54 protein-coding genes, 3 tRNA genes, 1 pseudogene and 1 other annotated feature (1 of these 59 only partly in view) are annotated in these 56076 nt (G+C 56.2%); of the genes and pseudogenes, 19 read left to right on the top strand and 39 right to left on the bottom strand.

Annotated elements, in window-relative coordinates:
* Positions 1 to 119 (bottom strand): annotated as a pseudogene (locus AC0TN7_RS11345) (DUF2575 domain-containing protein); it reaches 100 nt to the left of the window's first position.
* Positions 120 to 220: 101 nt separating this feature from the next.
* Here AC0TN7_RS11345 and rpsT point away from each other — a divergent pair.
* Positions 221 to 484: a 30S ribosomal protein S20 gene (gene rpsT, locus AC0TN7_RS11340; RefSeq protein WP_003856458.1), complete on the top strand. Its 264-nt coding sequence runs from the start codon at positions 221 to 223 to the stop codon at positions 482 to 484.
* Between the two features lie 57 nt (positions 485 to 541).
* On the opposite strand, the gene nhaR is transcribed toward rpsT, so the two are convergent.
* From nhaR to dnaK, 4 genes are all read right to left on the bottom strand, one after another.
* Positions 542 to 1441: a transcriptional activator NhaR gene (gene nhaR / locus AC0TN7_RS11335; protein WP_003856462.1), complete on the bottom strand. Its 900-nt coding sequence runs from the start codon at positions 1439 to 1441 to the stop codon at positions 542 to 544.
* Between the two features lie 58 nt (positions 1442 to 1499).
* Positions 1500 to 2675 carry a Na+/H+ antiporter NhaA gene (nhaA, locus tag AC0TN7_RS11330; protein WP_024907422.1) on the bottom strand — a complete coding sequence of 392 codons (1176 nt, stop codon included), beginning with the start codon at positions 2673 to 2675 and terminating at the stop codon, positions 1500 to 1502.
* A gap of 172 nt (positions 2676 to 2847) precedes the next feature.
* A complete protein-coding gene (dnaJ, locus tag AC0TN7_RS11325) occupies positions 2848 to 3993 on the bottom strand; it encodes a molecular chaperone DnaJ (RefSeq protein WP_023310347.1) in 1146 nt (381 codons plus the stop codon).
* Positions 3994 to 4080: 87 nt separating this feature from the next.
* Complete coding sequence (gene dnaK, locus AC0TN7_RS11320; RefSeq protein WP_024907421.1) at positions 4081 to 5994, bottom strand: molecular chaperone DnaK; 1914 nt, start codon at positions 5992 to 5994, stop codon at positions 4081 to 4083.
* Positions 5995 to 6290: 296 nt separating this feature from the next.
* Between dnaK and satP the strand changes: the two genes are divergently transcribed.
* Entirely contained in the window at positions 6291 to 6857 is a 567-nt protein-coding gene (gene satP, locus AC0TN7_RS11315; protein WP_032649862.1) for an acetate uptake transporter, read from the top strand.
* On the opposite strand, the gene AC0TN7_RS11310 is transcribed toward satP, so the two are convergent.
* From AC0TN7_RS11310 to tal, 3 genes are all read right to left on the bottom strand, one after another.
* Positions 6834 to 8156, bottom strand: coding sequence for an MFS transporter (locus AC0TN7_RS11310; protein ID WP_024907420.1), 1323 nt, complete (start codon positions 8154 to 8156; stop codon positions 6834 to 6836). The genes satP and AC0TN7_RS11310 overlap by 24 nt on opposite strands.
* A 122-nt stretch (positions 8157 to 8278) precedes the next feature.
* The gene (gene mog / locus AC0TN7_RS11305; protein WP_023310343.1) at positions 8279 to 8866 is read right to left on the bottom strand and encodes a molybdopterin adenylyltransferase; all 588 of its coding nucleotides are present in this window, start codon (positions 8864 to 8866) and stop codon (positions 8279 to 8281) included.
* A 110-nt stretch (positions 8867 to 8976) separates the two neighbouring features.
* Positions 8977 to 9930 carry a transaldolase gene (tal, locus tag AC0TN7_RS11300; RefSeq protein ID WP_023334458.1) on the bottom strand — a complete coding sequence of 318 codons (954 nt, stop codon included), beginning with the start codon at positions 9928 to 9930 and terminating at the stop codon, positions 8977 to 8979.
* 262 nt (positions 9931 to 10192) lie between these two features.
* Between tal and AC0TN7_RS11295 the strand changes: the two genes are divergently transcribed.
* Positions 10193 to 11623 (top strand): amino acid carrier protein, encoded by a 1431-nt coding sequence (locus AC0TN7_RS11295; protein WP_061715987.1) that lies wholly within the window; start codon positions 10193 to 10195, stop codon positions 11621 to 11623.
* A gap of 66 nt (positions 11624 to 11689) precedes the next feature.
* Positions 11690 to 12463 (top strand): peroxide stress protein YaaA, encoded by a 774-nt coding sequence (gene yaaA / locus AC0TN7_RS11290; RefSeq protein WP_061715988.1) that lies wholly within the window; start codon positions 11690 to 11692, stop codon positions 12461 to 12463.
* Between the two features lie 32 nt (positions 12464 to 12495).
* Here yaaA and AC0TN7_RS11285 read toward each other — a convergent pair whose 3' ends face one another.
* The 7 genes from AC0TN7_RS11285 to yjjY form a co-directional block, all read right to left on the bottom strand.
* Complete coding sequence (locus tag AC0TN7_RS11285) at positions 12496 to 12798, bottom strand: DUF2502 domain-containing protein (protein ID WP_045327616.1); 303 nt, start codon at positions 12796 to 12798, stop codon at positions 12496 to 12498.
* 245 nt (positions 12799 to 13043) lie between these two features.
* The gene (gene thrC / locus AC0TN7_RS11280; RefSeq protein WP_024907414.1) at positions 13044 to 14330 is read right to left on the bottom strand and encodes a threonine synthase; all 1287 of its coding nucleotides are present in this window, start codon (positions 14328 to 14330) and stop codon (positions 13044 to 13046) included.
* A 3-nt stretch (positions 14331 to 14333) separates the two neighbouring features.
* Positions 14334 to 15263: a homoserine kinase gene (gene thrB, locus AC0TN7_RS11275; protein ID WP_024907413.1), complete on the bottom strand. Its 930-nt coding sequence runs from the start codon at positions 15261 to 15263 to the stop codon at positions 14334 to 14336.
* A 1-nt stretch (position 15264) separates the two neighbouring features.
* Positions 15265 to 17727, bottom strand: coding sequence for a bifunctional aspartate kinase/homoserine dehydrogenase I (thrA, locus tag AC0TN7_RS11270; protein ID WP_248165966.1), 2463 nt, complete (start codon positions 17725 to 17727; stop codon positions 15265 to 15267).
* A gap of 24 nt (positions 17728 to 17751) precedes the next feature.
* Positions 17752 to 17869 (bottom strand) — a sequence feature (Thr leader region).
* Positions 17808 to 17876, bottom strand: coding sequence for a thr operon leader peptide (thrL, locus tag AC0TN7_RS11265; protein ID WP_015572623.1), 69 nt, complete (start codon positions 17874 to 17876; stop codon positions 17808 to 17810). It overlaps the preceding feature by 62 nt.
* 211 nt (positions 17877 to 18087) lie before the next feature.
* A complete protein-coding gene (locus AC0TN7_RS11260) occupies positions 18088 to 18774 on the bottom strand; it encodes a tRNA/rRNA methyltransferase (RefSeq protein ID WP_157188588.1) in 687 nt (228 codons plus the stop codon).
* Positions 18775 to 19173: 399 nt separating this feature from the next.
* Positions 19174 to 19314, bottom strand: coding sequence for a YjjY family protein (gene yjjY / locus AC0TN7_RS11255; protein WP_085928893.1), 141 nt, complete (start codon positions 19312 to 19314; stop codon positions 19174 to 19176).
* Between the two features lie 95 nt (positions 19315 to 19409).
* Here yjjY and arcA point away from each other — a divergent pair, with 95 nt between their 5' ends.
* Positions 19410 to 20126, top strand: a complete 717-nt coding sequence (gene arcA / locus AC0TN7_RS11250) for a two-component system response regulator ArcA (protein ID WP_003856501.1) — start codon at positions 19410 to 19412, stop codon at positions 20124 to 20126.
* A 45-nt stretch (positions 20127 to 20171) separates the two neighbouring features.
* Here the strand turns inward: arcA and creD are convergent, their stop codons facing one another.
* The 4 genes from creD to creA are packed head-to-tail and all read right to left on the bottom strand — an operon-like array spanning position 20172 to position 24179.
* Entirely contained in the window at positions 20172 to 21524 is a 1353-nt protein-coding gene (gene creD, locus AC0TN7_RS11245) for a cell envelope integrity protein CreD (protein WP_148769070.1), read from the bottom strand.
* A 56-nt stretch (positions 21525 to 21580) separates the two neighbouring features.
* Positions 21581 to 23005: a two-component system sensor histidine kinase CreC gene (gene creC, locus AC0TN7_RS11240; RefSeq protein WP_473702159.1), complete on the bottom strand. Its 1425-nt coding sequence runs from the start codon at positions 23003 to 23005 to the stop codon at positions 21581 to 21583.
* Positions 23005 to 23694 carry a two-component system response regulator CreB gene (gene creB / locus AC0TN7_RS11235; protein WP_024907408.1) on the bottom strand — a complete coding sequence of 230 codons (690 nt, stop codon included), beginning with the start codon at positions 23692 to 23694 and terminating at the stop codon, positions 23005 to 23007. Before creB ends, creC begins: the two co-directional genes overlap by 1 nt.
* A gap of 14 nt (positions 23695 to 23708) precedes the next feature.
* Positions 23709 to 24179 (bottom strand): protein CreA, encoded by a 471-nt coding sequence (gene creA / locus AC0TN7_RS11230; protein WP_024907407.1) that lies wholly within the window; start codon positions 24177 to 24179, stop codon positions 23709 to 23711.
* A gap of 211 nt (positions 24180 to 24390) precedes the next feature.
* On the opposite strand from creA, the gene robA reads away from it, so the two are divergent.
* Positions 24391 to 25260, top strand: coding sequence for an MDR efflux pump AcrAB transcriptional activator RobA (gene robA, locus AC0TN7_RS11225; protein WP_024907406.1), 870 nt, complete (start codon positions 24391 to 24393; stop codon positions 25258 to 25260).
* Here the strand turns inward: robA and gpmB are convergent.
* Positions 25257 to 25904, bottom strand: a complete 648-nt coding sequence (gene gpmB, locus AC0TN7_RS11220) for a 2,3-diphosphoglycerate-dependent phosphoglycerate mutase GpmB (protein ID WP_008502057.1) — start codon at positions 25902 to 25904, stop codon at positions 25257 to 25259. The genes robA and gpmB overlap by 4 nt on opposite strands.
* Before the next feature lie 50 nt (positions 25905 to 25954).
* Between gpmB and yjjX the strand changes: the two genes are divergently transcribed.
* Entirely contained in the window at positions 25955 to 26470 is a 516-nt protein-coding gene (gene yjjX / locus AC0TN7_RS11215) for an inosine/xanthosine triphosphatase (protein ID WP_023334447.1), read from the top strand.
* Here yjjX and trpR read toward each other — a convergent pair.
* The gene (trpR, locus tag AC0TN7_RS11210; RefSeq protein ID WP_024907404.1) at positions 26461 to 26790 is read right to left on the bottom strand and encodes a trp operon repressor; all 330 of its coding nucleotides are present in this window, start codon (positions 26788 to 26790) and stop codon (positions 26461 to 26463) included. The two genes, yjjX and trpR, sit on opposite strands and share 10 nt — an antisense overlap.
* Before the next feature lie 55 nt (positions 26791 to 26845).
* Positions 26846 to 28783 carry a murein transglycosylase gene (sltY, locus tag AC0TN7_RS11205; RefSeq protein ID WP_473702158.1) on the bottom strand — a complete coding sequence of 646 codons (1938 nt, stop codon included), beginning with the start codon at positions 28781 to 28783 and terminating at the stop codon, positions 26846 to 26848.
* A gap of 227 nt (positions 28784 to 29010) precedes the next feature.
* Between sltY and ettA the strand changes: the two genes are divergently transcribed.
* Entirely contained in the window at positions 29011 to 30678 is a 1668-nt protein-coding gene (gene ettA / locus AC0TN7_RS11200) for an energy-dependent translational throttle protein EttA (RefSeq protein ID WP_003856515.1), read from the top strand.
* Positions 30679 to 30769: 91 nt separating this feature from the next.
* Here the strand turns inward: ettA and AC0TN7_RS11195 are convergent, their stop codons facing one another.
* Positions 30770 to 31669: a LysR family transcriptional regulator gene (locus tag AC0TN7_RS11195; protein WP_090419139.1), complete on the bottom strand. Its 900-nt coding sequence runs from the start codon at positions 31667 to 31669 to the stop codon at positions 30770 to 30772.
* A 108-nt stretch (positions 31670 to 31777) separates the two neighbouring features.
* Here AC0TN7_RS11195 and AC0TN7_RS11190 point away from each other — a divergent pair, with 108 nt between their 5' ends.
* Positions 31778 to 32779 (top strand): zinc-binding alcohol dehydrogenase family protein, encoded by a 1002-nt coding sequence (locus tag AC0TN7_RS11190; protein ID WP_090419142.1) that lies wholly within the window; start codon positions 31778 to 31780, stop codon positions 32777 to 32779.
* A 54-nt stretch (positions 32780 to 32833) separates the two neighbouring features.
* On the opposite strand, the gene nadR is transcribed toward AC0TN7_RS11190, so the two are convergent.
* The 3 genes from nadR to serB all read right to left on the bottom strand — a co-directional run bounded on the left by nadR (position 32834) and on the right by serB (position 36530).
* Complete coding sequence (gene nadR, locus AC0TN7_RS11185) at positions 32834 to 34066, bottom strand: multifunctional transcriptional regulator/nicotinamide-nucleotide adenylyltransferase/ribosylnicotinamide kinase NadR (protein ID WP_024907400.1); 1233 nt, start codon at positions 34064 to 34066, stop codon at positions 32834 to 32836.
* A gap of 35 nt (positions 34067 to 34101) precedes the next feature.
* Positions 34102 to 35487, bottom strand: coding sequence for a DNA repair protein RadA (gene radA, locus AC0TN7_RS11180; protein WP_014068810.1), 1386 nt, complete (start codon positions 35485 to 35487; stop codon positions 34102 to 34104).
* A 74-nt stretch (positions 35488 to 35561) separates the two neighbouring features.
* Positions 35562 to 36530: a phosphoserine phosphatase gene (gene serB / locus AC0TN7_RS11175; protein ID WP_025757501.1), complete on the bottom strand. Its 969-nt coding sequence runs from the start codon at positions 36528 to 36530 to the stop codon at positions 35562 to 35564.
* A gap of 117 nt (positions 36531 to 36647) precedes the next feature.
* Between serB and AC0TN7_RS11170 the strand changes: the two genes are divergently transcribed.
* Positions 36648 to 37292 (top strand): YtjB family periplasmic protein, encoded by a 645-nt coding sequence (locus tag AC0TN7_RS11170; RefSeq protein WP_061715993.1) that lies wholly within the window; start codon positions 36648 to 36650, stop codon positions 37290 to 37292.
* A gap of 39 nt (positions 37293 to 37331) precedes the next feature.
* Positions 37332 to 38348, top strand: a complete 1017-nt coding sequence (lplA, locus tag AC0TN7_RS11165; protein WP_061715994.1) for a lipoate--protein ligase LplA — start codon at positions 37332 to 37334, stop codon at positions 38346 to 38348.
* A 61-nt stretch (positions 38349 to 38409) separates the two neighbouring features.
* On the opposite strand, the gene deoD is transcribed toward lplA, so the two are convergent.
* From deoD to deoC, 4 genes are all read right to left on the bottom strand, one after another.
* Positions 38410 to 39132 (bottom strand): purine-nucleoside phosphorylase, encoded by a 723-nt coding sequence (gene deoD / locus AC0TN7_RS11160; protein WP_032649888.1) that lies wholly within the window; start codon positions 39130 to 39132, stop codon positions 38410 to 38412.
* A gap of 89 nt (positions 39133 to 39221) precedes the next feature.
* A complete protein-coding gene (gene deoB / locus AC0TN7_RS11155; RefSeq protein WP_024908262.1) occupies positions 39222 to 40445 on the bottom strand; it encodes a phosphopentomutase in 1224 nt (407 codons plus the stop codon).
* A gap of 53 nt (positions 40446 to 40498) precedes the next feature.
* Positions 40499 to 41821 (bottom strand): thymidine phosphorylase, encoded by a 1323-nt coding sequence (deoA, locus tag AC0TN7_RS11150; protein ID WP_024908263.1) that lies wholly within the window; start codon positions 41819 to 41821, stop codon positions 40499 to 40501.
* A gap of 109 nt (positions 41822 to 41930) precedes the next feature.
* The gene (gene deoC, locus AC0TN7_RS11145; RefSeq protein WP_003856543.1) at positions 41931 to 42710 is read right to left on the bottom strand and encodes a deoxyribose-phosphate aldolase; all 780 of its coding nucleotides are present in this window, start codon (positions 42708 to 42710) and stop codon (positions 41931 to 41933) included.
* A gap of 262 nt (positions 42711 to 42972) precedes the next feature.
* On the opposite strand from deoC, the gene AC0TN7_RS11140 reads away from it, so the two are divergent.
* Together AC0TN7_RS11140 and AC0TN7_RS11135 are read left to right on the top strand one after the other, a co-directional pair.
* A complete protein-coding gene (locus AC0TN7_RS11140; protein ID WP_463726558.1) occupies positions 42973 to 44520 on the top strand; it encodes a YjjI family glycine radical enzyme in 1548 nt (515 codons plus the stop codon).
* Entirely contained in the window at positions 44495 to 45355 is an 861-nt protein-coding gene (locus tag AC0TN7_RS11135) for a YjjW family glycine radical enzyme activase (RefSeq protein ID WP_463726557.1), read from the top strand. Before AC0TN7_RS11140 ends, AC0TN7_RS11135 begins: the two co-directional genes overlap by 26 nt.
* On the opposite strand, the gene AC0TN7_RS11130 is transcribed toward AC0TN7_RS11135, so the two are convergent.
* The 8 genes from AC0TN7_RS11130 to AC0TN7_RS11095 form a co-directional block, all read right to left on the bottom strand.
* Positions 45350 to 46132 (bottom strand): TatD family hydrolase, encoded by a 783-nt coding sequence (locus tag AC0TN7_RS11130; RefSeq protein WP_463726556.1) that lies wholly within the window; start codon positions 46130 to 46132, stop codon positions 45350 to 45352. The two genes, AC0TN7_RS11135 and AC0TN7_RS11130, sit on opposite strands and share 6 nt — an antisense overlap.
* On the bottom strand, positions 46129 to 47181 hold the full coding sequence (locus tag AC0TN7_RS11125) for a patatin-like phospholipase family protein (protein WP_024908268.1): 1053 nt from the start codon (positions 47179 to 47181) through the stop codon (positions 46129 to 46131). The genes AC0TN7_RS11130 and AC0TN7_RS11125 overlap by 4 nt, the downstream gene beginning before the upstream one ends.
* 120 nt (positions 47182 to 47301) lie before the next feature.
* The gene (locus AC0TN7_RS11120; RefSeq protein WP_003856556.1) at positions 47302 to 47463 is read right to left on the bottom strand and encodes a DUF1328 domain-containing protein; all 162 of its coding nucleotides are present in this window, start codon (positions 47461 to 47463) and stop codon (positions 47302 to 47304) included.
* A gap of 127 nt (positions 47464 to 47590) precedes the next feature.
* A complete protein-coding gene (osmY, locus tag AC0TN7_RS11115; RefSeq protein ID WP_039260909.1) occupies positions 47591 to 48208 on the bottom strand; it encodes a molecular chaperone OsmY in 618 nt (205 codons plus the stop codon).
* Between the two features lie 299 nt (positions 48209 to 48507).
* Positions 48508 to 50097 carry a peptide chain release factor 3 gene (prfC, locus tag AC0TN7_RS11110; protein ID WP_024908269.1) on the bottom strand — a complete coding sequence of 530 codons (1590 nt, stop codon included), beginning with the start codon at positions 50095 to 50097 and terminating at the stop codon, positions 48508 to 48510.
* Positions 50098 to 50188: 91 nt separating this feature from the next.
* Positions 50189 to 50866: a pyrimidine 5'-nucleotidase gene (gene yjjG, locus AC0TN7_RS11105; protein ID WP_008502077.1), complete on the bottom strand. Its 678-nt coding sequence runs from the start codon at positions 50864 to 50866 to the stop codon at positions 50189 to 50191.
* Between the two features lie 20 nt (positions 50867 to 50886).
* Positions 50887 to 51330, bottom strand: a complete 444-nt coding sequence (gene rimI, locus AC0TN7_RS11100; RefSeq protein ID WP_463726555.1) for a ribosomal protein S18-alanine N-acetyltransferase — start codon at positions 51328 to 51330, stop codon at positions 50887 to 50889.
* A complete protein-coding gene (locus AC0TN7_RS11095; RefSeq protein ID WP_024908270.1) occupies positions 51299 to 51712 on the bottom strand; it encodes a DNA polymerase III subunit psi in 414 nt (137 codons plus the stop codon). Before AC0TN7_RS11095 ends, rimI begins: the two co-directional genes overlap by 32 nt.
* 102 nt (positions 51713 to 51814) lie before the next feature.
* Between AC0TN7_RS11095 and rsmC the strand changes: the two genes are divergently transcribed.
* The 4 genes from rsmC (at position 51815) to AC0TN7_RS11075 (ending at position 53349) form a co-directional block, all read left to right on the top strand.
* Positions 51815 to 52843, top strand: a complete 1029-nt coding sequence (rsmC, locus tag AC0TN7_RS11090) for a 16S rRNA (guanine(1207)-N(2))-methyltransferase RsmC (RefSeq protein WP_024908271.1) — start codon at positions 51815 to 51817, stop codon at positions 52841 to 52843.
* Positions 52844 to 53014: 171 nt separating this feature from the next.
* Positions 53015 to 53101: transfer RNA gene (locus AC0TN7_RS11085), tRNA-Leu, on the top strand.
* A gap of 28 nt (positions 53102 to 53129) precedes the next feature.
* Positions 53130 to 53216, top strand: a tRNA-Leu gene (locus AC0TN7_RS11080).
* Positions 53217 to 53263: 47 nt separating this feature from the next.
* Positions 53264 to 53349: transfer RNA gene (locus AC0TN7_RS11075), tRNA-Leu, on the top strand.
* Between the two features lie 38 nt (positions 53350 to 53387).
* Here AC0TN7_RS11075 and AC0TN7_RS11070 read toward each other — a convergent pair.
* On the bottom strand, positions 53388 to 53657 hold the full coding sequence (locus AC0TN7_RS11070) for a DUF1435 domain-containing protein (RefSeq protein WP_194266140.1): 270 nt from the start codon (positions 53655 to 53657) through the stop codon (positions 53388 to 53390).
* Positions 53658 to 53872: 215 nt separating this feature from the next.
* Between AC0TN7_RS11070 and AC0TN7_RS11065 the strand changes: the two genes are divergently transcribed.
* Both AC0TN7_RS11065 and fhuF read left to right on the top strand, forming a co-directional pair.
* A complete protein-coding gene (locus tag AC0TN7_RS11065) occupies positions 53873 to 54937 on the top strand; it encodes a GGDEF domain-containing protein (RefSeq protein ID WP_032649902.1) in 1065 nt (354 codons plus the stop codon).
* 95 nt (positions 54938 to 55032) lie between these two features.
* Positions 55033 to 55821 carry a siderophore-iron reductase FhuF gene (gene fhuF / locus AC0TN7_RS11060; RefSeq protein ID WP_267217471.1) on the top strand — a complete coding sequence of 263 codons (789 nt, stop codon included), beginning with the start codon at positions 55033 to 55035 and terminating at the stop codon, positions 55819 to 55821.
* Positions 55822 to 56076: the final 255 nt, after the last annotated feature.

Below are 56076 nucleotides of genomic sequence, written 5' to 3'. Positions count from 1 at the left end.
GACCTTTCGCAGCGAAAAAATCTGCTCGTGAACTGCGATTTTTATGCCGAAAGGCTGTATTCAGGGAAGACAAGCTGGTAGAATCCTGCGCCATCACTACGTAACGTAGCGTCGCTAATTAACGGCGCTTATTTGCACAAATCCATTGACAAAAGAAGGCAAAGAGGGCATATTCCTCGGCCTTTGAATTGTCCACATAGATCATATTTGGGAGTTGGACTTGGCTAATATCAAATCAGCTAAGAAACGTGCCGTTCAGTCTGAAAAGGCTCGTAAGCACAACGCAAGCCGTCGCTCTATGATGCGTACTTTCATCAAGAAAGTATACGCAGCAATCGAAGCAGGCGACAAAGCTGCAGCGCAGAACGCATTTAACGAAATGCAACCAATCGTGGATCGTCAGGCTGCTAAAGGTCTGATCCACAAAAACAAAGCAGCGCGTCATAAAGCAAACCTGACTGCGCAGATCAACAAACTGGCTTAATCGCTACTTGTTGTTGCTTGTTTAAAGAACCCGCTTAACGCGGGTTTTTTTATGTCTTCAGATTGCCGGTGGCGTAAACAGCGCTGAATAGTCGCGGTTACAGATTCGCTGTACCGCCGGGTGCTGAATCATTCTTTCGGCAAATATGGCGTGATACTCCTCCATCACGTTATCCACTCTGCCTATCTCCGTAATCTTATCGTCCGAATAGAGATCGTGCGCGTACAGCGTCGGCGCAACGAAGATCGCGTTATGCGCTTCGCCAAAGGCTTTCATCAGCGCCGCATCGTCGAACTCACCGAGGATTTCCACGTTCAGCCCCTGCGAGTTAAACCAGTTCAGCAGCTTGCGTCCGAGCATGGAGCGCCTTCCCGGCACCAGCAGGCGACGCTCTTCCAGGCACGCGGGGAACGGTTTTTCCGGCGGCGGATTAATACACCAGAAGCTGACGCCGCATTCGCCAATCTTCACCGAGAACAGCCCTTCCTGCTGGGTGGAGTCAATCGGGCAGTCCGAGATAATCATATCCAGCTTGTGCTGGCTGAGCTGTTCCAGCAGCATCTCATGGGTGGATTCAAAGCAGCGCAGATGGATTTGCTCATCTTCCACCACCGCCGCATCCAGCACGCCGCTCACCAGCCGCTTGGACAGCGCATCCGCCACGCCAACATCAAAGAGCAGGTTCGACTCTTTGCGGTAGTTGACGATATCCAGCATCTCCTGGCTCAGGGTGAACATTTTGTCCGCATAGCGGAAAACCAGTTCACCCAGTTCGCTGGGTTCAATCCCACGCCCCTTACGCTTGAACAGCTTACCCTGCAGGCGCTCTTCCAGCGCCTTGATTTGCCCGGTGATGGTTTGCGGCGTCAGGTAGAGCGCCTCTGCCGCCCCCACCACCGAGCCCTGTTTATAGACGTGCCAGAAGTAGTAAAGATGGTTGTAATTCAAATGAGACATCGCGTCTTCTCTCCCTGAGTGTGTATCGGGAGAAGGATCGCCTCCTCCCGGTGTTCCGTTATGCCTGGACGGCCTGTCCGGACAATTTCACCTTCAACAAGGTATAACCGATTACCGCGGCCAGTAATGACCCGATGAGGATGCCGAGTTTCGCCCAGACGATAAGCTCAGGCGCATGCGCACCAAACGCCAGCGTCGAGATAAAGATCGACATCGTAAACCCGATGCCACACAGCACGCCGACGGCCATAATCTGCTTAAAGGTGGTGCCGTGCGGCAAAGAGGCCAGCTTCAGCTTCGTCGCCACCCAGCAGAAGAGGCTAATACCCAGCGGCTTGCCGATAAACAGCCCGGCAATAATGCCCAGCGGCAGCACGGACGTTAGCCCGTCCAGCGTCACGCCACCCAGCGACACACCGGCGTTGGCAAACGCAAACAGCGGCAGGATCATAAAGGCGACCCACGGGTGCAGCACATGCTCCAGCTGTTTGGCAGGCGACTTGCCGTCCTGCGGCTTCAGCGGTACGAAGAAGCCGACGATCACGCCCGCCAGCGTGGCGTGCACGCCTGATTTCAGCACCGCCGTCCATAGCACCATCCCCACGAGGATGTATATACCGATACGGCGAACATTGAAGATGTTCAGCAGCGCCAGCACCGCAATCGCCCCGGCGGCCACGCTCAGGGACAGGATCGACAGATCGCTGGTGTAGAACAGTGCGATAATCACAATGGCACCCAGGTCATCGATGATCGCCAGCGCCATCAGGAAGATTTTCAGGGCCACCGGCACGCGGCTTCCCAGCAACGCCAGCACCCCGAGCGCAAAGGCGATATCCGTCGCAGCCGGGATCGCCCAGCCGTGACGTGCAATCGGATCCTGCCAGGTGAACGCCAGGAAGAGCAGCGCCGGTACCACCATCCCGCCGAGCGCAGCAATCACCGGAAACGCCGCGCGCTGGCGGCTGGCAAGCGAGCCCAGTACCAGCTCACGCTTAACCTCAAGCCCGACGAGCAGGAAGAACACCGCCATCAGCGCATCGTTAATCCACAGCAGCATGTTCTTGTTAATTTCGAGCGCCCCGACCTTCAGCTCAACGGGCGTTTCCAGAAATGCATGGTAGAGTTCCTGCGTGATGCCAAGGTTAGCCAGCACCATCGCGGCCGCAGCGGCAATAATCAGGATGACGCCGCCGGACGCCTCACTGCTAAAAAAACGGTGTAGTAATTTCACTTTAATTCTCTCTGTTACAACAATACCTCGATAAAACCATAATACCAAGCCAAACAACTCGGCAAAAACAGATTAATATTGAGTATAGATTCAGTTTTACCGAGTAATACCCGTAAATAGAAAAAGCCCGGAATCGCTTCCGGGCTTTTGCGGATGAAAATCTGAGAACAGATTAACGGGTCAAATCATCGAAGAATTTTTTGACGCCATCGAAGAAGCTTTTGGAACGCGGGCTGTTTTTCTCACCCGTCGGGCCACCAAAGCTCTCCTGCAACTCTTTCAGCAGCTGTTTCTGCTTGTCGTTCAGGCCAACCGGCGTTTCAACGACGACGCGGCACAGCAGGTCGCCCTGCGCACCACCGCGAACGGACTTAACGCCTTTCCCGCGCATGCGGAACAGCTTACCGGTCTGGGTTTCGCCTGGCACTTTCAGGTTCACGCGACCATCCAGCGTCGGTACTTCGATTTCACCACCGAGTGCCGCCATCGCGAAGTTGATCGGCACTTCGCAGTACAGGTTATTACCTTCGCGCTCGAAGATGGCGTGCTGCTTCACCTGCACCTGAACGTACAGATCGCCTGCCGGTGCACCGTGTTCACCTGCTTCACCTTCACCCGCCAGACGAATGCGGTCGCCCGTATCGACGCCGGCCGGGATTTTAACGGAGAGGGTCTTGGTTTTCTCAACGCGACCGTGGCCGTGGCATTTGGTGCACGGATCTTTAATCAGCGTACCGCGACCGTGACAGTGCGGACAGGCCTGCTGTACCGCGAAGAAGCCCTGACGCATCTGTACCTGACCAGAGCCGTGACAGGTTGGACAGGTCTGAGGCTGTGTACCTGCTTTCGCGCCGCTGCCGTGGCAAACGTCACACTCTTCCAGCGTCGGAATACGGATCTCTTTGGTGACACCGCGGACGGCCTCTTCCAGCGTCAGCTCCATGTTGTAGCGCAGGTCCGCGCCGCGCGCCGCGCGCTGACGACCACGGCCACCGCCGAAGATGTCGCCAAACACATCGCCAAAGATATCGCTGAAGTCAGCGCCGCCGCCAAAGCCGCCGCCACCGAATCCACCGCCGCCCATGCCGCCCTGTTCAAAGGCTGCGTGGCCGTACTGGTCATAGGCCGCACGTTTTTGTGCATCGGTCAGGACTTCGTAGGCTTCTTTGATCTCTTTAAATTTGGCTTCAGCCTCTTTATCCCCCTGGTTACGGTCCGGGTGGAATTTCATGGCCAGGCGCTTATACGCCTTTTTGATTTCACGCTCTTCCGCAGTTTTCGGAACGCCTAAAATCTCGTAATAGTCTTGCTTTGCCATTGGTTTTTTTAAGCCCCTTAACATGCGAGCACGGGCGTGGAGAGTTCTCCTACGCCCGTGCCGATTAATTACCCTGCATCAGGGCGATTATTTTTTATCTTTAACTTCTTCGAACTCAGCGTCGACAACGTCGTCGTCTTTCGCGTTGTTCGCTGAAGCGTCAGCGCCCGCCTGCTGTTGAGCGTGCTGCTGCTGAGCGATTTCCATCAGCTTCTGAGAAGCCTGCGCCAGTTCCTGCATCTTCGCTTCGATGTCCGCTTTGTCTTCACCTTTCAGTGAGGATTCCAGCGCACTCAGTGCAGCTTCGATAGCAGTCTTGTCTTCCGCTGGCAGTTTATCGCCTGCTTCTTCAACCTGCTTACGGGTGCTGTGCAGCAGATGGTCACCCTGGTTACGGGTCTGAACCAGCTCTTCGAACTTACGGTCGGATTCCGCGTTAGCTTCGGCATCGCGAACCATTTTTTCGATTTCCGCTTCGTTCAGGCCAGAAGATGCCTTGATGGTGATCTTCTGCTCTTTACCGCTGTTTTTGTCTTTCGCAGACACGTGCAGGATACCGTCAGCATCGATGTCGAAGGTCACTTCGATCTGCGGCATGCCGCGCGGTGCCGGGTTAATACCGTCCAGGTTGAACTGACCCAGAGATTTGTTATCCGCCGCACGCTTACGCTCACCCTGAATCACATGGATGGTTACCGCAGACTGGTTGTCTTCAGCGGTAGAGAACACCTGGCTGTGTTTCGTCGGGATGGTGGTGTTTTTGTTGATGAGCGCAGTCATCACACCGCCCATGGTTTCGATACCCAGAGACAGCGGGGTAACGTCCAGCAGCAGTACGTCTTTAACTTCACCGGTCAGTACGCCACCCTGAACCGCAGCACCGATTGCAACTGCTTCGTCCGGGTTAACGTCTTTACGTGGCTCTTTACCAAAGAACTCAGCCACTTTCTTCTGAACCATTGGCATACGGGTCTGACCACCGACCAGGATAACGTCCTGGATATCGGATACGGACAGGCCCGCATCCTGCAGAGCAACTTTCAGCGGCTCGATAGAACGGTTCACCAGGTCTTCTACCAGGCTTTCCAGTTTCGCACGGGTCACTTTGATGTTCATGTGTTTAGGACCGGTCGCGTCTGCAGTGATGTACGGCAGGTTCACGTCGGTCTGCTGAGCGGAAGACAGCTCGATCTTCGCTTTCTCAGCGGCTTCTTTCAGGCGCTGCATCGCCAGCGGGTCGTTACGCAGGTCAATGCCCTGATCTTTCTTAAACTCGTCAACGAGGTAGTTGATCAGACGGGTATCGAAGTCTTCACCACCCAGGTGGGTATCACCGTTGGTTGCCAGAACTTCGAAGGTTTTTTCGCCGTCAACTTCGTCGATTTCGATAATAGAGATATCGAAGGTACCACCACCCAGGTCGTAAACCGCGATAGTGCGGTTGCCAACTTCTTTATCCAGACCGTAAGCCAGTGCAGCCGCGGTTGGTTCGTTGATGATACGTTTTACTTCCAGACCTGCGATACGGCCAGCATCTTTGGTTGCCTGACGCTGAGCATCGTTGAAGTAGGCAGGTACGGTAATAACAGCTTCAGTTACCGGCTCACCCAGGTAATCTTCAGCGGTTTTCTTCATTTTCTTCAGCACTTCAGCAGAAATCTGCGGTGGTGCAGTTTTAGCGCCTTTCACATCAAGCCATGCATCGCCGTTATCTGCCGCGATGATTTTGTAAGGCATGATGGAAACGTCACGCTGAACTTCTTCGTCCTGGAAGCGGCGACCGATCAGGCGTTTAATCGCAAACAGGGTGTTTTGCGGGTTTGTCACTGCCTGACGTTTAGCCGGCTGACCAACCAGAGTTTCACCATCCTGGGTATAAGCAATGATAGAAGGCGTGGTGCGATCGCCCTCGGCGTTCTCCAGCACGCGTGCAGTAGTGCCATCCATAATCGCTACACAAGAGTTGGTAGTACCCAGGTCGATACCAATAATTTTACCCATCTAAACGTCTCCACTAAAAATTCAGTCAACATGTGGTTGTGTACCTGTAATAAGGGCAGAACGTGCTTTTTCAACTGCCCAGATTTGATTTTTTTCAGGTCCACACACTGCGGTTGACTACAAGATGGGGTCGCGACGGCATCCATCAAGGGGGAATGATAAAAAAAATTTTAATTTCACCCTGATGAGATCATAGACGCCATCGATTGCGCCCATTATGATGCCGCGCCCAGTCAGGGAGAACTGACGCGGGTTTAACCATTTCACCATATTAATGATGATTTTTTTGAGGACTTATGGGCAACACTAAGTTGGCTAATCCGGCTCCGCTGGGCCTGATGGGTTTTGGCATGACCACTATCCTGCTGAACCTGCACAATATCGGGATGTTCCCGATGGATGGCATCATCCTGGCGATGGGCATTTTTTACGGCGGTATCGCGCAAATCTTCGCGGGCCTGCTGGAATATAAGAAAGGCAATACCTTCGGCTTAACCGCATTCACCTCTTACGGTTCTTTCTGGCTGACTCTGGTTGCCATTCTGCTGCTGCCTAAAATGGGCATGGCAGACGCGGCAAACGCCCACTTCCTGGGCGTTTACCTGGGCCTGTGGGGCATCTTCACCCTGTTCATGTTCTTCGGTACCCTGAAAGGTAACCGCATGCTGCAGTTCGTCTTCCTGAGCCTGACCGTCCTGTTCGCCCTGCTGGCGATTGGTCACCTGGTGGATAACGAAGGCATCGTTCATGTTGCAGGCTGGATTGGTCTGGTTTGCGGCGCAAGCGCTATCTACCTGGCAATGGGTGAAGTGCTGAACGAGCAGTTTGACCGCACCGTTTTACCGATTGGTGAAAAACACTGATCCCTCTGTCGTGCCCGCCTCGCGGGCACGACATTCCCCCGCCTGACGAAGCCAAAATCCTAATACCAGCCCCATCACCGACAGCGCCAGCACGTACCAGGCCGGAGCCAGGGGAGACACGCCCATCAGCACGGTGACCGCAATCGGCGTCAGCCCGCCGAAAATGGCATACGACACGTTGTAAGAGAACGAGATCCCGGTGAAACGAACTTCCGGTGGGAATGCTCGCACCATGACGTAAGGCACAGCCCCCACTACGCCCACGCACAGCCCTACCACGCCGTACAGCAGGAACAGCTGTTCAGGATGGCTGCCCGCCAGATGGTAAAACGCCCAGCTTGATGCGGCCAGTAGCAGGCTACCGATGATAAAGGTAACGCTGGCACCAAAACGATCCGCCGCCAGCCCGGCGGCCAGACAGCCAAAGCAGAGCATGATTGTCGCGATACTGTTCGCCTGTAGCGTCACGGCAGGGGCGAAGCCGTACTGCTTTTGCAGCCAGACCGGAGACATCAATATCACCACCACAATGCCCGCCGAGAGCAGCCAGGTCAGCAGCATCGATACCACCACCGCTTTTTTATGGCGTACCACAACCGCCTTCACCGGCAGCTCCTGCGCCAGCGCTTTGCGCTGCTGCATCTCGAGGAAAATCGGCGTCTCCTGCAGCCAGCGGCGCAGGTACATCGCGACCAGACCAAACGCCCCACCCAGCAGGAACGGAATACGCCAGCCCCAGTCGTGCACGGCCTGCTGCGTCATGCTGGTATTCACAATTGTTGCGACCACCGAGCCGAGCAGGATCCCGACCGTCAGCCCCGCCGTTAAGGTTCCGCAGGCGATACCAATGCGGCGCACGGGAACATGTTCCGCGACAAACACCCACGCGCCCGGCACTTCACCGCCAATCGCCGCCCCCTGCAGGACGCGCATCAGCAACAGCAGCAACGGCGCGAGAATGCCCATCGAGGCATAGGTAGGTAGCAAACCAATGGCCAGCGTCGGCACGGCCATCAGCAGGATGCTAAGGGTAAACATCTTCTTGCGCCCGACCAGATCGCCAAAGTGGGCCATGATAATGCCGCCCAGCGGACGCGCCAGATACCCGGCGGCAAATATGCCGAAGGTTTGCACCTGACGCAGCCATTCCGGGATATCCGCCGGGAAGAAGAGTTCTCCCACCACGGCGGCGAAGAAGACGAAGATGATAAAGTCGTAAAACTCCAGCGCGCCGCCTAAGGCCGCGAGCGTGAGGGTTTTGTAGTCCTGTCGATTCAGAGGTCGGGTGTTATGTGACATAGCGAACCATTGTGCGTGTGTTGTGGATTTATTTTTACAGCATTCGTAAAGAAAAAATTACTATACCGTAAAAGCTTCACCACGCTATCGCCGCTTCAGCTAATGTCACATATTGGTTAATTTCAGGAGATTGTTTCGCGACGTGCGTTTTTCGGGCGAAAAGCTGCTACCACTTTCTCATCGGTTTCCACATAGGGACCGTCAAGCAGCTGTATACAATACGGTACACTTGCAAAGATGCCATGAACGAGGACGCTGCCATCTTCTGCTTTCAGCCCTTCCAGCGTCTCTTTAATCGACTTCGGCTGGCCCGGCAGGTTCAGGATCAACGCCTGCTTGCGGATCACCCCCACCTGGCGGGAAAGAATGGCCGTCGGAACAAAGTGTAGACTGATCTGGCGCATCTGTTCGCCGAAGCCAGGCATTTCACGATCGGCAATCGCCAGCGTCGCGTCCGGCGTCACGTCGCGGCGCGCGGGGCCGGTTCCGCCCGTCGTCAGAACAAGGTGGCAGCTCATCTCATCCACCAGTTCGCAAAGCGTCTGCTCGATGATCGGCTGTTCGTCAGGGATCAGGCGGGTCTGAATGTCAAAGGGGGTGGTCAGCGCGCTGCCCAACCACTCTTCCAGAGCGGGGATGCCTTTATCCTGGTAAACACCGCTGGAGGCGCGGTCAGAAATCGACACTAAGCCGATGCGTAAGGTATTCATATCCATTCCATTCAAAAAGTACTGATTAAAGGGAATGATACACGCAGAGAGGAAATTCAGACAGAGGCGGGGGTAAGACGCGTGACCGGAAGCCCGGTCACGCAGAATGATTACAGCAGGTCGCCGATCATTTTTTCCAGTTTGCCCTGGTCAACAGCAAACTTACGGATACCGTCCGCCAGTTTGTCTACCGCCATTGGATCCTGGTTGTGCTGCCACAGGAACTCGGATTCAGTGATGCGCTCTGGGCGTGCTTTCACTTCACCGGTGTAGGACAGTTTACGCTCCAGGGTACCTTCGCTTTCAGCCAGCTCTTTCAGCAGTGCAGGCGCGATGGTCAGGCGGTCACAGCCAGCCAGCTCGATGATTTCACCGACGTTACGGAAGCTTGCGCCCATAACCACGGTCTCATAGCCGTGCTGTTTGTAGTATTCGTAGATTTCAGTAACAGAAACCACGCCTGGATCTTCAGCCGGTGCGTACTCTTTCTTATCGGTGTTGGCTTTGTACCAGTCCAGAATACGGCCCACGAACGGAGAAATCAGGTATACGCCTGCTTCTGCACATGCACGCGCCTGAGCGAAGGAGAACAGCAGGGTCAGGTTACAGTTGATACCGTCTTTTTCCAGCTGCTCTGCCGCGCGAATACCCTGCCAGGTAGAAGCCAGTTTGATCAGGATACGGTCGTTGCTGATGCCCGCGTCGTTGTACATTTTGATCAGACGTTTCGCTTTGGCGATAGACGCTTCAGTGTCGTAGGAGAGACGCGCATCCACTTCGGTAGAGATACGGCCAGGAACCAGTTTCAGGATTTCCAGACCGATGTTCACTGCCAGTTTGTCGGTGGCATCCACAACCTGCTGCGCGCGGTCGTTGCTCTGTGCTTTCGCCCAGGTCACTGCGTCGTCAATCAGTTTGCGATACTCAGGGATCTGTGCGGCGTTAAGGATCAGAGAAGGGTTGGTTGTGGCATCCTGCGGCTGGTACAGCTTCATTGCCGCGATATCTCCGGTGTCAGCTACGACAGTGGTGAACTGACGAAGGGAGGTCAATTTATCCGTCATGATAGTGTTTCTCTTTTAACGTGCCCTGGATAATTCACGCTACCGACAGCATGCCTGCAGCGGAAAAATGACAGGTTTACTTGTTAGGGGGATGTAACCGGTCTGCCCTGATGATAACACGACGGAGGGGTAGCGCAACCGCAGACAGTGCGCTTAGGCAGAGTATGGTAAACTCGGAAGATTAACAGGCTGCTAAGCAACAGCATGCCCAATCAGTGGTAGCGCTTACATATTCACATTGGCATCAACAAGAGGGACGTTAATGCCTGATTTCTTTTTCTTTATTAACGAAGTCCTCTGGGGTTCGATAATGATTTACCTGCTTCTGGGAGCAGGTATTTGGTTTACGCTACGCAGTGGGTTTATCCAGTTTCGCTATATTCGCAAGTTTGGCAGAAGTCTGAAAAACAGCGTTACGCCCCAGCCGGGTGGATTAACGTCGTTCCAGGCGCTCTGTACCAGCCTGGCGGCACGTCTCGGCAGCGGCAATCTGGCGGGCGTTGCGCTGGCCATCAGCGCCGGTGGGCCAGGCGCGGTCTTCTGGATGTGGGTGACGGCGCTTCTCGGAATGGCCACCTCCTTTGCCGAAAGTTCGCTTGCACAACTCTATAAAGAGAAAGATAAACACGGCCAGTTTCGCGGTGGTCCTGCCTGGTACATGGCGCGTGGCCTGGGGATGCGCTGGATGGGCGTCCTGTTCTCGGTTTTTTTGCTGCTCGCGTACGGCCTCATTTTTAATACCGTCCAGGCAAATTCTGTCGCCAATGCCCTGAGCTACGCCTTCTCCTGCCCGGAGTGGGTCGCCGGTATTGCTTTAGCCCTTGTCGTTCTGCTCACCATTTCTGCCGGTCTTAAGGGCATCGCCCGCCTGATGCAGTGGCTGGTGCCCATTATGGCGCTGCTCTGGGTTGCCGCGAGCCTGTTCGTTGCCGCACTGCATCTCGACCAGGTGCCGGGCGTGATTGCGACCATCGTCAAAAGCGCCTTTGGCTGGCGCGAAGTGGCCTCCGGGGCGCTGGGCTACACCTTCAGCCAGGCGCTGATGGCGGGCTTTCAGCGAGGCATGTTCTCCAATGAAGCCGGTATGGGGTCAACCCCCAACGCGGCCGCCGCCGCCTCTTCCTGGCCGCCGCACCCGGCCGCACAAGGCATTGTGCAGATGATTGGCGTCTTTACCGATACCATTATCATCTGTTCCGCCAGCGCCATGATTTTGCTGCTGGCAGGCCCCGTCCCACATTCCTCAGGAACCGCCGGGATACAGCTTCTCCAGCAGGCGCTGGTGAACCTGACCGGCGGCTGGGGTGCAGGGTTTGTCTCGCTCATCCTGATCTTGTTTGCCTTCAGCTCAATAGTGGTGAATTACCTCTACGCCGAAAATAACCTTATTTTCCTGAAGCTCGACTCCCGCGCTGCAATCGGAACCCTGCGTCTCGGAGTCGTCCTGATGGTGATAGCAGGCTCCCTGCTCAGTATGCCGCTGGTCTGGCAGCTGGCCGATATCATTATGGCGCTGATGGCGATCACTAACCTCACGGCAATCCTGCTGCTCTCGCCCGTGGTGACCCTGATTGCCAGAGACTATCTTCGTCAGCGCAAACTGGGTGTTCCGCCGGTATTTGATCCCGCCCGCTATCCCGATATTAAGGCGCAGCTTGCCCCCGGCACGTGGGATGATTTGCCGCGGCAATAACAGCTATCGATCAATTCGGGGCGATTTTTTGCTAAAGTCGCTCTAAATTTCCTGCAAGGACTGGATATGCTGATTCTGATTTCACCTGCAAAAACGCTCGACTACCAGAGCCCACTCGCCACCGAGCGCTATACTCAGCCTGAACTGCTGGACTACTCGCAACAGCTGATCCGCGAAGCGCGCAAGCTCTCTGCACCGCAAATCGCCTCGCTGATGAGCATCAGCGACAAGCTGGCCGATCTGAACGCGACCCGCTTTCACGAGTGGCACCCGGATTTCACCCCCTCTAACGCTCGCCAGGCGATTCTGGCGTTTAAAGGCGATGTCTATACCGGCCTGCAGGCGGAAGATTTTAGCGAAGCCGATTTCGATTTTGCCCAGCAGCATCTGCGCATGCTGTCGGGTCTGTACGGCGTACTGCGCCCGCTGGATCTGATGCAGCCCTATCGTCTGGAGATGGGGATTCGTCTGGAGAATGCCAAAGGCAAAGATCTGTACCATTTCTGGGGCGATATCATCACCGATAAGCTGAACGCGGCACTGCGCGCTCAGGGCGATAACGTGGTGATTAACCTGGCATCCGATGAATACTACAAGTCGGTGAAGCCGAAAAAGCTGGACGCGGAGATTATCAAACCGGTGTTCCTCGACGAGAAGAACGGTAAGTTCAAGGTGATCAGCTTCTACGCCAAGAAAGCGCGTGGCCTGATGAGCCGCTACATCATCCAGAACCGTCTGACGAAGCCGGAGCAGTTGACCGCCTTCAACAGCGAAGGCTATTTCTTTGACGAGGCGTCGTCAGGGAAAGGCGAGCTGGTGTTTAAGCGCCACGAGCAGTAAAAACAAACCCCGCCAGCTGGCGGGGTTTTGCATTAATGGTGTTTCCAGTCAGGGCCGCGATCGTCGCGGTGGTCATCGTGGTGATGGTCGTCATGGCGATCGTCATGTTTACGATGCTCATCATGCGGACGCCAGTGGTTATCACGCCAGTCATAATGCGCCTTCCACCAGTCGTGGTCGCGCCAGCGGCCGCCGTCCCAGTAGTGCCCGTTATTATCCTGGTCGCCAATCTGCAGTTTGACCGCAGGCACAAGGGTGATTTCGGATGCCTGTACCGCCATGGGAGCGACCAGCATCAGTGAAAGCGCAATCAGCACAGGTTTCAGTGTAGACATCGGTGACTCCTTATTATCTTTGCCCAACGTGGGCCGATGTAAGGAGAGTACGCGAGGGGAACGGGGGATGTTATTCTCTGCAATCCTAAACGCTAAGTGACCGCATTTATTGGGAATTTCTGCTTTTTCCCTGCTATTTTTCTCCTTAATTTCTTCACAAAAAAGCCGGGTGGCGGCTTCGCCTTACCCGGCCTACTTTCTGAGCCGTTGTAGGTCGGGTAAGGCGTAGCCGCACCCGACAAAAATTATGCTCGGGTCATCATCAGCTTACGCAGCGCGGCAAAGTCTGCCGGCAGCTCATGTGACAGCAGCGGCAGATCGGCACGCTCGGCCAGCTCTTTCGGCAGCGGCAGCGTTTCGCCCAGGATCGCTTCCACGCTCTCTTTAAACTTAGCCGGATGCGCGGTGCCCAGGAACAGGCCATATTCACCCGGGTTAAGCTGGTCGCGCAGCGCGCGGTAAGCAATCGCCGCATGCGGTTCAGAGGTATACCCCACCGCCTTCAGCTCGCGCATGGTCGCTTTGGTGGTTTCATCCGTCACCGCGGCGTAGCCCAGATCGCCCAGACGCCAGATCTTACGGCGGAACAGCTCTTCCACGCGCGGCCAGTTGTTCGGCTGGCTCACGTCCATGGCGTTAGAGAGCGTTGCCTGCGTGGCGTTCGGCGCCCACTTCCCGTCTTTCAGGAAGCGCGGCACGGTGTCGTTAGCGTTGGTGGCGGCGATAAAGCGTTTCACCGGCAGCCCCAGGGATTTCGCCAGCAGGCCAGCCGTCAGGTCACCAAAGTTACCGCTCGGCACGGAGATCACCAGCTGGTTACGCGCTTCCTGCGGCAGCTGCGCCACCGCTTCGAAGTAGTAGCAGATCTGCGCCAGCAGACGGCTGATGTTGATAGAGTTGGCAGAGTTCAGACCCAGAGCCACCTTCAGCTCTTCGTCGTCGAAGGCCTGCTTGACCAGCGCCTGACAGGCATCGAAATCACCGTCAATTGCCACGGTTTCAATGTTGCCGCCGAGCGTACAGAACAGTTTTTCCTGCAGCGGGCTGATTTTGCCTTTCGGATAGAGGATCACCACGCGGACGTTTTTCAGGCCGTAGAACGCGTGCGCCACCGCCGCACCGGTATCCCCGGAGGTCGCGGTCAGGATGGTCACCGGCTTGTCGCCGCTGATGTGGGTCAGCATCTGCGCCATAAAGCGGCCGCCGAAGTCTTTGAACGCCAGGGTCGGGCCGTGGAACAGCTCCAGGCAGCCAACGTCAGGCTCCACCTGCTTCACCGGTGCCGGGAAAGCGAACGCCGCACGCACGCGCTCTTCCAGCAGCTCCTGCGGGATTTCGTCGCCGATAAACGCCGAAAGAATTTTAGTGCTGCGGGTGACAAAGTCCTGCTTCAACAGTTCGTCGATGTCGGTCAGGTGGAATTCCGGCAGGTCATGCGGGAAGAACAGCCCTTGGTTTTTGCCCAGTCCCTGAGTGACCGCCTGCGCGAAGCTGACCTGCTCGTTATGATCTTTAAGGTTATAGAGTTTCATTGATTATCCCAGTACTCGTGCGCCAGCCGTGTCCAGACGGCAAATATGAACAAAGCCTTCCTGATTTTGCAGGTAGTGTTTAGAGAGCCAGTCCGCCACGCGCTGCGCGGTATCAGGCTTGTCGCACAGGGCGAACAGCGTCGGCCCGGAGCCGGAGATGCCGCACGCCTGCGCGCCGATATCCATCGATGCCTGTCGCGCCTCGTTAAAGCCGGGCAGCAGCTTCGTGCGGTACGGCTCGGCAATGACGTCCTTCATCAGTTTGGCCGCCAGCTGCGGCTGGCGGGTGTAGCAGGCGTGGATAAAGCCCGCCAGATGACGCCCGTGGGCAATACAGTCCTGACGACGATACTGCGCGGGCAGGATCGCACGCGCTTCCGCGGTTGAAACCTTGATACCCGGATAGGCCAGCACCCACAGCCACTCATCAAACCCTGGCACCTGCTGGCTGATGATGCCATTTTCTTCGATCATCAGCTGCATGCCGCCGAGGAAGCACGGCGCCACGTTGTCATAGTGAATGCTGCCGGAGATGCGCCCTTCCAGCTCGCCCATCAGCCCCAGCAGGCGGTTGTTGTTCAGCGGCTTGCCGCAGTGCTCGTTCATCGCCACCAGCGCGGCGACCACCGAGCAGGCGCTGGAGCCCAGGCCCGAGCCGATCGGCATACTTTTTTCCAGCGTCATGGCGACCGGCACGTTTTTGCCGATCTCCTGACAGAAGCGTTCCCAGCACTGATAGACGATATTTTCGCGCGGCTCAGACGGCAGTTTGCAGGCGTTGCGGCCCACGTTGTTCAGGCTGAAGCTGTCTGCCGCTTCCACCGTAACCGTATCGCCCAGCAGCGAACCATCCACCGGCGTCACCGCCGCACCCAGCACGTCAAATCCGACGCTCATATTCGCGCTGGAAGCCGGGGCATAAACTTTGACCATGTTAAACTCCTAACTTCCATGACAGGGTACGCAGCAGATCGGCAAACACACCCGCCGCCGTAACATCGTTCCCTGCGCCATAGCCGCGAAGCACCAGCGGCAGTGGCTGATAATAGTGGCTGTAAAACGCGAGGGCGTTTTCGCCGTTTTTGACTTTGTACAGCGGGTCGTTGCCATCCACTTCGGCAATCTTCACCCGGCACACGCCATCTTCTTCAATGTTGCCAACATAGCGCAATACCTTACCTTCATCACGGGCTTTTGCAACGCGCGCGGCAAACGCGTCGTCAAGCTGCGGCAAACTGGCCATAAAGGCAGCGACATCACCGCTGCTGTCAAATTCTGCCGGCAGGACAGGCTCAATCACGATATCCGAAAGCTCAAGCTCGCGGCCCGTTTCGCGGGCGAGGATCAGCAGCTTGCGCGCCACGTCCATACCGGAAAGGTCATCACGCGGATCCGGCTCGGTATAGCCCAGCTCGCGCGCGGCGCGGGTGGCTTCCGAGAGGCTCATCCCCTCATCCAGCTTGCCGAAGATAAACGACAGCGAGCCGGAGAGAATACCGGAGAAACGCTGCAGTTCGTCGCCCGCGTTAAGCAGGTTCTGCAGGTTCTCGATAACCGGCAGGCCTGCCCCAACGTTGGTGTCGTACAGGAACTTGCGACGCGACTTGCTCGCCGCCAGACGCAGCTGGTGATAGTAATCCATCGACGAGGTGTTGGCCTTTTTGTTCGGCGTCACCACGTGGAAACCTTCGCGCAGGAAGTCCGCGTACTGATCGGCCACCGCCTGGTTCGAGGTACAGTCGACGATGACCGGGTTAAGCAGGTGATACTCTTTTACCAGACGGATCAGGCGGCCCAGGTTGAACGGCTCTTTCGCCTCCTTCATCTCGGCCTGCCAGTTTTCCAGGTTCAGGCCGTGGACGTTGGTCAGCAGCGCTTTGGAATTCGCGATCCCGCAGACGCGCAGGTCGATGTGTTTCTTCTTCAGCCATTCCTGCTGACGCTTAACCTGCTCCAGCAGCGCGCCGCCGACGCCGCCGACGCCAATCAGGAACAGCTCGATAACCTGGTCGGTATTGAACAGCATCTGGTGAACCACGCGTACGCCGGTGGTCGCGTCATCGTTGTCCACGACAACAGAAATTGAACGCTCAGACGAGCCCTGGGCAATCGCCACGATATTGATATTGGCGCGCGCCAGTGCGGCAAAGAACTTGGCGGAGATACCGCGCAGGGTACGCATACCGTCGCCCACCACGGAGATGATCGCCAGACGCTCCTGAATGGAGAGCGGCTCCAGCAGCTCTTCTTTCAGCTCCAGGTAGAACTCTTCCTCCAGCGCGCGACGGGCGCGCAGGCAGTCGGCCTGCGGCACGCAGAAGCTGATGCTGTATTCGGAAGAGGACTGGGTGATCAGCACAACAGAGATACCGTTGCGGGACATGGCAGCAAACACGCGCGCCGCCATGCCGACCATCCCTTTCATCCCCGGACCGGAGACGCTGAACATCGCCATGTTGTTGAGGTTGGAGATGCCTTTCACCGGCAGACCGTCCTCATCGGTGCTCGCGCCAATCAGCGTACCCGGCGCCTGCGGGTTACCGGTATTTTTAATCAGGCAAGGGATCTGGAACTGGGCAATCGGGGAGATGGTACGCGGGTGAAGCACTTTGGCGCCGAAGTAGGAAAGCTCCATTGCTTCCTGGTACGACATCGACTTCAGCAGCCTGGCGTCCGGTACCTGGCGAGGGTCGCAGGTATAAACGCCGTCGACGTCAGTCCAGATCTCACAACAGTCCGCGCGTAAACAGGCGGCCAGCACGGCGGCGGAATAGTCGGAGCCGTTACGGCCCAGCACCACCAGCTCGCCCTTCTCATTACCGGCGGTGAAGCCAGCCATCAGGATCATATGGTCAGCGGGAATTTTGCTGGCGGCGATACGGCGGGTTGATTCGGCAATATCAACGGTGGATTCGAGGTAGTGGCCCACCGCCAGCAGTTTTTCAACGGGATCGATCACGGTCACGCTATGGCCACGCGCTTCCAGCACGCCGGCCATGATGGCGATAGAAAGTTTTTCACCGCGACAAATCAGCGCCGCGTTGATGCTGTCCGGACACTGGCCGAGAAGACTGATGCCGTGCAGGACGTGTTTGATTTGCGCAAATTCCTGCTCAACAAAAGACTTCAGCTGAGCGTGCGGGAAGCCAGGCAGCGCCTCTGCCAGCCCTTGCAGCAGGTCAGCGAAGATACGCTCTGCGTCGCTGATGTTCGGGAGTGCATCCTGGCCACCGATGGTTTTTTCAATCATCGCCACCAGATGGTTCGTGATTTTTGCCGGGGCAGAGAGCACGGTCGCAACCTGCCCCTGCCTGGCGTTGCTTTCCAGGATATCGGCAACACGCAGAAAACGTTCTGCATTTGCCACTGATGTACCGCCGAACTTCAACACTCGCATGGTTCTACCTCGTTTCCTTTAGCCGAAAAAAAAGCCCGCACTGTCTAGGTGCGGGCTTTTTTTTGTTTTTCCTGTACGCGTCAGCCCGCATCGTTACCTGTGGTAATGATGATGGTTGTGGTAATGGTGGTGATGCTGATGCGTTTCATGGATGTTGTGTACTCTGTCATTATTATCTGTCTGTGCTGTATTCTTTTAGGGTTAAAGGATCGGGCACCTTAAGTCAACGAATTTTTAATTTGATCACAATTCGGGAGACTCTCACGTCCCGCTGCCGTCGGATTTATTTTCATCCGAATACCCCAAAAGCAACCCTTAGCATCAGATGATTACACCATAATAAAAATGTATGACAGCACTTTACTCGGCCAATTTTTTTTCAATATCGTGCAGCAAACGGTGCAGCATTGCCGTGTCGCGTTGCTCAAGACGGCCCAAACGCTGCTGTAACCAGTCGACCATTTTTTGATCGTCAGCCACACCCAGCTGCATGAGCAGGTTTCCCACGCGCGCGCGAAGTGCAGCCAGCTGGTTTTCATCGGTACCTGTAACAGGCGACTGCGGAATTTGTATTAAGGATGCTAATTGATAGCAATAGACCATCACCGCCTGGCCTAAATTGAGAGAAGGGTAATCTGCAACCATCGGCGCGCCTGTCAGCACATCCGCCAGTTCCAGCTCTTCATTGGTCAGCCCAGAATCTTCACGCCCAAACACCAGCGCCGCTTTCTCCAGCCACTGGCTTTTCTCGCTCAGCATCGGCACCAGCTCCGCTGGCGTGGCATAGTAGTGAAACTTCGCCCGGCTGCGCGCCGTGGTTGCGACGGTAAACGAAATATCATGCAGCGCGTCGGCAAGCGTAGCGTAAGTGGTTATATTATCTAGAATATCCCCCGATCCGTGCGCCACCCAACGGGCGGCTGGCTCCAGGTGCGCCGTGCTGTCCACGATACGCAAATCGGTAAAACCCATGGTCTTCATAGCACGCGCCGCTGCGCCTATATTTTCTGCTCTGGCTGGGGCAACCAGTACAATCGACAGATGCATTTATGCTCTCTTTTTAATCAGTTAGCCGGTAAAAATGTGATGCACTTCAACATATTACGCAGCGCGAATTTACAAAATTGCAACACAAATCACCGAAATAGCGTTTCATAACAAATTAAAAACGCTAAACTATTCTGTGTCTGAACAATCAGTTAGAATGTTAACAGAACACTATTATCCTTATGTTTTATAATGATAATAGCAACATGAATACCCTATTCTGATTGGATTCGCTTCGTTTATAAATCAATGTCCGCAACTAGTTGGTTTATTGAAAAATTGTGACAAAGGCTAGCATTCGGCTACGATGATTTCATCAAACTGTTAACGTGCTACAATTGAACTTGATATATGTCAACGAAGCGTAGTTTTATTGGGTGTCTGGTGTCACTTAGCCTGTTATGTTGCTGTTAAAATGGTTAGGATGACAGCCGTTTTTGACACTGTCGGGTCCAAAGGGAAAGTACCCAAGACCAAGCTAATGATGTTGTTGACGTTGATGGAAAGTGCATCAAGAACGCAATTACGTACTTTAGTCACGTTAAGCCGATCATGTTAATTTGCGACATGCATCAGGCAGGTCAGGGACTTTTGTACTTCCTGTTTCGATTTAGTTGGCAATTTAGGTAGCAAACATGCAGACCCCGCACATTCTTATCGTTGAAGACGAGTTGGTAACACGCAACACGTTAAAGAGCATTTTCGAAGCAGAAGGCTACGATGTCTTTGAAGCGACCGATGGCGCAGAGATGCATCAGATCCTTTCTGAAAATGATATCAACCTGGTGATCATGGATATTAACCTGCCGGGCAAAAACGGTCTTCTACTGGCGCGCGAACTGCGCGAGCAGGCGAACGTCGCGTTAATGTTCCTGACGGGCCGTGATAACGAAGTTGATAAAATTCTTGGCCTGGAAATCGGTGCGGATGACTACATCACCAAGCCGTTCAATCCTCGCGAGTTAACCATTCGTGCACGCAACCTGCTGTCCCGCACCATGAACCTGGGTACGGTCAGCGAAGAGCGTCGTAGCGTAGATAGCTACAAATTCAACGGCTGGGAACTTGATATCAATAGCCGTTCACTGATTAGCCCGAACGGTGAGCAGTATAAACTGCCGCGCAGTGAATTCCGCGCGATGCTGCACTTCTGCGAAAACCCGGGCAAAATTCAGTCCCGTGCAGAGCTGCTGAAGAAAATGACCGGCCGTGAGCTGAAACCGCACGACCGTACCGTAGACGTGACCATCCGTCGTATTCGTAAGCACTTCGAATCTACGCCAGATACGCCGGAAATCATCGCCACGATCCACGGCGAAGGGTACCGTTTCTGCGGTGACCTGCAGGAATAATCCCGCAGTTAACGCATTAAAAAACGGCGCATTTGCGCCGTTTTTTTATTTCCAGATCCGCATCGTGTCGTTATCAGGCTCTGCGGGTGGCTCAGGTCGCTTCGGCTGAGAGAGCGAGTACCAGTCGAAATGTCGAGTCAGGTACATCACGGCGAACAGCGCCAGCGCGAGAACCGCTGACCCCAACAGCAGCGCGCTGTCCTCCGAGCGCAGCAGGAACCACATCACGACATCCAGCCCGAGCAGTGCTAGTACAAACAGCCCACTGCGTTTCCAGCTTTTCAGCACGGCCTGCAGGTACATTCCGTTCATCGCTGCGCCCACCAGGCTTGCAACAACCCAGGCTGGCGTAAACCCGACGTGTTCAGACAGCGCCAGCAGCACCAGATAGAACAGGACCAGCGACAGCCCCACCAGCAGATACTGCATCGGGTGAAGGCGTAATCCGGTTAAGGTTTCGAAGACAAAGAAGGCCATAAACGTCAGCGCAATCAGCAAAATAGCGTACTTGATCGCACGGTCAGTCAGCTGATACTGATCGGCGGGCGTGGCTACCGTGACGCTAAAGGCCGGGAGCGCCTCCCACTCCGGCGACTCCTTGTCGTAGAACCAGCTCTCAAGGTTATTTGCAAACCAGCTGCTCTGCCAGTTCGCCTGGAAACCAGACTCGCCAATCTGATGCTTAACAGGGAGATAATCGCCCATAAAACCCGGATGCGGCCAGTTGCTGGTGAGCGTCATTTCGCTATTACGCCCTACCGGTACCACCGCAAAACTGCCGGTTCCCGCCAGACTGAGGGACATCTCAAGCGTAAACGTTTTGGCTTCCAGCGCTTTGTCGGTCAGCGGGATGTGGATCCCCGCAAGCGCCCCGTAGACGCCTGAACCGGGTTCCACGCTTAGCGTCTCACCATTGATTTTAGAGATACTGACCGTGCCAATGCCCCGCGCGTCGCCAACGCCCGTCACGATAAACGGCTGCCCTGTCGCGATCGTTTCCCCTTTCAGCTGCTTCAGCTCGTCGGTATTAAACTGCGCTTTGATCTTCAGGTCAGTGTTCCAGATTTGCCCGTCATAGATGCCAATACTTCGGGACTCCACGCGCTGGTTACCTTCCACTACCAGAGATTCCGGCAGAATGAAGTGCATATAGCTTTTCTTGTACTCGACCTTCTTCTCGTCCTCTATCTTGTAAAAGATCTCCGTCATCGGAATCGCAATCATCGGACCGACCAGCTTTTGCGGTCCGCTGGTACTCTGGCGAAGCGTATTTTCGACATCGTTGCGGTAGCTCTCCCGCTCTGATATCAGGTTACTGACCATAAAAAGCGGGACTAACAGCAGCAGGATGCACCCCAGCAGGGTGCTGACTTTCCAGAACAGGGGGGATTTCATCATTACGTCTCCTTTGTGATGAGGAGAGCGTAACCAGGCTGTGTGGGGTCAGTTTGAAGTTATGTGAAGGGACGGTGAAGTGTCAGCGTGGCCATCACGCCGCCTTCATCACGATTACGCAATGTAATCTCTCCCTGATGCAGACGCGCCACCTCCTGAACAAACGCCAGACCGAGCCCGCTGCTCTTCAACCCGTTCTCGCGCGGCAGGGAATAAAAACGCTCAAAAATACGCTCCAGCGCGTAATCCGGGATCCCGCTTCCGCTGTCGGTGACGAAAAGCTGTATCTGCCCGTGCTCCTCCCGGGCCGCCAGTTCAATGGCACCGCCCTGCGGGGTAAAATCGATAGCGTTATCCAGCAAATTGCCGAGCGCCTGCTCGAGCAGGTCGGGATCGCCTTCAACATGAAGCGAAGCGGGCTGGAGGGTCAGCGTAATCTCTTTTGCCGCCAGCACCGCCGAGCGCGCATCGGCAAGCCGCGTAAACAGCAGATCGACGCGGACGGTCTGATGTGTAATCTCGACCCGATTTTCAAGCCGCGCCTGAGTGAGCAGTTTTTCAACCAGCGACTGCATACGCGCGTTTTGCACCAGAATATTATCGATAAACCGCGCGGCCACCTGCGGCGGTGGCTGCTCGGAGAGAATTTCTGCCGCGCCGCGTATGGCGGCGATGGGGCTTTTCAGCTCGTGGGTCAGCGCATGGACATAGCGTTCAATGTAGTTTTTCCCTTCAAGGCGAATGCGCATATTCTCCAGCGCCTGGGCCAGCTTGTGCAGTTCGCTGCTGCCAGGATTAGGCAGCGGGAGAGGCGTATCCGTGGTCACCGAGTCGGCATAGCGCGATAACGTACCGATAGATCGATTGATCCACCATGCCACAACGAGGCCAATCAGCAGGGCAATGCCGAGCAGCGCCCCGCCAGCCCACAGGATCCTTCGCTCGCTGCGGTGAATCACCGGCGCCATCGCGCTGTTCGGTTTCCCCACCGACAGCACGCCGATAATCTTGCCCTGATCCACAACCGGCGCGGCAACATACATCACCGTGCTCTCCGGATCGTCGGGATGGCTCTGGGTACTGCGCGCGCCGTATTCGCCGCGAAGCGTCAGCCAGACATCGTTCCAGCGCGAGTAATCTTGCCCCACGGCCAGACCGGCGGAATCAAACACGACGCGGCCCTGCGCATCGGTCATGTAGACGTGATACTCGTTACGCACTTTATGGATCCCGCCGATATTGGCGCGGAAGGGGCGCTGATGAAGCTGGGAAAAGGCCTGTGCCAGCTTGCCCTGCTGCGCATGACCCGAAAGCAAATCATCACGTCCGATTTCGGCCAACAGGGTCGCGGTATCGATTAACGTGCCCTCGGTTGCCCTACGCACGCCGGGCTTTACTTCCTGAACAAAGATCGACAGCACAAACCACGCGGCGATGGCCACGATCAGGAAGTATCCCAGCAATAGCCGCATCCCAATGCGCATCAGTAAAGGCCCAGACTGTAGCCCATACCGCGATGGGTGCTGATGGGTGACAGTTCTTCGTTCACCGCACGCAGCTTGGCGCGCAGGGTTTTGATGTGGGTGTCCACGGTACGATCGAAGCTGTCGCCGTCTTCACCCCATACCTTGTCCATGAGCTGCTGACGCGAAAAGACCCGCCCGGGTGCCTGTAACAAGGTTTTGAGCAGCAAGAATTCGTAGCGGGTCAGGGGCAGTGCTTCCCCGCACCAGCTGATCCGCGCGGCAGGTTCGTTCAGTTCAAACTGCCCGATACGCAACGTTTCTGACGGTGCGGCGGATTTTTGCATGCGCCTCAAAATCGTCCGCACCCGGGCGCAGACTTCACGAGGGGAGAAAGGTTTCGCAACGTAGTCATCAGCGCCCATTTCCAGACCAAGCAGCTTGTCTACCTCATCACTGCGCGCCGTCAGAAACAGCACGGGCAGTGAGGGATGCTGCGCCAGTAGCTGGCGACAAAGCTCAAATCCACTGATGTCCGGCAGCCCGACGTCCAGAATGGCAAGCGCCGGAACCTGCCGCCGAGCCTCCTCCAGCACGGGTAAACCGCGTTCAAACGCCTTTACCGCGAATCCTTCCTGCTGAAGCATGTAGATCAGCGTATCGGCGATACTGGTTTCGTCTTCAACCAGCCAGACCACAGGTTGTTGCATGATTCGTCCCTGAATTACTGCCAAGGCATAATTGGCACCGCGCTGATCGCGTTTTTCGGTGAGCCTTCCACCACTTTATCGGAATAGGCGAGGTAAGCCAGCGTATTGCGTTTGGCATCATAAAAACGCACCACCTGCAGCTTTTTAAACACCAGCGAGGTCCGTTTCTGGAATACCACGTCGCCCTGCGCTTTGCCGTTTTTAATTTTATCGCTTAGCTCAACCGGCCCCACCTGCTGACACGAAATCGCCGCATCGGAGGTGTCTTCCGCCAGTCCCAGCCCGCCTTTGATACCGCCCGTTTTCGCGCGGCTGACGTAGCAGGTGACGTTTTTCACGTCCGGATCGTCAAACGCCTCCACCACGATTTTGTGGTCCGGGCCAAACATTTTGAACACGGTATCGACGGAGCCAATCTGCTCAGCCTGCGCCGCGCGCCCGACCATCAGCATCAACGCGGTGAAGATCAAAGTCTTGTATTTCATATTGTTACCATTCTTTAAAATTACATTGAGCAATTATTCAACACTTTAGATAAAAATGTAGCAAGATCACAGGATTAGAATATATCTGCCTGTAATGTGCTCTAAAAAGCATGAATGCGCAAAAAAAACACTGAATGCTAAAACATCAAAAAATGCTATTATCCGCTAACCTGTTATCAGGCACCTGCTGTTTTAAGGATGAGGATAGTATATGGATCAGGCTGGAATTATTCGCGACCTGCTCACCTGGCTGGAAGGTCATCTCGACCAGCCTTTGTCACTGGATAATGTGGCGGCTAAAGCAGGCTATTCCAAGTGGCATCTGCAAAGGATGTTCAAGGATGTCACCGGTCATGCTATCGGGGCCTATATTCGCGCGCGTCGTTTATCAAAATCTGCTGTGGCACTGCGCCTGACGGCGCGGCCGATTCTGGATATTGCCCTGCAATATCGTTTCGATTCGCAGCAGACCTTCACCCGCGCCTTTAAAAAACAGTTCTCGTTGACGCCAGCGCTTTATCGTCGCTCGCCTGACTGGAGCTCGTTTGGCATGCGTCCGCCGCTGCGTCTGGGCGAATTCGCGATGCCGAAATATGAAATTATTACCCTGCCGGAAACCCATCTGATCGGCACAACGCAGAGCTACTCCTGTTCACTGGAGCAGATTTCCGAGTTCCGTCATCAGATGCGCGTCCAGTTCTGGCGCGACTTCCTGAGCCACGCGCCGGCGATCCCGCCAATTCTGTATGGTCTCAACGAAACGCACCCGAGCCAGGAAAAAGACGACGAGCAGGAGGTGTTCTACACCACCGCGCTGACGCCGGATATGGCCAATGGCTACATTCAGGGTTCGAAGCCTGTCGTGCTGGAAGGCGGTGAATACGTGATGTTCGCCTATGAAGGGCTGGGAACGGGAGTTCAGGAGTTCATCCTGACCGTTTACGGAACCTGCATGCCGATGCTGAATCTGAATCGCCGTAAAGGTCAGGACATTGAGCGCTACTACCCGGCGCAGGATGCCAAACCGGAAGAAGGCCCAATCAATCTGCGTATGGAATTCTTGATTCCGATACGCCGTTAACGCTGCAGTTCGTCAAGCGCAGGGGCATCGAGATGCGAAATGTCCCCTGCCATCTCCACTACCCAACCTGACGCCAGCCACGCGCTTTCCTGATAATCAATCCGGGAAATGGAGCAGTTGCGCAGACGCAGGCGGCGCTCGGCGTAAGCCGGTAACCCCAGAATGGTGCTCACCAGGCAACCCAACGCAATCCCGTGACTCACCAGCAGCGGACGGCTTCCTGCCGGGAGCTTCAGGCATTCCGCCAGTGCGGCATGCATACGTACGCTGAGCTCCTGCATGGATTCGCCCTCAGGAATACGGCCATCTTCGGTACCGTTCACCAGCGTGCGGCGCCAGCCCTCTTCCGTTTCCGTCAGCGTATCGATATGGCGTTTTTCCAGCACGCCCATATCCAGCTCGCGCAGGCGCGGCTCAAGCATGACGTCACAGCCGCAAGCGTCCGCGATGATGCGCGCCGTCTGCTGTGTGCGACCTAAATCGCTGGTAATCACGTGGGTTATGCCCAGCGTTCTGGCGCGTTCCGCCACCTGCCACGCTTGCTGCACACCCTTCTCAGTGAGAGGACTGTCTGACTGGCCTTGAATACGTCGCTCGGCGTTCCACTGCGTTTCACCGTGGCGAACAAGGTATACCTGTAACATGCTTTTTTTCCGTTATACTGCGATGAGTTTTTTTTGAATCGAGCTTAATTATGCACCATGTTGTCTCTGCTACCACTAATCCTGCCAAAATTCAGGCAATTCTAAGGGCATTTGACGAGATCTTCGGCGCAGGATCCTGCCATATTGAGGCCATCGGCGTCGAGAGTGGCGTGCCTGAACAGCCGTTTGGCAGCGAGGAAACGCGCGCTGGCGCACGAAATCGCGTGGCAAACGCTAAGGCCGCGGCACCGAATGCAGACTTTTGGGTGGCGATTGAAGCCGGTATCGACGAAGGCGCAACTTTTAGCTGGGTGGTGATCGAAAGCCGTGAACAGCGCGGTGAAGCGCGTTCGGCCACCCTGCCGCTGCCGGAGATCATTCTGGAAAAAGTCCGTGCGGGTGAAGCGCTCGGGCCGGTGATGTCGCAGTACACCGGCATCGATGAGATTGGTCGTAAAGAAGGGGCGATTGGCGTCTTCACCGCAGGCGCGCTGACGCGTTCAGGCGTTTACCACCAGGCGGTGATCCTGGCGTTAAGCCCGTTCCATAACGCGATTTATCGCTGATCGCTTAATAAGACTGACTCGAGCCACTGGCGCAGCTCAACCGGCGCCGACTTCAGGCTGTTCGAGCCGCGGGTGATCGTTGCAATGCCCGCGCCGAGCTCATTCTTCAGCTCGCGCTGGCTCATCTCGCCGCGCAGCAGCTCTTCAATGATCCGCACGCGCGTGCCCAGCGCCTCGCGCTCGTCCGGCGTGAGCATCAGCTGCATCAGGGGTAAATGCAGATCCTGTTCGTAAGACTGGCGAAGCAGCTCCACAAAACGAAGCCACTCCTGATGACGTTGTTCGGCCATTGCCGAGGAATACGGGGAATGCTGGGTCATGTTATGCTGCCTCTTGTACTCATTAGCGAGTACAGCATAACACAACCCACGCCGATCAGTAACGTCTCTGCCACTCGGCATCGCTCATCAGGGTATCTTTCTGCCCCATGAAGTAGCGATAGTAGGCGTCATAGGCCAGCACGTTCTTCACGTAGCCGCGCGTTTCCGAGAACGGGATGCTCTCGACAAACGCCACGGCGTCGATGCGCCCGGCGCTGTTGCCGAGCCAGGTGCGCACGCGTCCAGGCCCCGCGTTATAAGCCGCCGACGAGAAGATGCGGTTATTGCCGAACTGCTGGTACACATACTGCAGGTAGCTGGTACCGATGTTGATGTTGGTATCCGGATCGAGAAGCTGTGACGGGCTGCTGTACCCAGGGATATTAAACATCTTCACCGTGTGCGTCGCCGTGCCCGGCATAATCTGCATCAGGCCGCTGGCGCCCACCGGGGAACGGACTTTCGGGTTCCATGCGCTCTCCTGACGGGCAATCGCCATCGCGTAGCTTTGCGGGATATCTTTGCCGCTGGTATAGCGATCGAAGAGATCTTTGTACGCCAGCGGGAAACGCTCTTCCAGATGATCCCAGAGCTTGCCGGCGATCGTCGCCTGCACGCTGAGATCCCACCAGTGATTATCAAACGCATAGCGGGCAAGCTGGGCTTTTTCGTCGGTGGTGCGGCTGGTCACCAGATTCGCCCACTCGCTGCGCGCGGTGTTATCCATATTCCAGTACATCAGCTCGCGAACGCGCGCCATTTCTGGCCCCTGCGTCAGCGCCGGGTTCGCGTTAGCGGGCGCTTTATCAATGCGGAAGGTGTACTCCTCGCCCAGGCGCTGCGCGGCCGCCATCGGGTAGAACCCGCGCTGCTGCATCAGCGTATGGAGGATATCTTTAGCTTCATCATCACGACCGCGCTCCAACAGCAGATCGGCCTGCCAGTAGCGCCATTCGTCTTTCTCTTTAGCCTCCATTGGCAACCGCGCGAGCCAGGTATTCAGCCCACGGTGATCGCCCGTGCCCAGCGCCATCCGCACGCGGCGTTCCACCAGCGACGTGGAGTTCGAACGCATAATGGCATCGTCACGCCAGCGCGCCTGTTCATCGGTCACATCGGTGCCCATCAGTCGCCACGCCACGATGTCGCGCAGCTCCTGGGTTTGCTCCTCATTAAGCTGCTGCGCCTGCACCAGCTGCGGGATCATCAGCCGCGCGTTTTCCACGTCGTCACGCGCCACGCTGGCAAAGGCCACCGCTGCCATCTGGCGGGTAAAATCGGTCGCGCCCGTAGTGCGGGCAAAGGTCAGCACGCTGTTCGGATCGTTAGCCAGCGAGATAACCGCGGTGGAGATCGTCTGGTAATCGGACGGCATCTGCCCCGCCAGCGTGGTCACCAGACGCGTGTTACCGGCTTTCATCGCCAGACGGATGCGCTCAAGGTAGGACAGCGGATCCTGCTTGCCGGAAGCGCGCCATGCGCCAAACAGGGAATCACAGGCGTTCGGCTGGTTTTTCCCGGTCAGCCAGAGCTCTTTCGCCCCGGCCCAGGCCTCTTCCTGCTGGCCGGTCGCCCATTTCGCGTAGTAGTAGTTACACTGGGCTTCGGTGGCGTTCGGCTTTTCAGGACTAAACGCCAGCAGTCCACGCCAGTCTTCGCGACGCGCCAGCTCATTCACAAAACGAGACTGGAGATTTCGGGCTGGCGGCAGGGTCGGGTTCGCCTGAATGAAGTTATTCACGGTGACGGTAGGCTGGTTCATCAGATCGTCCGTGATCTGGCGATACTCCAGATACGGATACAGCGGATAATCCTTTAGCGTCGGCATCAGCGCCTGCACGGTATCCATCTGCTTGTTGTCCCACGCCTGTTTAATCTGGGCGTAGCGACTACGTTGTTCATCCAGTGAATCGGCATGCACCGCCTGGCTTACCGCCATTACGCATACGCTGGCAGCCAGCAGACGCCAGACCACCCGTTTGGCTTTTTCCACAAGCTCTTCCTCATTGTTTTTTCGTCAATTGCAGCGTCTTGCCACGTCAAAGTCTAATTAACTTATGCTAACCAGGCATCCTTCAACGCGCCACGTCATGGACACTTTTTTACCTTTCTTGCGCGTTTTAACACTCCCGACGTTCCTGGCTGGGATTAGGCCGTGAAAAAGGCTACACTTCGAGGCTGAAATTCCTTCTCATTACGATAAAAGAGGCGAAGTCCAACGTGGCTCAATTCGTTTATACCATGCATCGTGTCGGCAAAGTTGTCCCGCCGAAACGTCATATTCTTAAAAATATCTCGCTGAGCTTCTTCCCGGGCGCAAAAATCGGTGTTCTGGGTCTCAACGGTGCCGGTAAGTCCACCCTGCTGCGCATCATGGCCGGCATTGATACAGACATCGAAGGTGAAGCCCGTCCGCAGCCTGGCATCAAGATCGGCTACCTGCCGCAGGAACCTCAGCTGAATCCGGAACACACCGTGCGTGAGTCCGTTGAAGAAGCGGTTTCCGAAGTGGTTAACGCCCTGAAAGGTCTGGATGAAGTGTATGCCAAATACGCCGAACCGGATGCGGACTTCGACAAGCTGGCCGCGCAGCAGGGCAAGTATGAAGAGATTATCCAGGCGCACGACGGTCACAACCTGAACGTGCAGCTGGAGCGCGCGGCTGATGCCCTGCGTCTGCCGGACTGGGATGCGAAAATCGCGAACCTTTCCGGTGGTGAACGCCGCCGCGTGGCGCTGTGCCGCCTGCTGCTGGAAAAACCAGACATGCTGCTGCTCGACGAACCAACTAACCACCTGGATGCGGAATCCGTGGCGTGGCTGGAGCGCTTCCTGCACGACTTCGAAGGCACCGTTGTGGCGATTACCCACGACCGTTACTTCCTCGACAACGTCGCCGGCTGGATCCTGGAGCTGGACCGCGGTGAAGGTATTCCGTGGGAAGGCAACTACTCCTCCTGGCTGGAGCAGAAAGATCAGCGTCTGGCTCAGGAAGCGTCTCAGGAAGCGGCCCGTCGTAAGTCTATCGAGAAAGAGCTGGAGTGGGTGCGTCAGGGCGCGAAAGGCCGTCAGTCTAAGGGCAAAGCCCGTCTGGCGCGCTTCGAAGAGCTGAACAACACCGAATACCAGAAACGTAACGAAACCAACGAACTGTTTATTCCACCTGGAGCACGTCTGGGAGATAAAGTGGTTGAAGTGACCAACCTGCGTAAGTCTTACGGCGACCGTGTGCTGATCGACGACCTGACCTTCTCCGTTCCGAAAGGCGCTATCGTCGGCATCATCGGTCCGAACGGCGCGGGTAAATCAACCCTGTTCCGCATGATGTCCGGTCAGGAACAGCCTGATAGCGGCTCAATCACCCTGGGTGAAACCGTGAAGCTGGCCTCCGTTGACCAGTTCCGTGACGCGATGGATAACAGCAAAACCGTGTGGGAAGAAGTCTCCGGCGGTCTGGATATCATGCGTATCGGCAACACCGAGATGCCAAGCCGCGCCTACGTTGGTCGCTTTAACTTTAAAGGCACCGATCAGGGCAAACGCGTGGGCGAGCTGTCCGGCGGTGAGCGCGGTCGTCTGCACCTGGCGAAGCTGCTGCAGGTGGGCGGTAACGTTCTGCTGCTCGATGAACCAACCAACGACCTGGATATCGAAACCCTGCGCGCGCTGGAAAACGCCCTGCTGGAGTTCCCGGGCTGCGCGATGGTTATCTCGCACGACCGCTGGTTCCTGGACCGTATCGCGACCCACATCCTGGACTACCAGGACGAAGGTAAAGTGGAGTTCTTCGAAGGTAACTTCACCGAATACGAAGAGTACAAGAAACGCACGCTGGGCGCCGACGCGCTGGAGCCGAAGCGTATTAAGTACAAGCGTATTGCGAAATAAAAGCAAAACGGCAACTTCGGTTGCCGTTTTTTATGTTTGTACCCTCTCCCCGTGGGAGAGGGCCAGGGTGAGGGCATCAGGCCGCACAAAATCACCCACCCACGTAATACCGCTTCACCTCATCAAACTGCATTGCAAAGTCGATATAGCTCATCAGCGCGGGTGAGTTGAGCTTACGGCTCGGATAGGCCAGCCACAGGTCGTTTCCTTCAACGTTCCACTCCGGCAGTACCTGCACCAGCGCCCCTTTCTCGACCTTATCTTCCAGCAAAAAAGCCGGAAGGAGCGTAATCCCCGTACCGGCAATCGCACATTCGCGGGCGTATACCAGGTTATCGGTCATGTGCGCGTTATCCGGCAGGTAGCGGTAATCCTCGCTCTCGCTTCGCAGAAGCCACTCTGACCACGCCCGATGCGTAATGCTGCGGTGCTCCACAAGCTGACGGGGATGCGTCAGCGGCGCCCGGCGCGCCAGATAGTCCGGCGAAGCCAGCATGTAGCGCGGGCAGTGCCCGATCATGCGGCCAATCAGGGAGGAGTCCTGCGGCTTGCCGGTACGCAGCGCCACGTCAAACCCGGCCTCGACCAGGTCCACCACGTCATCAGAGATCGACACGTCCAGCGAAACCTCAGGATAGCGAAGCTGGAACTCGGCATTCATATGTGCCAGCAGCGTCGCCCCAATCCCAGCCGGACAGGTGATGCGCAGCCGCCCGCTCGGGTTTTCGCGCAGGCGCTGAATGGCGTACTCCGCCCGCTCGCTGGCTGCCAGCATTTCGCGGCAGTGCACCAGATAGTGCTCGCCCGCAAACGTGAGGCTGATCCTGCGCGTGGTGCGGTTGAGCAGGCGGATACCCACCTGCTGCTCCAGCTGGCTAATTCGCTGGCTGACGCTGGATTTCGGCAGTTCCGCCTTCTGCGCCGCCGCGGTAAAGCTGCCCATCTCCGCCACCAGCGCGAAAAGCGCCATATCCTGCAGCTGCTTAAACATGATTGTTCATCCTGTACGAACGCTGAGTTCTTGATTGTCCATCTTATCATGCAGCTGGCCACTTAATAGACTAGCCTCAACAAAACGCATGCCATTGAGGAGCACACCATGTCAGTGAAAGCCATTGCCGTTAACCCTGAAAATCCCTCTACCTTCATTGAAATCACCCCGCCGATGCCGCAGCCCGGCGAGCACGATCTGCTGGTGGAGGTGAAGGCCGTCTCCGTTAACCCGGTCGATACCAAAGTCCACGCGGGCATTGCCAGGAACGGGCTGAACGCGCCGCGCATTCTCGGGTGGGATGCCAGCGGGATCGTCAAAGCCGTTGGGACGGGCGTGACCGGATTCAAGCCGGGAGATGAAGTGTGGTACGCGGGCGACATCACCCGTCCGGGCAGCAACACCACACACCAGCTGATCGATGCGCGCATTGTCGGGCATAAACCGGCAAGCCTCGGCTGGGCGGCTGCCGCTGCGCTACCGTTGACCGCACTCACCGCGTGGGAAGGCCTGTTTGAACGGCTGAACACTCAGGATGCCGGTACGGACAAAACCCTGCTGATCATCGGCGGTGCGGGCGGGGTGGGATCGCTGGCGATCCCGTTCGCGAAGCACAACAGCAAGGTGAAAATCATCGCAACCGCGTCGCGCGAAGATTCAGCCCAGTGGTGCCGCGATCGCGGTGCAGATGTGGTGGTGAACTACCGCGATCTGAAAGGCGAACTGGCGAAACACGGGCTGACCTTTGTGGATTATATTTTCATCCTCAACGATACCGACGGGCACTGGGATGCGGTCAGCGACCTGATTGCGCCTCAGGGGCATATCTGTTCTATCGTCGAGAATGAACGTCCGCTGAACCAGGACAAGCTGAAGTCGAAATCCGCCGCGCTGCACTGGGAATTTATGTACACCCGCAGCATGTACCAGACCACTGATATGGCGCGTCAGGGTGAGATCCTCAATGAGGTGGCGAAGCTGGTGGATAACGGCGTGGTGGAAAGCTCGCTGAGTGAAACGCTGCACGGGCTGAGCGTGGAAAGCATTACCGAGGCGCACCGTAAGGTGCTGGACGGGCATATGCGCGGGAAAGTGGTGATTGAGTATTGAGTGGCCTGATGCCCTCACCCCGGCCCTCTCCCACAGGGAGAGGGAGGTTAACGCTTACCCCTGCTCTCCCATCATCTCCTTCACCAGCTCGACGCAGCGCAGGAAACGGGAGTCGTAGTCCGACTCTTCCACGTGCACAAACTCAACGTTGTTTTCATTGAGCATCTCCACCAGCATGGACTGGAACTCCCGCCGGTCCACGGAGCTGCCGAGGCTGCGCATGCCGTCAGCGACCCACGGGGTGTTGTTCTCCAGCAGGATCACCAGGTCAAAGCGGTATTCGTCAATCAGCGCCTGCACGAACGGGTGCTCGCGCCCTTCGTATTTTTTACAGAACGCCTGGGTGGTGACGAAATCGGTATCGATAAACGCCACCTTGTTGGCGTATTTCACCGCGAAATCAATGTACTGGGCATGACCGAGCGCGATTTTATCGTAGTCGGAATACTGCAGCGCCATCTCATCACCGCCCAGATGGGAGAAGACATAGTCGCGTCCGTACTCCCACGCGCTGGTGGTATTGAAGATGTTCGCCAGCTTGTTGACCAGCGTTGATTTCCCGCTCGACTCGCCGCCCAGGATCGCGACGGTGCGCACAAAGAACGGCTTCACCTCGGTCGGAATGTAATCCCAGTAGCGGAACGGGTTTTCGCGGATCTGCGCCCCACTGATGTTCATGAAGGTGCGCTTCGGATCGATCAGCACCGTCTCGATGCCCAAATGCTCGCGGAACTGCGGCGCATCGGACTCTTCAGAGGTGTAGATCCAGTTCGGCGCAATGCCCTTCTCTTCCATAAACGCTTTGATGCCGTTGCTCCACACGTCCCAGCCGTGCGGGTACGGCTCCATACCCTCTTCGTTAAAGGCATGAATACGAATATTTTTCTGATACTTGAAGGTCTGAAGCAGCCAGCGCAGGCGGTCCGGCACGGTCGGCTGCTGCGACATGGCGCTCTCTTCAAACAGCTGACGGTCGCGGGTTTCGTCATAGCCCATGATGATGTGCAGCTCGTCTACCTGACTACAGGCGCGCTGGATCAGATAGATATGCCCGGTATGCAGCGGGTAAAACTTGCCGAACACCACGCCGATGTTCTTTTGCATACGCGGGAATTCCAGCCCCAGAAAGCGGTGTAGCGCTTCGAGCTTCTGCGCGCTGGGGCTTTTGATTTTGGCGTTCAGCAGTTGGCTCAGGTAGCCTTTGGTCATGCCGCTGGCGTCTGCCACCTGCTGCAGCGTGCAGCCCTTCTGGCGGATAGCGGTCTTGATGTAGTCAAATGATGACATAAATTACGGTGCCTCCTGCAAAATCGAATACGTAATTATAAGTCGTCAAAGACATTTAACGCATCTGCGAGTTTCTTCACGCCAAAAACCTGCATCCCTTCCGGGATTTTTTTCGGCACGTTGGCGGCGGGAACGATCGCGCGACGGAAACCGTGTTTTGCCGCCTCGGAGATACGCTCCTGGCCGCTGGGCACCGGGCGGATTTCCCCGGCCAGCCCCACTTCACCAAACACCACCAGATCCTGCGGCAGCGGTCTGTCGCGCAGGCTGGAGACCATCGCCAGCAGCAGCGCCAGGTCTGCGCTGGTCTCAGTGACTTTGACGCCGCCGACCACGTTCACGAAGACGTCCTGATCCGCCATCTGCAGCCCGCCGTGACGGTGCAGCACCGCCAGCAGGATCGCCAGACGGTTCTGTTCCAGACCGACCGCCACGCGCCGCGGGTTGCCCATCATCGACACGTCCACCAGCGCCTGAATTTCGACAAGCAGCGGGCGCGTCCCTTCCCATAGCACCATCACCGAGCTGCCGGAGGTGATCTCATCGCCACGGCTCAGGAAGATGGCCGACGGGTTGCTGACTTCGCGCAGCCCCTGCTCGGTCATGGCAAACACGCCCAGTTCGTTCACCGCCCCAAAGCGGTTTTTATGGCTGCGCAGGGTACGGAAGCGGGAGTCCGCGTCGCCGTCGAGCATCACGGAGCAGTCGATACAGTGTTCAAGCACCTTCGGCCCGGCCAGCGAGCCGTCTTTGGTCACGTGGCCGACCATCACAATCGCCACGCCGCGCGTTTTGGCAAAGCGCGTCAGGTAGGCCGCGGTTTCACGCACCTGCGCGACGCTGCCCGGCGAGGACTGGATGTCCGCCATGTGCATCACCTGGATGGAGTCGATCACCATCAGCTTCGGCTGCTCTTCTTCGGCGATCATGCAGATCTGCTCGATGCTGGTTTCCGACAGCATGTTCAGATTACCGGTCGGCAGGCCCAGACGGTGCGCGCGCATCGCCACCTGCTGCAGGGACTCTTCCCCCGTGACGTACAGGGTTTTCATCTGTTCGGCGAGCTTGCAGAGCGTTTGCAGCAGCAGGGTTGACTTGCCCGCGCCCGGGTTACCGCCGATAAGAATCGCGCTGCCCGGCACTACGCCGCCGCCGAGCACGCGGTCAAACTCTTTGAACCCGGTAGAGAAGCGCGGCAGCTCTTCGAGGCTGATGTCCGAGAGTTTCTGGACTTTCGCTACGCCCGCATTGCCCGCGTAGCCGCTCAGGCGTTCATTGCGCGCCACGCTCGGCGAAGCCGCCACACCACGCACTTCGGTGATGGTGTTCCAGGCATGGCAGGCGCTGCATTGCCCCTGCCAGCGCGGATAATCCGCACCACATTCATTACAGACAAATGCGCGTTTTGGAGCTTTCGCCACGGTTTACCTCGTTATTTCTGTGCGGCCTGCGAGCCGGGTGGCGCTTACGCTTACCCGGCCTACAAAGCAGGCCGTTATTTCTGATTAAGGCTGCCGGAGAGAATGCAGAACACCCCCATCAGGTCAGCGTGACGGATAGTCACTTCCGTCTTTTCATTCACTTTTGGCTTGGCATGGTAGGCAATGCCCAGGCCGGCCGCTTTGATCATCGGCAGGTCGTTCGCGCCGTCCCCGATCGCGACGGTCTGGACAACCGGAATTTCATATTTTTCCGCCAGACGCGTCAGCGTATTGGCTTTGTACTGGGCATCCACGATATCGCCGATCACCTGGCCGGTCAGCTTGCCGTCCATGATCTCCAGCTCGTTGGCCACCACGGTGGTCAGATGCAGTTTTTCCCGCAGATAATCCGCGAAGAAGGTGAAGCCACCGGAGGCGATCGCCACTTTCCAGCCCAGCGACTGCAGCTTCAGCACCAGCTGCGTCAGCCCTGGCATCAGCGGCAGCACGTCGCGCACCTGGCGCAGAATGTTGGCATCGGCCCCTTTCAGGGTCGCCACTCGCTGTCTCAGGCTGGCGGTGAAGTCCAGCTCGCCGCGCATCGCACGCTCGGTCACTTCCGCCACCAGCTCGCCGCTGCCCGCCAGCTTCGCAATTTCGTCGATACACTCGATCTGAATGGCGGTAGAGTCCATGTCCATCACCAGCAGGCCCGGCGTTTTCAGATGCGGAATTTTACCCAGCGGCGCGACGTCCAGCCCGGCGTCATGCGCCAGACGCGTTGCGCGCTGCGTCAGAGAGCCCGCCAGGCGTATAACCTGGTAGTCTTCCACGCACCAGGCGGCGACGATCACCATCGCCGCCCCCAGCTTGCTTTGATACTGGGTCAGGCGTTGCTTATCCAGACCGCGTCCGTAGAGGAGCCAGCCGCTACGACCGGCGTGGTAATCCAGAGGCATCACCTCATCGCCACTTAAAGATAGCGGCAATCCTGGCCATAAAGAGACATCCGTTGGCAGGTCACACCAGGTAATGTTCGGCATTAAAGCTCCTGTAGTTTCGTTCGCGCCGGAAGGTTGCAGAGGGAAAATAACGCATGAGGCTACCCTGTAACCATCACTTCTGGCAACATTAAGCCGTAAATTTTCAGCAGGTGGAATATGGCTCGCGCAAAACTGAAATTCCGGCTCCATCGCGCCGTGATTGTCCTCTCCTGTCTCGCACTGTTAGTGGTGCTGATGCAAGGGGCATCCTGGTTTAGCCAGAACCATCAACGGCAACGCAACCCGCAGTTTGAAGAGCTGGCCCGCACGCTGGCACGCCAGGTGACGCTCAACGTCGCGCCATCCATGCGTACTGAAACGCCGGACGATAAGCGGATAGGCCAGGTTTTACGCCAGCTCACGGAGAACAGCCGCATTCTTGATGCCGGCGTCTATGATGAGCAAGGCAACCTGATTGCCCGCGCGGGCGAGCACGTCGACGTGCGCGACAGGCTGGCGCTGGACGGTAAAAAAGCCGGGGGCTATTTTAACCAGCAGATCGTCGAACCTATTCAGGGAAAGAATGGTCCGCTGGGCTATCTGCGCCTGACTCTCGATACCCACACCCTGCCCACTGAAGCCAAACAGGTCGATAATACCACCAATATTCTGCGCCTGATGCTGCTGCTTTCACTCGCCATCGGCGTTGTGCTGGCGCGCACCCTGCTTCGGGGCAAGCGCTCGCGCTGGCAGCAATCCCCGTTCCTGCTGACCGCCAGCAAATCCGTCCCTGAAGACGAAGAGAGCGAGAAGAAAGAATAGTGATAAAGTAGGCGAACGATTCGGAAAAGGAACTTTGCCATGACGACGTTACGCCTGCTTATCTCTGACTCTTACGATCCCTGGTTTAATCTCGCGGTAGAAGAGTGCATCTTCCGCCAGATGCCCGCCACCCAGCGCGTACTGTTTCTCTGGCGTAACGCCGATACGGTGGTCATTGGTCGTGCGCAAAACCCATGGAAAGAGTGCAACACCCGGCGTATGGAAGAGGACAACGTCCGCCTGGCGCGCCGGAGCAGCGGCGGCGGCGCGGTGTTCCACGATCTGGGCAATACCTGCTTTACCTTTATGGCAGGAAAACCGGAGTACGACAAAACCATCTCTACTTCCATTGTCCTCAATGCGCTGAATTCACTCGGCGTGAAGGCTGAAGCTTCCGGACGTAACGATCTGGTGGTCAAAACCCCCGAGGGCGACCGGAAGGTCTCCGGCTCCGCCTACCGCGAAACGATGGATCGCGGGTTCCACCACGGCACCCTGTTGCTGAATGCCGATCTGAGCCGTCTGGCGAACTACCTGAATCCGGACAAGAAAAAGCTCCAGGCTAAGGGGATTACCTCCGTGCGCGGGCGCGTGGCGAATCTGGTGGAGCTGCTGCCGGGGATTACGCACGAGCAGATTTGCGATGCGATCCGTGACGCGTTCTTTGAACATTACGGCGAGCGCGTGAAAGCCGAAGTGATCTCTCCTGACAAAACCCCGGACCTGCCCAACTTTGCGGAAACCTTCGCCCGCCAGAGCAGCTGGGAGTGGAACTTCGGCCAGGCTCCTGCGTTTTCCCATCTGCTGGATGAGCGTTTTACCTGGGGCGGCGTGGAGCTGCATTTTGACGTGGAGAAAGGCCATATCACCCGCACGCAGGTGTTTACCGATAGCCTGAATCCGGCACCGTTAGAGGCGCTGGCGGCACGTTTGCAGGGCTGTTTATACCGGGCGGATATGCTGCAGCAAGAATGCGACGCGTTGATTGGGGATTTCCCGGAGCAGGAAAAAGAGTTAAGGGATTTGTCAGCATGGATTGCGCAGGCCGTACGCTAAGTGCGGTTTGGTGCCCTCACCCCGGCCCTCTCCCACAGGGAGAGGGAGGGAAGAGACAGAATTACTCTTTATCGCCCAGCAGAACGGATTCCAGCGCGATTTTGATCATGTCGTTGAAGGTCGTCTGACGCTCAGCGGCGGTGGTCTGCTCGTGGGTACGGATATGGTCGGACACGGTGCAGATGGTGAGCGCTTTCGCACCAAACTCCGCCGCAACGCCGTAGATGCCCGCAGCTTCCATTTCCACGCCCAGGATGCCGTATTTTTCCATCACGTCGAACATCTCACCGCCGTCTGGTGCATAGAACAGGTCAGCAGAGAAGAGGTTACCCACGCGCGCGTCAACGCCCAGCGCTTTTGCCGCGTCAACCGCGTCACGCACCATGCCGAAGTCTGCAATTGCCGCGAAGTCATGGTCTTTGAAACGCATGCGGTTAACTTTGGAATCGGTGCAGGCACCCATACCAATAACGATGTCGCGCAGCTTAACGTCCATACGCACCGCGCCGCAGGAGCCAACGCGGATGATTTTCTTCACGCCGAAGTCGGTGATCAGCTCTTTGGTGTAGATAGAGCAGGATGGGATACCCATACCGTGGCCCATGACGGAGATTTTGCGGCCTTTATAGGTACCGGTGAAGCCCAGCATGCCGCGAACGTTGTTCACTTCACGCACGTCTTCCAGGAAAGTTTCTGCAATGTGCTTCGCGCGCAGCGGGTCGCCCGGCATCAATACGACGTCAGCGAAATCACCCATTTCTGCATTAATGTGAGGAGTTGCCATCTTCAGTTCCTTTTACATTGTTTATTCTTTTCACCCTCTCCCTGTGGGAGAGGGCCGGGGTGAGGGCATCAGACCGCACCCTACATGATTCAGAACATGGCCTTGCCATATTCCATGTCAGACGTACCAAAGTATTTCGCGATAGTCTGGCCGATGTCCGCGAAGGTTTCACGGTGACCGAGCGAGCCCGGCTTCACTTTCGGGCCGTACACCAGCACCGGAATGTGCTCACGGGTGTGGTCGGTCCCGGTCCAGGTTGGGTCACAGCCGTGGTCCGCGGTCAGGATCAGAATGTCATCTTCACCCACCAGCTCCATCAGCTCCGGCAGACGGCGGTCGAACAGCTCAAGACCCGCAGCATAACCCGCGACGTCGCGACGGTGCCCCCAGGAGGAGTCGAAGTCCACGAAGTTGGTGAAGACAATGGTCTTGTCGCCCGCTTCTTTCATCTCTTTGATGGTGGCATCGAACAGCGCATCAAGACCGGTGGCTTTCACTTTTTTGGTGATGCCGCAGTTGGCGTAGATGTCCGCGATTTTACCCACGGACACCACGTGACCGTCTTTCTCATCGACCAGCTTCTGCAGCACTGTCGGTGCCGGTGGCTCAACGGCCAGGTCATGACGGTTACCGGTACGCTGGAAGTTACCCGCTTTGTCGCCGATAAACGGACGCGCGATCACGCGGCCAATGTTGTAGCCGCCTTCGGTCAGCTCTTCGCGTGCGATTTCGCACAGCTCGTAGAGTTTATCCAGGCCAAACGTCTCTTCGTGGCAGGCAATCTGGAACACGGAGTCAGCAGAGGTGTAGAAAATCGGCTTGCCGGTTTTCATATGCTCTTCGCCGAGCTGGTCCAGAATCACGGTACCGGAAGAGTGGCAGTTACCGAGGTAGCCCGGCAGGTTGGCACGCTTAACCAGCTTGTCCAGCAGCTCCTGCGGGAAGCTATTCTCGTGATCGGAGAAATATCCCCAGTCAAACAGTACCGGCACACCGGCGATTTCCCAGTGTCCAGACGGGGTATCTTTACCGGAAGAGAGTTCGTGAGCCCAGCCGTAGGCGCCCACCACTTCCGCGTTGCCGTCCATACCGGCTGCGATTTTACCGGTAGAACCTTCATGTGCTTTCACCAGACCGAGGCGGGTCAGGTTAGGTAGAGTCAGAGGGCCTTTACGACCGTTGTCCGCTTCGCCTTTCGCACAGGCTTCCGCGATGTGACCCATGGTATCGGAACCCACGTCACCAAAACGTTCTGCATCTTCGGTTGCGCCGATGCCGAATGAGTCCAGCACCATAATAAATGCACGTTTCATAATTGTTCTCCGTACGTAGTGCTTCAAAAATTATCGATCAGATCAGTATACCGCTATTCGGTGATACGGCGATAGACAGTCGGTGTGGTTTCCGGTGCTTTATCGTCAAGCGTGATGGCCGCCTTCACCGCTTTCGCCGCTTCCTGCCAGCTGGCTTCGTCTTTGGCGTGGATCACCGCCAGCGGACGTTGGCCGTCAACGCTGTCGCCCAGACGGGCCATATCGGTAAAGCCGACGCTGTAATCAATGGTGTCTGACGCCTGACGACGGCCGCCGCCCATCGAGACCACCGCCATGCCGAGGGCACGGGTGTCCATCGCAGAAACAAACCCTTCGCTATCGGCATACACCGCTTTGCTGAGCGTCGCGGTTGGCAGGTATTTCGCGTAGTTTTCGACGAAGTCGGTCGGGCCTTTTTGCGCCGCGACCATGCGGCCGAAGATCTCCGCCGCTTTGCCGTTGTCCAGCACCGCCTGCAGCTTCGCGCGGGCGTCGGCGTCGTCTTTGGCGAGCTTGCCGGAGATTAACATCTCAACGCACAGCGCCATGGTGACGTCGAACAGGCGCGGGTTACGGTATTCGCCGGTGAGGAACTGTACCGCCTCACGCACTTCGACGGCGTTACCGGCGCTGGAAGCCAGCACCTGGTTCATATCGGTGAGCAGTGCGGTGGTGCGCACGCCCGCGCCGTTGGAGACGCCAACGATCGCTTCGGCCAGCGCCTCGGAGAGTTCATAGGTTGGCATAAACGCGCCGCTGCCCACCTTCACGTCCATCACCAACGCGTCCAGCCCTTCTGCCAGCTTCTTCGCCAGGATAGAGGCGGTGATCAGCGGGATGGAGTCAACGGTGGCGGTGATGTCGCGGGTAGCGTAGAAACGCTTGTCTGCCGGAGCAAGAGAGCTGGTCTGGCCGATAATCGCCACACCAACGTCTTTAATAATGTCGCGGAAGCGGTTGTCATCCGGGAAGATATCGAAGCCCGGAATGGCTTCCAGTTTGTCGAGCGTACCGCCAGTGTGGCCCAGGCCGCGTCCGGAGATCATCGGGATGTAACCGCCACAGGCTGCCACCATTGGGCCGAGCATCAGAGACGTTACGTCGCCCACGCCGCCGGTGGAGTGTTTATCCACAATCGGGCCGTTAAGGTTGAGGCTTTTCCAGTCCAGAACGGTTCCTGAATCTCGCATCGCCATGGTCAGCGACACGCGCTCAGGCATCGACATATCGTGGAAGAAAATGGTCATCGCCAGAGCCGCAATCTGCCCTTCTGAGACGGTGTTATCACGAATGCCGTTAATGAAGAAGCGGATCTCTTCGTCGCTTAATGCATGACCATCACGTTTTTTACGAATAATTTCTTGTGCGAGAAACACGGTAACCTCCATGCGGAATCGGGGGAGTTGTGGCGGGTGGCGCTACGCTTACCCGCCCTACGATCCTGTAGGCCGGATAAGCGAAGCGTCATCCGGCGTTGTCTGGCAATCAGTAGCTGCTTGCGCTCTTACCGTCGCCGTGACCCAGCGCCTTCAGCAGGCTAGCCAGCAGGCTGGACGCACCGAAACGGTAGTGACGGGAATCGGCCCAGTCGGCGCCGAACAGTTCGTCAGCAATCGCCAGGAACTGCTGCGCGTCTTCGGCGGTACGCACGCCGCCCGCAGGTTTGAAACCAACGGTTTTGGACACGCCCATGTCGCGGATCACTTCCATCATGATGCGCGCGCTTTCCGGGGTGGCGTTAACCGGCACTTTACCGGTAGAGGTTTTAATGAAATCCGCACCGGCTTTGATGGAGATTTCAGATGCCTTACGAATCAGCGCCTCTTCTTTCAGCTCGCCGGTTTCGATGATCACTTTAAGCAGCACGTTTGCCGCCGCACACGCGTCTTTACAGGCCTTCACCAGGTCAAAACCGACCTGCTCGTTGCCGGCGATCAGCGCGCGGTATGGGAACACCACGTCAACTTCGTCTGCACCGTAAGCAATCGCCGCGCGGGTTTCTGCCAGCGCAATCTCGATATCGTCGTTGCCGTGCGGGAAGTTAGTCACGGTTGCAATGCGCACGTCCGGCGTGCCCTGCTCTTTCAGCGTCTTACGGGCAATCGGGATAAAGCGCGGGTAGATACAAACGGCTGCGGTGTTACCCACTGGCGTTTTCGCCTGATGGCACAGGGCGATGACTTTCTCATTGGTGTCGTCATCGTTCAGGGTAGTCAGGTCCATCAGTTTCAACGCGCGCAGGCTGCTTGCAGTTAAATCGGTCATAACAATCTCCAACGGCAGTGCCGTATAAATTTTACCTTGCAGGTCTGTGAGTATTCTAACATCCACCCGCATCCACACTTCGACATTCATCACAGTTAATGAAAACTGCGTACAAATTTGCATTACTGTAATGAGATCTTCTTCAAACTTTAGTGCGCAAATTGCCGACTAAAGCAGCAATACCCCCTGTGGGATCAAAAGCGCCAACAGGCAGGCTTTCTACAATCCGTTCATCATCCGCAGAACATTCAAGGAAGCGAATATGCCCCACTCCAGCCCCGACGCCCTGCAGCAACGTTGCCAGCAGATTGTGACAAGCCCGGTGTTATCCCCGGAACAAAAACGTCATTTTCTGGCGCTGGAAGCGGAAAACAACCTGCCGTATCCGGCACTTCCTGAAGCTGCGCGCGCCGCGCTGGACGAGGGGTTTATCTGCGACATGTTCGAAGGCCATGCGCCTTACAAACCCCGTTACGTTCTGCCGGATTACGCAAAATTTCTGGCTAACGGTTCAGAATGGCTGGAGCTGGAAGGGGCAAAAGATCTCGACGATGCCCTCTCGCTGCTAACCATCCTTTATCACCATGTTCCATCCGTCACATCGATGCCGGTCTATCTCGGCCAGCTTGATGCGCTGCTGCAACCATATGTTAGAATTCTAACACAAGAAGAAATCAATAGCCGAATAAAACGTTTCTGGCGCTATCTTGACCGTACGCTGCCGGATGCCTTTATGCATGCCAATATCGGGCCGGAAGATACGCCCATCACCCGTGCCATTCTGCGTGTCGATGCAGAGCTGAAGCAGGTCGCGCCGAACCTGACCTTTATTTATGATCCAGAGACCACCCCGGACGATTTGCTGCTTGAGGTAGCAAAAAACATATGTGAATGCAGTAAACCGCACATTTCTAATGGCCCGGTGAATGATAAAATTTTCACAAAAGGTCGTTATGGCGTGGTGAGCTGTTACAACTCCCTGCCTCTGGCTGGCGGTGGCAGCACCCTGGTGCGCCTTAACCTCAAAGCCATTGCTGAATGCAGCACGTCCATTGAAGACTTCTTCACCCGCATGCTCCCGCACTATTGCCAGCAGCAAATGGCCATCATCGATGCACGCTGTGGTTTCCTGTACGAGCAATCTGGCTTCTTTGAGAATAGCTTCCTGGTAAAAGAGGGGCTGATTGATGCCGATCGGTTTGTGCCGATGTTTGGCATGTACGGACTGGCGGAAGCGGTAAACGTGCTCTGTGAGAAAGCTGGCATCGCGGGGCGTTACGGCAAAGATGAGCAGGCCAACGCGCTGGGCTATCGCATCAGCGAACAGCTTGCGGTGTTTGTCGAAAACACGCCGGTGAAGCACGGCTGGAAGCAGCGCGCGATGCTTCACGCGCAGTCGGGGATCAGCTCCGACTCCGGCACCACGCCGGGCGCGCGCCTGCCCTACGGCGACGAGCCGGATCCCATCAGCCACCTGCTGGCGGTAGCTCCCCATCACAAGCACTACTCTTCCGGGATAAGCGATATCCTGACGCTGGATGAGACGGTAAAACGCAACCCGCAGGCGGTGGTTCAGCTGTGCCTGGGCGCGTTCAGGGCGGGTATGCGCGAGTTTACCGCCAACGTGGCGGGTAACGATCTGGTGCGCGTCACCGGGTATATGGTGCGGCTATCGGATCTGGAGAAATACCGGGAAGCAGGGTCGAGAACGAACACCACGTGGCTGGGGGAAGAAGCCGCACGCAATACCCGCATTCTGGAACGTCAGCCGCGCGTGATTAGCCATGAACAGCAGATGCGCTTTAGTTAGTCAGGTCATTCCTTTTTCCTGCGTGGACGGGCCGGGCAGCCGCCTGGCCCTGTTCCTGCAGGGCTGCAACCTGCGCTGTAAAACCTGCCACAACCCGTGGACGATTGGCCGCTGCAACGACTGCGGGGACTGCGTGCCCCACTGTCCGTACGACGCGCTGACCATTCAGGCCGGGCGCGTCTGGTGGCAGGAGAGCGACTGCCAGCAGTGCGACACCTGTCTGCACCTGTGTCAGCAGCAGGCAACGCCTATGGCGCACCGCTTCAGCGTGGAAGAGATCCTCGCTCAGATCCGCAAATCCGCACCGTTTATCGAAGGGATCACCGTCAGCGGCGGTGAAGCCACAACGCAATTACCGTTTTTGATCGCCCTGTTCACCGCGATCAAAGCCGATCCTGCCCTGCGCCACCTCACCTGTCTGGTCGACAGCAACGGTCTGTTAAGCGAAACCGGCTGGGAAAAGCTGCTGCCGGTACTGGATGGCGCGATGCTGGATCTGAAGGCGTGGGACAATGAGCATCACCGTTTTCTGACCGGGCGCGAAAACCCGCAGATTAAACAGAGTATTCGCTGGCTGGCACAGCATCAACGGCTGACTGAATTGAGGCTCCTGGTGATCCCAGAGCAATGTGATTATCTGGAACATCTGAAACCGCTGACAACGTTTATCCACGGGCTGGGGAATATTCCGGTGCGTATTAACGCGTTTCATGCGCATGGCGTGTACGGTGAGGCAGCGTCATGGCGCAGCGCCACGCCTGAGGACGTTGAACCGCTAGCGCGGGCGCTGGAAAAACAGAAGATAACGGTGATCCGCCCGGCGCTTTACCTATAGCGTGATACCAAATACCGAACGCGTATTTTCCAGCAGCGCATCGGCAATCACCTCTTCCGGCTCCTGTCGCAGTTCACACAGGGTGGTGAACACGCGCGCCGCCTGTTCCGGGCGATTCGGCTGACCCTGAAAACCATTCAGCGGCATATCCGGCGCGTCGGTTTCCAGCAGCAGCGCCGACAGCGGCAGCTGTGCCATCACGTCCCGGGTTTTACTGGCGCGCGGATAGGTGATGGTGCCACCGACGCCGATTTTATAGCCCAGCTCAATAAAACGCTGCGCCTGCTGCAGGCTGCCGGAGAAACCGTGCACGACGCCCCTGCGCGGCAGATCGATGCGCTTCAGGTGCATCGCCAGCTTATCGTGCGTGCGTCTTGAATGGAGGATCACCGGCAGATCGTGACGCTTCGCCAGCCTGAGCTGCGCGTCGAGGATCGTCTGCTGGCGCTCAAACTGCGGGTTCTCGCGATAAAGATCGAGGCCGATCTCCCCGATGGCGACAAGCTTGTCGCCTGCGGTCTGCACTATCTCATCAAGTCTCTCTATGTGCTCATCACGATGCCGCTCAATCACGATCGGATGCAGGCCGAGCGCCGCATAGAGCGCGGGGTGCCGCGCAGAAAGATCCAGCACGCGGGAAAAGTACGCCGCTTCCACTGACGGCACAATGATGGCCTGAACGCCTGCGTCAGCCGCTTTCGCAATGCTTTGCGCTTCCTCCCCCGTAAACGGCGGGAAATCAAAGTGGCAGTGGGTATCGATAAAGCGGTGCGTCACGCCAGATCCTCGTTATCCAGTAAAGCATCATTCGCCTGCGGAATGTCCACCAGCGGCATCGTCAGGGCATCGTTGGCGACAATCGCAGGCGGCGTAATAATGCGTTTATGGCGATGAAGCGGCGGTTGCTCCGCCAGCATTTTCCCTACCGTTGCCAGGAAGTAGCGCCCGCACAGCCGTCCCGTTTTGTAATCCATGCGCAGCGCAGGGACGCGGCTGCCCAGGGCCATGCTCAGCAGCGGCTTAGGCGGATAGATTTCAAAAATACGCAGCTTACCCGGCGGTTTTTCAATGAAGCGCTGCATCGCACCGTAGGTGGTTTCATGCTGCTTCGCGATGTTCACCAGCGGCTGCAGGCTGCTGTCGCCCAACCAGCGCTCCATCCGTTTAAACCACTGCGGCGTGTAATACATTTGCGACGGTACGGTACGGATCACCACAATGGTTTTCGCCCCGCGACGGGCGGCTTCCTGCACCGGTACCGCGTCACTGATCCCCCCGTCCAGATAGCTAATGCCGTCCAGCAGCGCACCGGTACGATAAAAACCGGGGATCGCGCTGGAGGCGCGGATGATGTCCAGCCAGTTCTCCTTCTGAGGCGAAAAATAGCCCGGCGAATAATCATCCCCCCGGCTGGCGCACATCCAGAATTCTTTGCCGCTATCAAACAGACGGGCCGCGGTGTCCATGGCCAGCGGCATCTGGCTGGAGGTCGACTCCAGCAGCCAGTCGAGATCGATCAGGTTACCGCCGCGCACAAAGCGCACCGGATTAAAAAACTCTTTCGCCGTGGTGTAGCGCATGATGACCTTTCGCGCATAGCCGGGCTGGTTACAAACATAGGCAGAAAGGTTCTGCGCCCCGGCAGAGGTACCGAAGTAGAGGTCAAACGGGTTGAACTGCGCGCGCATAAATTCGTCCAGCACGCCGGCGGTGAAAATGCCGCGCTGTCCTCCACCTTCGCAGACCAGCGCGAGTTGACCTGCGCGAAACGGTTTTAACGTCAGCGGCGCAATATTGCCGAGCGTAACGGGAATTCGTTGCCCCACCTCTGCTTTCCTGTTTTGATTATTTTATAACACCACAGTAACGCACCCGACCTGTTACGCAAATAAGAAAAAGCCAGTCACAGCGACTGGCTTTTTTTTGTTGAAGGAATATTGCGTTTGCTACGGACGTCTACGACCCGTAAACAGGCTGACCAGGAACAGAATAATACCCACAACGAAGACAATTTTAGCTGCCCATGCCGCTGTACCTGCCAGTCCACCAAAGCCCAATGCGGCGGCAATTAACGCGATAACCAGAAATATAATGCCCCAACGAAACATAAGCTTCTCCTTTACCATAGTTAATGTCGGCCGCTAAACGTGAGCGCTCAGGTCACTCACCGGCGTTTTTCCAGAGTCGTTCTTATATCGCCCGCAGGTGTTAGCCAGGCGGGCGAATGGTCCAGATTTACTTCGTTTTCAGATCGTTTTTAACGCTTTTAACACCATCTATCGCTTTCGCAATGGACTCGGCACGTTCACTTTGCGCCTGCGAATCTACCGTACCGGAAAGCTGAACCACACCATCGGTGGTTTCTACTTTCACCTTACGGGACGGCACGATGTCATCTGCTAAAAGTTTAGCTTTGATTTCGCTGGTGGTGGCGGCATCACCGGCGTAACCTTTCACCGACGCGTTTTTGCCGTCACGTACGTGCAGCTTATCGCTGACGGAGGCAACACCTTCGACGCCTTTCGCGACTTTCACCGCCTGTTCTGCCTGAGCCTGGCTTTCAACAAAGCCGCTCAGCGTGACCACTTTCTTGTCGGTCTTAACGGAAATATCGGTGCTCTTAATGGCTTCATCATCCACCAGTGCGGCTTTCACTTTTGCTGTGATTGAGCTGTCATCCATGAAGTTGCCGACTTTATTCATAGAGCTATCGATTTTTTGCCCTGCGTTATCGGCCGTGGATTGTGCTTTATCCATGGTGCTGCTTTCCGCGAGGGCGGAGCCGCTCACCAGAACGCTACCCAGGGTTACAGCCAGCAGAGTTTTAGAAATCTTCAGTCTTGTCATATTCATCGATCTATTCCTGTGTTGACCCGTTATTCGGGCTACGCACTTCCTTAGTAGTGATATATATTGCGAATAAACACACGGGCAAAATGGATAACCTAAAGTCATGCATTGAACAGTTAATTTATCCACGCCCGGTGTTAAACACTGAGTTAAATATAGATCACTCTCACAGAGCCGCTTTCAGAATTGGGTAAAAAACGCGCGAATAGCGTGAAATTGCGTTGAATTAAGAACATTCCGCAAGGGATTAATAAGACAGGAATTAAAGAAGAGCACGGCGGCAGCCGTGCTCTGAGAGGGGATTAGTGCTCGCGGGTTTTACGGAATTGAACGTCAGGATAACGTTCCTGCGTCAGGTTCAGGTTCACCATGGTTGGCGCGATATAGGTCAGGTTATCGCCACCATCCAGCGCAAGCTGAACTTCATTCTTACGCTTAAATTCTTCGAATTTCTTCACGTCAGAACACTCGACCCAGCGCGCGGTCGCGACGTTCACCGACTCGTAAATCGCTTCCACGTTGTATTCGCTCTTCAGACGCGCGACAACCACGTCAAACTGCAGCACGCCGACCGCGCCAACGATCAGATCGTTGTTCGCGATTGGGCGGAAGACCTGCACGGCGCCCTCCTCGGAGAGCTGCACCAGGCCTTTCAGCAGCTGTTTCTGCTTCAGCGGATCGCGCAGACGGATACGACGGAACAGCTCTGGTGCGAAGTTCGGAATGCCGGTGAACTTCATCATTTCGCCCTGGGTGAAGGTATCGCCGATCTGAATAGTGCCGTGGTTGTGCAGACCGATAATGTCACCCGGATAGGCTTCTTCAACGTGCGAACGGTCGCCCGCCATAAAGGTCAGGGCGTCGGAGATCACCACATCTTTCCCGGTACGCACCTGGCGCAGCTTCATGCCCTTTTCATACTTACCGGACACCACGCGCATAAAGGCCACGCGGTCGCGGTGTTTCGGGTCCATGTTGGCCTGAATTTTGAACACGAAGCCGGTAAATTTCTCTTCCTGCGCTTCCACTTCACGGGTATCGGTTTTACGCGGCATCGGACGCGGCGCCCACTCCACCAGACCGTCCAGCATGTGGTCAACGCCGAAGTTACCCAGTGCGGTACCGAAGAAGACCGGGGTGATTTCACCGCTCAGGAACAGCTCTTTGTCGAACTCGTGAGACGCGCCCTTCACCAGCTCCAGCTCGTCGCGCAGCTGCGCGGCCAGTTCTTCGCCAACCGCCGCGTCCAGATCCGGGTTGTCCAGACCTTTAACAATGCGCACTTCCTGAATGGTGTGGCCTTTACCGGTCTGATACAGGTAAGTTTCGTCTTTATAGAGGTGATAAACCCCTTTGAACAGCTTACCGCAGCCGATTGGCCAGGTGATTGGCGCACAGGCGATCTTCAGCTCGTTTTCCACTTCATCCATCACTTCCATCGGATCGCGGATGTCACGGTCGAGTTTGTTCATAAAGGTGAGGATCGGCGTATCGCGCAGACGGGTGACTTCCATCAGCTTACGGGTACGGTCTTCTACACCTTTCGCGGCGTCGATCACCATCAGACAGCAGTCCACCGCCGTCAGGGTACGGTAGGTATCTTCGGAGAAGTCTTCGTGACCCGGGGTGTCCAGCAGGTTCACCAGGCAGTCGTGATACGGGAACTGCATCACGGAGGTGGTAATCGAAATACCACGCTGCTTTTCCATCTCCATCCAGTCAGATTTTGCATGCTGGCTGGAGCCACGGCCTTTAACGGTACCCGCAGTCTGGATCGCCTGTCCGAACAGCAACACCTTCTCAGTGATGGTCGTTTTACCGGCATCCGGGTGCGAGATAATGGCAAAAGTGCGGCGCTTGGCCACCTCTTGCAGATAAGGAGACAACGTCATAATTAAATCTTCTTTTATAAGCGCGGCAGCACGCCACGCATCATGGAATACAAAATTGCGGCTATTTTACCCATCAACGGGGGGCAGGCAATCATTGTTTACACAGGAGTTGCTCCAGTTCGTTCAACGACGTCACGGTCCAGGTCGGCTCGATGCCTTCAGGCTTCACGCGGCCATGCGCGTTAAGCCAGACGGTCGACAGACCGGCCTTCATGCCGCCCAGAATATCTGACTCTGCCGTATCCCCCACCATCAGGACGCGATCGCGGTCAGGATTACCGGCCTGCGCCAGCGCATAATCGAAAATTCGCGGATCCGGTTTAGGTACACCCACCTCTTCCGAGATCACCAGCGCGTCGAAATGATCGCGCAGACCGGTGCGCTCGAGGCGGATCTGCTGCAGGGCGGTAAAACCGTTGGTGATGATCCCCAGTTTTACCTTACCTTTCAACGCGTTCAGCAGGGAAACCGCGCCCGGCAGTGGCGCGCAGATATCCGCCATCGCGTTCAGAAACGCCTCGTTCAGCGTCCCCGGACTGACCTTTAAACGTTCCGCCCAGACGTCAAAGCGCTGGTGCTGAAGCTGTAACGCGGTGATGGCACCGTTCTGGTAATCCACCCACAGCGGCTTGTTGACCGCCTGATAGTCCTGAAAATCTTCAGCGGTGAAGGTCACGCTATAGTCGAGAAACATCCGCTGCAGGCCGCCGAACGAATCGAACGTAAATAGCGTTTCGTCGGCATCAAAGAAAATCCAGTCCCATTTCATCGTTACAACCTTATTTTTTATTATCCAATCGGCAGAGCCATTATGATGGCGTCTTCACGTCCCTCTGCGGTGGGGTAGTAGTTACGGCGGATTGTCGCCTCGTTAAAGCCTAAGCTTTCATAGAGCGCGATGGCGGCGACATTCGACGCGCGCACCTCCAGCCACAGGGTGAAAACGTCACGGGTTTCGAGCTCACGGATGAGGTGCTCAAGCAGTTCTCTTCCCAGCCCACGGCGCTGAAAAGCGGGATCAACCGCGATATTAAACAGCGTCGCCTCATCAAGAACAACCTGCGTGATCGCGAAAGCGGCCATGGTGCCGTCAACGTCCAGGCGGTAGTTCAGATACCGTTCGCCCTGATTGCTGGCGAAGGTTTTTTCGCTCCACGGAAACGCGTGGGCGCGTGTTTCAATCGCAAACGCTGTGGGCAGGTCAGGCGTCGTGAGGGAAGAAATCGTGTTCATATTCGCAGATTTGTTGCCATAGCGCGCTGCGCGCTTTTGGGTTGGCTTTCAGTTCGTCCAGCGCTGGCGAGCAGATCTGGCTCCCCTGGAGGGGGATCTCGTTTGTCTCTCCGATACGCCAGCTGTTACAGCGGCTATCAGGAGGCAGCATCGCGACACGCTCTGGCGTCAGCGGTAAAACCTGGTCGGCCGTCAGCTTCAGGCTGCGAAGGACATCATCGATCAGGGGTTCATTCAGGGCAGGCAGTTCTTCCGCCACCATCACCAGGCGAACGTGCGCCGGGATGGAGATGGCGATTTCGCCCTGCAACGCCGTCGGGCGACGCAAAGCCCACTGGGTAATGCCCAGCTGCTGCAACTGCCAGTCTCGTCGGGATGTCATAGGGAAAACTCCTGTCTCTCAGGCGCGCAAATATAGCAAATGTGTCGAAAGTGCGCCATCTACCTACTATAATCCCCGCCTGAGTTTATTGAGGAACAATTCATGTCTGCATTTACCCCGGCAAGTGAAGTCTTGCTGCGTCACAGTGATGATTTCGAAGAAAGCCGTATTCTGTTTGCCGGAGATATGCAGGATGACCTGCCCGCGCGTTTCGACTGTGCTGAAAGCCGTGCCCACACCCAATATTACCACCACTGGCAGGTGCTGAGCCGTCAGATGGGCGAGCGCGCGCGCTTTAGCCTGGTGGCGGAGCAGAGCGATATCGCCGACTGCGATACGCTGATTTACTACTGGCCGAAGAATAAACCGGAAGCCCAGTTCCAGCTGATGAACCTGCTCTCCCTGCTGCCGGTCGGCTGCGATATTTTCGTGGTAGGAGAGAACCGCAGCGGCGTGCGTAGCGCTGAACAGATGCTGGAAGACTACGCGCCGCTGAATAAAGTCGACAGCGCTCGCCGCTGTGGTCTGTACCACGGACGACTGGAAAAACAGACAACGTTTGATGCGCAGGCTTACTGGGACGAATACCAGCTTGACGGCCTGACCATCAAAACCCTGCCGGGCGTGTTCAGCCGTGACGCGCTGGATACGGGCAGCAAGCTGCTGCTCTCCACTCTGACGCCGCACACCAAAGGCAAAGTGCTGGACGTGGGCTGCGGCGCGGGCGTGCTCTCTACCGTGCTCGCCAGCCATTCGCCAAAGGTGCGCTTAACCCTGTGTGACGTGAGCGCCCCGGCGGTTGAGGCCAGCCGCGCAACGCTTGCCGCAAACGGCATTGAAGGCGAGGTGATTGCCAGCAACGTCTTCTCTGACGTCACCGGTCGCTTCGACATGATCATCTCCAACCCACCGTTCCACGACGGTATGGAAACCAGCCTTGAAGCGGCACAAACGCTGATCCGTGGCGCAACCCGTCACCTTAACAGCGGCGGCGAGCTGCGTATCGTTGCGAACGCCTTCCTGGCGTACCCGAAAGTGCTGGACGAAACCTTTGGCTTCCACGAAGTGATCGCGCAGACCGGCCGCTTTAAGGTCTATCGTACCGTGATGACGCGCCAGGCCAAAAAGTAATCTCACTCCTGCAGGCCGGATAAGCGCAATCACTATCCGGCAAGCAGGCGTCTCAGTTCCGGCCATTTTTGCAGCAATCAATAAAAGGTGAGCACTTTTCAGTTGACGTAAAGCTGAAAACATCTAGAATGCGCCTCCGTGGTTACGATACTTTTACAGTATCGATGGTATGCGAAGGTGGCGGAATTGGTAGACGCGCTAGCTTCAGGTGTTAGTGTCCTTACGGATGTGGGGGTTCGAGTCCCCCCCCTCGCACCATAAATCACGATGATATTGCTCGCACTGGGCGAAGGTGGCGGAATTGGTAGACGCGCTAGCTTCAGGTGTTAGTGTCCTTACGGATGTGGGGGTTCGAGTCCCCCCCCTCGCACCAACGAGGCGATATCAACATAGTAATGATGTAAATAGTAAGATGACTGTGCGAAGGTGGCGGAATTGGTAGACGCGCTAGCTTCAGGTGTTAGTGTCCTTAGGATGTGGGGGTTCGAGTCCCCCCCCTCGCACCAATTATCTTACAACCCCTCTGAATATCTTCTTTTCCCTGTTATTTCAAATTCATCAGTATCACCAGAATTCCGCTGACCAGCGCGACACACGATGGCAATAAAACAAAGTGACGTAGTTGCTTATGCCAGATCATGCCTGACGTGACTAACAGTCCTGACACAATGATGGCTTTCCAGGTATCAAGAGAGAGATCGGCAAACGTCAAACCGCCGAGAATGGCTCCCGGTAGCAATACCCCCCAACCGCTGCCCAGCGCCCTGTTCAACATGATCTGCCCTCTTTCAACGATAATGATAACCAATATCATATGACAGAGATTATCATTTGTCAGCTGAATGAATCAAAATCCATCGACCTTTACCTTTCCCGTAATGACAGGAATTGCCTAAGGTGATAAATTGCGCACCTGTTAACAACGTCTAAAGATTTTCTGATAATTACTCTTTGAGCTTTTTGCATATTTAATTGCGAAACGACATCTATTTATTTGTTTTAATTAAATTTTAATAAAAATACACGACTATGACATCACAATCCTGGCGGTCTTTGGTTCACAGAAAATATCAATTATCATTACGTTTATTTTTATTTCTGAACGCAACATCGGCAGTGTTCTCGGTAACAAACCCGCTCAATTCTGTACGACTGTTTTCCGCCCCTCTGATTGCTATATTCTCCATCAGTACCGGCCTGTTCGTCTGGCACTGGAGAAAGCGCGCGCGGAAGATAAATATTCCTGTCGTTTCAGGGATCTTCGGTATTTTGTGGGCCTGGCAAATTGTCTCCAAATTCGCCTTAATTACCCACGATCATGCGACGTATTTGTTAATCGCCCTTTTAACGGTGCTTTTTATCGGCACGCTGGCGTTCGCCAGTAATATCAAAGCCTTTACGCTGCATTCACTGCCCACCTTTATTGTCTGCCTGTGGTTAAGCGATCACGATATATGGCTGCGAATGACCTATTCTTTCGCACTTCCTGTGGTGGCAATTGCTATTCATAACATTTTGCAAAGACGCAATGACCGTTTTGCTCAGGAGCTCCTTTCTCGCCTTCTGGAGGAACGGGAAACCCTTACCGATCTCAGCATGATGGACCCGCTTACCGGGCTCTATAATCGTCGCGGTCTGCAAAGCCGTCTGGAGAATTTGCCCACGGTAGAGAATGGCGAGCACTTTGTCCTGCTGATGGATATCGACCACTTCAAAGCCTATAACGACCATTACGGCCATATGATGGGCGACCAGGCGCTGAAGCGCGTCTCTGCGGCAATTCGCGATGCCGTGCGTTCTCGCGATATTGTGGCGCGTTTTGGTGGGGAAGAGTTTATGGTGCTGCTGACCAACATTTCACTCGAACATGCTCGCCAGACGGCCGAGCGGATCCGTCAGAAAGTTTACGATTTGAAAATCCCGCATCTGTTTAACGAAAGCGTCGCGACAAACGTCACCATCAGCATTGGTATTGCCATTTTCGAGGATGAAGACGTGGAAGGCGCGCTGGAAAAAGCGGATAAAGCCCTCTACGAAGCAAAGCATATGGGGCGCAACAACATTCTGTTGAGTGAAGAGATTCAGACGGCGTAAACATCACGGCGATGTCACCAGGACAAAAGTCTTGCCATTGGTATGAGCAATAGTTAGGATTGGCAATCATTATCATTTAGATTTCTATCTATACTATGGCCACGCATACCGCACACATCGTCGAACCCCTCCTCTGGCGAGCGCCCCTCACCAGCGGGAATGCTTCGCTTGCGGATGCCATACGGGATAAGATTGCGGAAACGCGCGCCCACCTGCTGGACTTTATCCGGCTTGATGAAGCACCCCCGAACCACGCCATGACGCTCTCAGAGTGGCGCCAACCGGCAAAACTGCAATCGCTGCTGGCCACCTATTCCGACCATATCTATCGCAATCAGCCCACCCTTACGCGGGAAAATAAACCCCTGCTCTCACTCTGGGCACAGTGGTATATCGGGCTGATGGTGCCTCCCCTCATGCTGGCGCTCTTAACACAGAAGAGCATGCTGGAACTCTCGCCGGATAATTTCCACGTCGAGTTTCACGAAACCGGACGTGCTGCCTGCTTCTGGATTGATCTACATGAAGACCAGAGCGCGGAACGCCTGACTGCTCAGGAGCGTATTGAGCAGCTTATCACTCAGGCCCTGATCCCGGTGGTGGAAGCGCTGGAAGCGACGGGAGAGATTAACGGGAAGCTTATCTGGAGCAATACGGGCTATTTAATCCACTGGTATTTAACGGAAATGAAGCCGCTTCTCGGTGATGAGAACGTTGACGCCCTGCGTCAGTCCTGTTTCTTTGCAAAACAGCTTTCCGATGGCCGTGACAACCCGCTATTCCGCACCGTTGTACTCCGTGACGGGCTTCTGGTTCGCCGCACCTGCTGCCAGCGCTATCGCCTGCCGGACGTTAAGCAATGCGGGGATTGCACGCTGAAGTAGAGCAGTGAATTGCCCGGCCTGATGCCCTCGCCCTGACCCTCTCCCATAGGACTGAGGAATCCCCAGTAATTTTTTACCTGAAGCGATGAACGTTGCTTCAAAAAAATTAATAACTTACAGCGACGCCCTGGTCCGGCTGTAAATCGCCGAAGCGTTTCCGTAAGGCCGGGGCGAGGCGCAGGGATGCGCCGAGAGGGCGTGGCCTGCAGGGATGCAGGCTCATGCCCGACCCGATAGCCTGAAGGAATAAGCTGA

The sequence above is a fragment of the Enterobacter sp. PL_is511 genome, from assembly GCF_055816065.1.
Note: the sequence above shows the minus strand (reverse complement) of the source record. Positions and strands in the feature narration are given on the sequence as shown.

What these genes read in the sequence shown, in the direction of transcription:
- nhaR (WP_003856462.1), bottom strand. Translation starts at nt 1,441, where the DNA reads ATGTCTCATTTGAATTACAACCATCTTTACTACTTCTGGCACGTCTAT.
- dnaJ (WP_023310347.1), bottom strand. Translation starts at nt 3,993, where the DNA reads ATGGCAAAGCAAGACTATTACGAGATTTTAGGCGTTCCGAAAACTGCG.
- dnaK (WP_024907421.1), bottom strand. Translation starts at nt 5,994, where the DNA reads ATGGGTAAAATTATTGGTATCGACCTGGGTACTACCAACTCTTGTGTA.
- satP (WP_032649862.1), top strand. Translation starts at nt 6,291, where the DNA reads ATGGGCAACACTAAGTTGGCTAATCCGGCTCCGCTGGGCCTGATGGGT.
- AC0TN7_RS11310 (WP_024907420.1), bottom strand. Translation starts at nt 8,156, where the DNA reads ATGTCACATAACACCCGACCTCTGAATCGACAGGACTACAAAACCCTC.
- mog (WP_023310343.1), bottom strand. Translation starts at nt 8,866, where the DNA reads ATGAATACCTTACGCATCGGCTTAGTGTCGATTTCTGACCGCGCCTCC.
- tal (WP_023334458.1), bottom strand. Translation starts at nt 9,930, where the DNA reads ATGACGGATAAATTGACCTCCCTTCGTCAGTTCACCACTGTCGTAGCT.
- AC0TN7_RS11295 (WP_061715987.1), top strand. Translation starts at nt 10,193, where the DNA reads ATGCCTGATTTCTTTTTCTTTATTAACGAAGTCCTCTGGGGTTCGATA.
- yaaA (WP_061715988.1), top strand. Translation starts at nt 11,690, where the DNA reads ATGCTGATTCTGATTTCACCTGCAAAAACGCTCGACTACCAGAGCCCA.
- AC0TN7_RS11285 (WP_045327616.1), bottom strand. Translation starts at nt 12,798, where the DNA reads ATGTCTACACTGAAACCTGTGCTGATTGCGCTTTCACTGATGCTGGTC.
- thrC (WP_024907414.1), bottom strand. Translation starts at nt 14,330, where the DNA reads ATGAAACTCTATAACCTTAAAGATCATAACGAGCAGGTCAGCTTCGCG.
- thrB (WP_024907413.1), bottom strand. Translation starts at nt 15,263, where the DNA reads ATGGTCAAAGTTTATGCCCCGGCTTCCAGCGCGAATATGAGCGTCGGA.
- thrA (WP_248165966.1), bottom strand. Translation starts at nt 17,727, where the DNA reads ATGCGAGTGTTGAAGTTCGGCGGTACATCAGTGGCAAATGCAGAACGT.
- AC0TN7_RS11260 (WP_157188588.1), bottom strand. Translation starts at nt 18,774, where the DNA reads ATGCATCTGTCGATTGTACTGGTTGCCCCAGCCAGAGCAGAAAATATA.
- arcA (WP_003856501.1), top strand. Translation starts at nt 19,410, where the DNA reads ATGCAGACCCCGCACATTCTTATCGTTGAAGACGAGTTGGTAACACGC.
- creD (WP_148769070.1), bottom strand. Translation starts at nt 21,524, where the DNA reads ATGATGAAATCCCCCCTGTTCTGGAAAGTCAGCACCCTGCTGGGGTGC.
- creC (WP_473702159.1), bottom strand. Translation starts at nt 23,005, where the DNA reads ATGCGCATTGGGATGCGGCTATTGCTGGGATACTTCCTGATCGTGGCC.
- creB (WP_024907408.1), bottom strand. Translation starts at nt 23,694, where the DNA reads ATGCAACAACCTGTGGTCTGGCTGGTTGAAGACGAAACCAGTATCGCC.
- creA (WP_024907407.1), bottom strand. Translation starts at nt 24,179, where the DNA reads ATGAAATACAAGACTTTGATCTTCACCGCGTTGATGCTGATGGTCGGG.
- robA (WP_024907406.1), top strand. Translation starts at nt 24,391, where the DNA reads ATGGATCAGGCTGGAATTATTCGCGACCTGCTCACCTGGCTGGAAGGT.
- gpmB (WP_008502057.1), bottom strand. Translation starts at nt 25,904, where the DNA reads ATGTTACAGGTATACCTTGTTCGCCACGGTGAAACGCAGTGGAACGCC.
- yjjX (WP_023334447.1), top strand. Translation starts at nt 25,955, where the DNA reads ATGCACCATGTTGTCTCTGCTACCACTAATCCTGCCAAAATTCAGGCA.
- trpR (WP_024907404.1), bottom strand. Translation starts at nt 26,790, where the DNA reads ATGACCCAGCATTCCCCGTATTCCTCGGCAATGGCCGAACAACGTCAT.
- AC0TN7_RS11195 (WP_090419139.1), bottom strand. Translation starts at nt 31,669, where the DNA reads ATGTTTAAGCAGCTGCAGGATATGGCGCTTTTCGCGCTGGTGGCGGAG.
- AC0TN7_RS11190 (WP_090419142.1), top strand. Translation starts at nt 31,778, where the DNA reads ATGTCAGTGAAAGCCATTGCCGTTAACCCTGAAAATCCCTCTACCTTC.
- nadR (WP_024907400.1), bottom strand. Translation starts at nt 34,066, where the DNA reads ATGTCATCATTTGACTACATCAAGACCGCTATCCGCCAGAAGGGCTGC.
- serB (WP_025757501.1), bottom strand. Translation starts at nt 36,530, where the DNA reads ATGCCGAACATTACCTGGTGTGACCTGCCAACGGATGTCTCTTTATGG.
- AC0TN7_RS11170 (WP_061715993.1), top strand. Translation starts at nt 36,648, where the DNA reads ATGGCTCGCGCAAAACTGAAATTCCGGCTCCATCGCGCCGTGATTGTC.
- lplA (WP_061715994.1), top strand. Translation starts at nt 37,332, where the DNA reads ATGACGACGTTACGCCTGCTTATCTCTGACTCTTACGATCCCTGGTTT.
- deoD (WP_032649888.1), bottom strand. Translation starts at nt 39,132, where the DNA reads ATGGCAACTCCTCACATTAATGCAGAAATGGGTGATTTCGCTGACGTC.
- deoB (WP_024908262.1), bottom strand. Translation starts at nt 40,445, where the DNA reads ATGAAACGTGCATTTATTATGGTGCTGGACTCATTCGGCATCGGCGCA.
- deoC (WP_003856543.1), bottom strand. Translation starts at nt 42,710, where the DNA reads ATGACCGATTTAACTGCAAGCAGCCTGCGCGCGTTGAAACTGATGGAC.
- AC0TN7_RS11140 (WP_463726558.1), top strand. Translation starts at nt 42,973, where the DNA reads ATGCCCCACTCCAGCCCCGACGCCCTGCAGCAACGTTGCCAGCAGATT.
- AC0TN7_RS11135 (WP_463726557.1), top strand. Translation starts at nt 44,495, where the DNA reads ATGAACAGCAGATGCGCTTTAGTTAGTCAGGTCATTCCTTTTTCCTGC.
- AC0TN7_RS11120 (WP_003856556.1), bottom strand. Translation starts at nt 47,463, where the DNA reads ATGTTTCGTTGGGGCATTATATTTCTGGTTATCGCGTTAATTGCCGCC.
- osmY (WP_039260909.1), bottom strand. Translation starts at nt 48,208, where the DNA reads ATGAATATGACAAGACTGAAGATTTCTAAAACTCTGCTGGCTGTAACC.
- prfC (WP_024908269.1), bottom strand. Translation starts at nt 50,097, where the DNA reads ATGACGTTGTCTCCTTATCTGCAAGAGGTGGCCAAGCGCCGCACTTTT.
- yjjG (WP_008502077.1), bottom strand. Translation starts at nt 50,866, where the DNA reads ATGAAATGGGACTGGATTTTCTTTGATGCCGACGAAACGCTATTTACG.
- rimI (WP_463726555.1), bottom strand. Translation starts at nt 51,330, where the DNA reads ATGAACACGATTTCTTCCCTCACGACGCCTGACCTGCCCACAGCGTTT.
- AC0TN7_RS11095 (WP_024908270.1), bottom strand. Translation starts at nt 51,712, where the DNA reads ATGACATCCCGACGAGACTGGCAGTTGCAGCAGCTGGGCATTACCCAG.
- rsmC (WP_024908271.1), top strand. Translation starts at nt 51,815, where the DNA reads ATGTCTGCATTTACCCCGGCAAGTGAAGTCTTGCTGCGTCACAGTGAT.
- AC0TN7_RS11070 (WP_194266140.1), bottom strand. Translation starts at nt 53,657, where the DNA reads ATGATATTGGTTATCATTATCGTTGAAAGAGGGCAGATCATGTTGAAC.
- AC0TN7_RS11065 (WP_032649902.1), top strand. Translation starts at nt 53,873, where the DNA reads ATGACATCACAATCCTGGCGGTCTTTGGTTCACAGAAAATATCAATTA.
- fhuF (WP_267217471.1), top strand. Translation starts at nt 55,033, where the DNA reads ATGGCCACGCATACCGCACACATCGTCGAACCCCTCCTCTGGCGAGCG.